At 72.2% G+C, this 57,671-nt stretch carries 43 protein-coding genes (1 of these 43 running past the window's edge); 27 read left to right on the top strand and 16 right to left on the bottom strand.

From position 1 onward, the window contains the following. The 7 genes from AB0C38_RS42785 to AB0C38_RS42755 form a co-directional block, all read left to right on the top strand. On the top strand, positions 1 to 1,477 hold the 3' portion of the coding sequence (locus AB0C38_RS42785) for an AMP-binding protein (protein WP_360684909.1). Its footprint begins 89 nt before the window's first position; 1,477 of the gene's 1,566 nt are visible here — the last part of the coding sequence; the start codon falls outside the window, past its left edge; its stop codon occupies positions 1,475 to 1,477. Continuing rightward, positions 1,474 to 3,072: a carboxyl transferase domain-containing protein gene (locus tag AB0C38_RS42780; protein WP_360684906.1), complete on the top strand. Its 1,599-nt coding sequence runs from the start codon at positions 1,474 to 1,476 to the stop codon at positions 3,070 to 3,072. The genes AB0C38_RS42785 and AB0C38_RS42780 overlap by 4 nt, the downstream gene beginning before the upstream one ends. 5 nt (positions 3,073 to 3,077) lie before the next feature. Beyond that, on the top strand, positions 3,078 to 5,030 hold the full coding sequence (locus tag AB0C38_RS42775; protein WP_360684903.1) for a biotin carboxylase N-terminal domain-containing protein: 1,953 nt from the start codon (positions 3,078 to 3,080) through the stop codon (positions 5,028 to 5,030). Further along, complete coding sequence (locus AB0C38_RS42770; RefSeq protein ID WP_360684900.1) at positions 5,027 to 5,773, top strand: enoyl-CoA hydratase-related protein; 747 nt, start codon at positions 5,027 to 5,029, stop codon at positions 5,771 to 5,773. The genes AB0C38_RS42775 and AB0C38_RS42770 overlap by 4 nt, the downstream gene beginning before the upstream one ends. A gap of 1 nt (position 5,774) precedes the next feature. Continuing rightward, the gene (locus AB0C38_RS42765) at positions 5,775 to 6,554 is read left to right on the top strand and encodes a TIGR03084 family metal-binding protein (protein WP_360684897.1); all 780 of its coding nucleotides are present in this window, start codon (positions 5,775 to 5,777) and stop codon (positions 6,552 to 6,554) included. Further along, positions 6,551 to 8,281, top strand: a complete 1,731-nt coding sequence (locus AB0C38_RS42760; RefSeq protein WP_360684894.1) for an acyclic terpene utilization AtuA family protein — start codon at positions 6,551 to 6,553, stop codon at positions 8,279 to 8,281. The genes AB0C38_RS42765 and AB0C38_RS42760 overlap by 4 nt, the downstream gene beginning before the upstream one ends. Before the next feature lie 140 nt (positions 8,282 to 8,421). After that, a complete protein-coding gene (locus tag AB0C38_RS42755) occupies positions 8,422 to 10,035 on the top strand; it encodes a long-chain fatty acid--CoA ligase (RefSeq protein WP_360684891.1) in 1,614 nt (537 codons plus the stop codon). A 6-nt stretch (positions 10,036 to 10,041) separates the two neighbouring features. On the opposite strand, the gene AB0C38_RS42750 is transcribed toward AB0C38_RS42755, so the two are convergent. Continuing rightward, the gene (locus AB0C38_RS42750) at positions 10,042 to 11,769 is read right to left on the bottom strand and encodes a GAF domain-containing protein (protein WP_360684888.1); all 1,728 of its coding nucleotides are present in this window, start codon (positions 11,767 to 11,769) and stop codon (positions 10,042 to 10,044) included. 145 nt (positions 11,770 to 11,914) lie between these two features. Here AB0C38_RS42750 and AB0C38_RS42745 point away from each other — a divergent pair, with 145 nt between their 5' ends. From AB0C38_RS42745 to AB0C38_RS42735, 3 genes are all read left to right on the top strand, one after another. Then, entirely contained in the window at positions 11,915 to 13,309 is a 1,395-nt protein-coding gene (locus AB0C38_RS42745) for an MFS transporter (RefSeq protein WP_360684885.1), read from the top strand. A gap of 7 nt (positions 13,310 to 13,316) precedes the next feature. Next, on the top strand, positions 13,317 to 14,951 hold the full coding sequence (locus tag AB0C38_RS42740) for a tannase/feruloyl esterase family alpha/beta hydrolase (protein WP_360684882.1): 1,635 nt from the start codon (positions 13,317 to 13,319) through the stop codon (positions 14,949 to 14,951). Positions 14,952 to 15,017: 66 nt separating this feature from the next. Continuing rightward, positions 15,018 to 15,356, top strand: a complete 339-nt coding sequence (locus AB0C38_RS42735; RefSeq protein ID WP_360684989.1) for a UBP-type zinc finger domain-containing protein — start codon at positions 15,018 to 15,020, stop codon at positions 15,354 to 15,356. Between the two features lie 150 nt (positions 15,357 to 15,506). On the opposite strand, the gene AB0C38_RS42730 is transcribed toward AB0C38_RS42735, so the two are convergent. Further along, positions 15,507 to 17,240, bottom strand: coding sequence for a thiamine pyrophosphate-dependent enzyme (locus AB0C38_RS42730; RefSeq protein WP_360684878.1), 1,734 nt, complete (start codon positions 17,238 to 17,240; stop codon positions 15,507 to 15,509). Positions 17,241 to 17,253: 13 nt separating this feature from the next. After that, positions 17,254 to 18,906, bottom strand: coding sequence for an FMN-binding glutamate synthase family protein (locus AB0C38_RS42725; RefSeq protein ID WP_360684875.1), 1,653 nt, complete (start codon positions 18,904 to 18,906; stop codon positions 17,254 to 17,256). Positions 18,907 to 19,003: 97 nt separating this feature from the next. Between AB0C38_RS42725 and AB0C38_RS42720 the strand changes: the two genes are divergently transcribed. Together AB0C38_RS42720 and AB0C38_RS42715 are read left to right on the top strand one after the other, a co-directional pair. Continuing rightward, a complete protein-coding gene (locus tag AB0C38_RS42720) occupies positions 19,004 to 19,969 on the top strand; it encodes a TIGR03557 family F420-dependent LLM class oxidoreductase (protein WP_360684872.1) in 966 nt (321 codons plus the stop codon). 200 nt (positions 19,970 to 20,169) lie between these two features. Beyond that, on the top strand, positions 20,170 to 21,261 hold the full coding sequence (locus tag AB0C38_RS42715) for an SGNH/GDSL hydrolase family protein (RefSeq protein WP_360684869.1): 1,092 nt from the start codon (positions 20,170 to 20,172) through the stop codon (positions 21,259 to 21,261). On the opposite strand, the gene AB0C38_RS42710 is transcribed toward AB0C38_RS42715, so the two are convergent. The 9 genes from AB0C38_RS42710 to AB0C38_RS42670 form a co-directional block, all read right to left on the bottom strand. Then, entirely contained in the window at positions 21,258 to 23,864 is a 2,607-nt protein-coding gene (locus AB0C38_RS42710; protein WP_360684866.1) for a hypothetical protein, read from the bottom strand. The genes AB0C38_RS42715 and AB0C38_RS42710 overlap by 4 nt on opposite strands. A gap of 208 nt (positions 23,865 to 24,072) precedes the next feature. Continuing rightward, complete coding sequence (locus AB0C38_RS42705) at positions 24,073 to 24,741, bottom strand: alpha/beta fold hydrolase (RefSeq protein ID WP_360684864.1); 669 nt, start codon at positions 24,739 to 24,741, stop codon at positions 24,073 to 24,075. A 154-nt stretch (positions 24,742 to 24,895) separates the two neighbouring features. Then, positions 24,896 to 29,038, bottom strand: coding sequence for a carboxypeptidase regulatory-like domain-containing protein (locus AB0C38_RS42700; protein WP_360684861.1), 4,143 nt, complete (start codon positions 29,036 to 29,038; stop codon positions 24,896 to 24,898). Positions 29,039 to 29,067: 29 nt separating this feature from the next. Then, positions 29,068 to 29,262, bottom strand: coding sequence for a hypothetical protein (locus AB0C38_RS42695; RefSeq protein ID WP_360684858.1), 195 nt, complete (start codon positions 29,260 to 29,262; stop codon positions 29,068 to 29,070). 49 nt (positions 29,263 to 29,311) lie between these two features. Continuing rightward, on the bottom strand, positions 29,312 to 32,158 hold the full coding sequence (locus AB0C38_RS42690; protein WP_360684855.1) for an AAA family ATPase: 2,847 nt from the start codon (positions 32,156 to 32,158) through the stop codon (positions 29,312 to 29,314). 136 nt (positions 32,159 to 32,294) lie between these two features. After that, positions 32,295 to 32,807 carry a roadblock/LC7 domain-containing protein gene (locus AB0C38_RS42685; RefSeq protein ID WP_360684853.1) on the bottom strand — a complete coding sequence of 171 codons (513 nt, stop codon included), beginning with the start codon at positions 32,805 to 32,807 and terminating at the stop codon, positions 32,295 to 32,297. Continuing rightward, positions 32,804 to 33,172 (bottom strand): hypothetical protein, encoded by a 369-nt coding sequence (locus tag AB0C38_RS42680; RefSeq protein ID WP_284741551.1) that lies wholly within the window; start codon positions 33,170 to 33,172, stop codon positions 32,804 to 32,806. Before AB0C38_RS42680 ends, AB0C38_RS42685 begins: the two co-directional genes overlap by 4 nt. Positions 33,173 to 33,389: 217 nt before the next feature. Next, on the bottom strand, positions 33,390 to 34,217 hold the full coding sequence (locus AB0C38_RS42675; RefSeq protein WP_360684849.1) for an alpha/beta hydrolase: 828 nt from the start codon (positions 34,215 to 34,217) through the stop codon (positions 33,390 to 33,392). 11 nt (positions 34,218 to 34,228) lie between these two features. Then, entirely contained in the window at positions 34,229 to 34,609 is a 381-nt protein-coding gene (locus AB0C38_RS42670) for a VOC family protein (RefSeq protein WP_360684846.1), read from the bottom strand. 48 nt (positions 34,610 to 34,657) lie between these two features. Between AB0C38_RS42670 and AB0C38_RS42665 the strand changes: the two genes are divergently transcribed. The 10 genes from AB0C38_RS42665 (at position 34,658) to AB0C38_RS42620 (ending at position 47,350) form a co-directional block, all read left to right on the top strand. Further along, entirely contained in the window at positions 34,658 to 35,293 is a 636-nt protein-coding gene (locus AB0C38_RS42665; protein WP_360684843.1) for a helix-turn-helix domain-containing protein, read from the top strand. 35 nt (positions 35,294 to 35,328) lie between these two features. Then, positions 35,329 to 35,493, top strand: a complete 165-nt coding sequence (locus AB0C38_RS42660; protein WP_360684840.1) for a hypothetical protein — start codon at positions 35,329 to 35,331, stop codon at positions 35,491 to 35,493. A gap of 3 nt (positions 35,494 to 35,496) precedes the next feature. Beyond that, positions 35,497 to 36,696 (top strand): cupin domain-containing protein, encoded by a 1,200-nt coding sequence (locus tag AB0C38_RS42655; protein WP_360684837.1) that lies wholly within the window; start codon positions 35,497 to 35,499, stop codon positions 36,694 to 36,696. Between the two features lie 127 nt (positions 36,697 to 36,823). After that, entirely contained in the window at positions 36,824 to 37,750 is a 927-nt protein-coding gene (locus tag AB0C38_RS42650; RefSeq protein ID WP_360684834.1) for a sucrase ferredoxin, read from the top strand. An 87-nt stretch (positions 37,751 to 37,837) separates the two neighbouring features. Continuing rightward, entirely contained in the window at positions 37,838 to 38,824 is a 987-nt protein-coding gene (locus tag AB0C38_RS42645; protein WP_360684831.1) for a hypothetical protein, read from the top strand. 40 nt (positions 38,825 to 38,864) lie between these two features. Then, on the top strand, positions 38,865 to 39,260 hold the full coding sequence (locus AB0C38_RS42640; RefSeq protein WP_360684828.1) for a DUF805 domain-containing protein: 396 nt from the start codon (positions 38,865 to 38,867) through the stop codon (positions 39,258 to 39,260). Between the two features lie 43 nt (positions 39,261 to 39,303). After that, positions 39,304 to 41,085 carry a serine/threonine-protein kinase gene (locus tag AB0C38_RS42635; RefSeq protein ID WP_360684825.1) on the top strand — a complete coding sequence of 594 codons (1,782 nt, stop codon included), beginning with the start codon at positions 39,304 to 39,306 and terminating at the stop codon, positions 41,083 to 41,085. Between the two features lie 81 nt (positions 41,086 to 41,166). Beyond that, positions 41,167 to 42,348: a right-handed parallel beta-helix repeat-containing protein gene (locus tag AB0C38_RS42630; RefSeq protein WP_360684986.1), complete on the top strand. Its 1,182-nt coding sequence runs from the start codon at positions 41,167 to 41,169 to the stop codon at positions 42,346 to 42,348. A gap of 2 nt (positions 42,349 to 42,350) precedes the next feature. Then, positions 42,351 to 43,142, top strand: a complete 792-nt coding sequence (locus AB0C38_RS42625; protein WP_360684822.1) for an FHA domain-containing protein — start codon at positions 42,351 to 42,353, stop codon at positions 43,140 to 43,142. After that, the gene (locus tag AB0C38_RS42620; RefSeq protein ID WP_360684819.1) at positions 43,139 to 47,350 is read left to right on the top strand and encodes an Hsp70 family protein; all 4,212 of its coding nucleotides are present in this window, start codon (positions 43,139 to 43,141) and stop codon (positions 47,348 to 47,350) included. The genes AB0C38_RS42625 and AB0C38_RS42620 overlap by 4 nt, the downstream gene beginning before the upstream one ends. Here the strand turns inward: AB0C38_RS42620 and AB0C38_RS42615 are convergent. Then, positions 47,340 to 47,747, bottom strand: coding sequence for a hypothetical protein (locus tag AB0C38_RS42615; RefSeq protein ID WP_360684816.1), 408 nt, complete (start codon positions 47,745 to 47,747; stop codon positions 47,340 to 47,342). The genes AB0C38_RS42620 and AB0C38_RS42615 overlap by 11 nt on opposite strands. 203 nt (positions 47,748 to 47,950) lie before the next feature. Between AB0C38_RS42615 and AB0C38_RS42610 the strand changes: the two genes are divergently transcribed. The 3 genes from AB0C38_RS42610 to AB0C38_RS42600 are packed head-to-tail and all read left to right on the top strand — an operon-like array spanning position 47,951 to position 51,779. Further along, a complete protein-coding gene (locus AB0C38_RS42610; protein WP_360684813.1) occupies positions 47,951 to 49,111 on the top strand; it encodes a 4-hydroxybenzoate 3-monooxygenase in 1,161 nt (386 codons plus the stop codon). Positions 49,112 to 49,126: 15 nt separating this feature from the next. After that, positions 49,127 to 50,791: a methyltransferase gene (locus AB0C38_RS42605; protein WP_360684810.1), complete on the top strand. Its 1,665-nt coding sequence runs from the start codon at positions 49,127 to 49,129 to the stop codon at positions 50,789 to 50,791. Positions 50,792 to 50,831: 40 nt separating this feature from the next. Beyond that, positions 50,832 to 51,779, top strand: coding sequence for an NAD(+)/NADH kinase (locus tag AB0C38_RS42600; RefSeq protein ID WP_360684807.1), 948 nt, complete (start codon positions 50,832 to 50,834; stop codon positions 51,777 to 51,779). Between the two features lie 6 nt (positions 51,780 to 51,785). Here AB0C38_RS42600 and AB0C38_RS42595 read toward each other — a convergent pair whose 3' ends face one another. The 3 genes from AB0C38_RS42595 to AB0C38_RS42585 all read right to left on the bottom strand — a co-directional run bounded on the left by AB0C38_RS42595 (position 51,786) and on the right by AB0C38_RS42585 (position 56,155). Next, positions 51,786 to 54,596, bottom strand: a complete 2,811-nt coding sequence (locus tag AB0C38_RS42595) for an AbfB domain-containing protein (protein ID WP_360684804.1) — start codon at positions 54,594 to 54,596, stop codon at positions 51,786 to 51,788. A gap of 157 nt (positions 54,597 to 54,753) precedes the next feature. Further along, entirely contained in the window at positions 54,754 to 55,383 is a 630-nt protein-coding gene (locus tag AB0C38_RS42590) for a CoA transferase subunit B (protein WP_360684801.1), read from the bottom strand. 1 nt (position 55,384) lies between these two features. Next, positions 55,385 to 56,155 carry a CoA transferase subunit A gene (locus AB0C38_RS42585; RefSeq protein WP_360684798.1) on the bottom strand — a complete coding sequence of 257 codons (771 nt, stop codon included), beginning with the start codon at positions 56,153 to 56,155 and terminating at the stop codon, positions 55,385 to 55,387. Positions 56,156 to 56,259: 104 nt separating this feature from the next. Between AB0C38_RS42585 and AB0C38_RS42580 the strand changes: the two genes are divergently transcribed. Both AB0C38_RS42580 and AB0C38_RS42575 read left to right on the top strand, forming a co-directional pair. Continuing rightward, on the top strand, positions 56,260 to 57,024 hold the full coding sequence (locus tag AB0C38_RS42580; RefSeq protein WP_360684795.1) for an IclR family transcriptional regulator: 765 nt from the start codon (positions 56,260 to 56,262) through the stop codon (positions 57,022 to 57,024). A 53-nt stretch (positions 57,025 to 57,077) separates the two neighbouring features. Further along, positions 57,078 to 57,599 carry a MarR family transcriptional regulator gene (locus AB0C38_RS42575; protein ID WP_360684792.1) on the top strand — a complete coding sequence of 174 codons (522 nt, stop codon included), beginning with the start codon at positions 57,078 to 57,080 and terminating at the stop codon, positions 57,597 to 57,599. The last annotated feature ends 72 nt before the right edge of the window (positions 57,600 to 57,671 follow it).

Genomic DNA, 57,671 nt, shown 5'->3' with positions numbered 1-57,671 from the left:
CGACGGCGACCGCCGCTGGACCTACGGCGAGTTCGACACGTGGGTCAACCGGCTCGCCCACGGACTGACTGCCCGCGGCTACACGACCGGTGACGTCCTCGCACTGGCGTCGGCCAACAGCGCCGAGTTCCTCGCGGTCTACTACGCGTGCGCGAAGCTCGGGCTTGTCTGCGTGCCGATCAACCTCGGCTGGCGGAGTGACGAAGTCGCTTACGTACTCGGGCATTCGCAGGCCCGTGGCATCGTCGTCGAGCGTCAGCTCGCCGGTGTCATCGCGCCCGCCGTGGCGCAGGTATCCGGCGTCACCGACGTGATCCTCGCGCCCGGAACCGGCGGTGAAGCCACTGGGCTGGACATCGACGACGTGCTTTTCGACGACACGACGTCACCCGAAGTGGTTGTCGAGGATCGCGCCCCACTGTCCTATTTGTACACATCCGGGACTACGGCGTCGCCGAAGGGCGTGGTCGGCACGCACCTGGCGATCCACCTTGAGTCGATGTCGGCCGCGCTGGACTCCGGCTGGCGTGCCGACGACCGGTTCATCGCCATGATGCCGATGTTCCACACCGCCCAGCTGAACGCTTTCTGCACACCCGCGATCGTCGTCGGCGCCACGATCTTCGTGCACCGAGGTTTCGACCCGGAGCGGTTCCTCGACACGATCGAACGCGAGCGGATCACCCAGGTCTTCGGCCTGCCGATGATGTACCGCGCGGCCTTGGACCACCCGTCGTTCGGCGGCCGCGACCTGTCCTCGCTGCGGCGCGCGGTCTACGCGATGGCGCCGATGCCGGAAGCGCAGATCAAGGCGTGCCTCGACGGCTTCCGTTGCGACTTCGCGCTGCTGTTCGGCCAGACCGAGATGAGCCCGATCACGACGTTGTTCCGGCCCGAGCACCAGCTCTCGCACGTCGGCGCGGTCGGCACGCCGCTCACCGGCGTCCAGGTCGGGATCATGGACCCGGACGGGAACCTGCTGCCGCGCGGCGAGCAGGGCGAGATCGTCTACCGGGCGCCGTCGACCATGCAGGAGTACCTGCGCAACCCCGAAGCGACGGCGGAGGCGTTCCGGCACGGCTGGTTCCACTCCGGCGACGTCGGCCGGTTCGGGCCGGACGGCGTGCTGTGGTTCGCCGACCGGTACAAGGACGTCATCAAGACCGGCGGGGAGAACGTCGCCTCGATCGAGGTCGAGCGGGCCGTCTACGACACCGAGCCGAACATCGCCGAGGTCGTGGTCGTCGGGCTGCCGCACGAGCGGTGGACCGAGGCCATCACGGCGGTGGTCGTGCCGAAGCCGGGGGAGCGGATCGACGCCGACGACCTGCGGCTGCGGCTGAAGGACCGCCTGGACGGCTACAAGGTCCCGAAGGCGGTGATCGTCACCGACGAGCTGCCGCGCACCTCGACCGGGAAGATCCAGAAGAACGTGGTCCGGGAGCGGCACGCCGGGCACTACGGGAGCACCGAATGACGGTCCTGAAGTCCCTGCTCGACGTCTCCGCCGAAAGCTACGCGACCAACCGGAAGGCCCAACTCGAAGCCCTGGAGCGGCTGGAGGAACAGCTGGAGCTGGCCGTCGCCGGCGGCGGTGAGCGTTACGTTCAGCGGCACCGCGACCGCGGGAAACTGCCGGTCCGCGAACGCCTGGAGCTGCTGCTCGACCCGGACAGCCCGTTCCTCGAGCTGTCCGCGCTGGCCGCGTGGGGCACGGACTTCACGGTCGGCGCCTCGGTGCTCACCGGCATCGGCGTGGTGTCCGATGTGGAATGTGTGGTCATCGGGCACGACCCGACCGTGCGCGGCGGGGCGATGAACCCGTACTCGCTGCGGAAGACGTTGCGGGCGCTGGAGATCGCCCGCGTCAACCGGCTGCCGGTGGTCAACCTCGTCGAGTCGGGCGGGGCCGATCTCCCCACGCAGGCCGACCTGTTCGTGCCCGCCGGGCGGATCTTCCACGAGCTGACCGAGCTGTCGTCGCTCGGCATCCCGACCTTGGCCATCGTGTTCGGCAACTCCACCGCGGGGGGCGCGTACGTGCCCGGCATGTGCGACTACGCGGTGCTCGTCGACCGCCAAGCCAAGGTGTTCCTCGGCGGCCCGCCGCTGGTCAAGATGGCCACGGGTGAGGAGGCCGACGACGAGTCCCTCGGCGGCGCCGACATGCACTCCCGCGTCTCGGGCTTGTCCGACTACTTCGCGGTCGATGAGCGGGACGCGATCCGCCTCGGCCGCCGCGTGCTCTCCCGGATCAACTGGCGCAAGCTCGGCCCCGCGCCCAGCCGGACGCCGGAGCCGCCGCGCTACGACCCCGACGAGATCCTCGGTATCGTCCCGCCGGACCCGAAGGTGCCGTTCGACCCACGCGAGATCCTCGCCCGCACGGTCGACGGCTCCGACTTCGACGAGTACAAACCGCTCTACGGCACTTCCCTGGTGACGGGCTGGGCGAGCATCCACGGCTATCCGGTCGGCGTGCTCGCCAACCACCGCGGCGTGCTGTTCAGCGAGGAGGCCAAGAAGGCCAGCGAGTTCATCCTGCTCGCCAACCAAACCGACGTCCCGCTGGTGTTCCTGCAGAACACGACCGGCTACATGGTCGGCACCCGCTACGAACAGGGCGGCATCATCAAGGACGGCGCCAAGATGATCAACGCCGTCACCAACAGCACGGTCCCGCACCTGACGGTCAACATGGCGTCGTCGTTCGGCGCCGGCAACTACGGCATGTCCGGCCGCGCCTACGACCCGCGGCTGATGTTCGCCTGGCCGGGCGCGAAGCTCGCCGTGATGGGCGCGGCGCAGCTCGCCGGCGTGATGTCGATCGTCGGCCGCAACTCGGCCGCGTCGCAGGGGAAGCCGTTCGACGACGACGCCGACCGCGCGCGGACCGCCGCCATCAAGGCGCAGATCGAGACCGAGTCACACGCTTTCGCCGTCACTGCGAGGCTTTACGACGACGGCATCGTCGACCCGCGCGACACCCGGGACGTGCTCGGGATGTCGCTGTCCGCCGTCCACTCCAACCGCGTCGAGGGCCGTCGCGGCTTCGGCGTCTTCCGGATGTGAGCCCGATGATCGCCAAGCTGCTGGTCGCCAACCGCGGCGAGATCGCCGCGCGGGTCATGCGCACCGCGCACGACCTCGGCATCTCGACCGTCGCGGTGTACTCCGACCCGGACGCGGGCGCCCCTTTCGTCCGCCTCGCCGACGAAGCCGTCCGGCTGCCCGGGTCCGCGCCATCGGAGACGTACTTGCGCGGAGACCTGGTGATCGCCGCCGCGAAGGCCACCGGGGCCGACGCGGTGCACCCGGGATATGGGTTCCTGTCGGAGAACGCCGGGTTCGCCCGTGCCTGCGCCGACGCAGGGCTGACGTTCGTCGGGCCGTCACCCGAGGCGATCGCCTCGATGGGGTCGAAGATCGAGGCCAAGGCCTTGATGGACGCGGCCGGGGTGCCAGTGCTGCCGGGAGCGACCGTCACGGACGAGACTGATCTCTCCGCGGTAGCCGCGTCGATCGGCTTCCCGGTGCTGGTCAAGGCCGCGTTCGGGGGTGGCGGACGCGGCATGCGCGTGGTGCACGACTCCGCGGGGCTATCCGACGCAGTCGACGGCGCCCGGCGGGAAGCCGCGTCGGCGTTCGGGGACGGAACCGTGTTCCTGGAGCGGTTCGTCGTCGACCCGCGGCACGTCGAGGTCCAGATCCTCGGCGACACCCACGGCGAGGTGGTGCACCTGTTCGAGCGGGAGTGCTCGATCCAGCGGCGGTACCAGAAGATCGTCGAGGAATGTCCGTCGCCCGCGGTGGACGACGCTCTGCGCGCCGAACTCGGTGCCGCGGCCGTCGCCGCCGGGAAGGCCATCGGCTACACCGGCGCGGGCACCGTCGAGTTCGTCCTGGACCGCGACGGCCGGTTCTTCTTCCTCGAGGTCAACACGCGACTGCAGGTCGAGCACCCGGTCACCGAGCTGGTCACCGGCCTGGACCTGGTGGAACTGCAGCTGCGCGTGGCCGAGGGCGAACCGCTGCCGCCTTCGGTGCTGGGCGCTCGGATCGACGGGCATGCCATCGAGGTCCGGCTCTACGCCGAGGACGTCCCGGCCGGGTTCCTGCCCGCCACCGGGACCCTGCACCGTTTCCGCGTCCCCGCGCTGCGCGGGGTCCGCGTCGACTCCGGCGTCACCGACGGTTCCGTGGTGGGCCCGCACTACGACCCGATGCTGGCCAAGGTGATCGCCCACGGGCGGACCCGCCGCGAAGCCGCACGGACCCTCGCGCGGGCGTTGCGGCAGGCCGAGCTGCACGGCGTCACGACCAACCGGAACCTCCTCGCCGGGATTCTGGCCGAGCCGGAGTTCCTGGCCGGGCACACCGACACCGGCTACCTGACCCGGCACGACCCGGCCGCTCTCGGCGCGGCCGAAGGCGGCGCCCGGCAGGCCGCGGCCGCCGCGTTGGCCGCGCAGGCCCGCAACCGGCGTGACGCGCGGGTGGTGCCGGAGATGCCTTCGGGGTGGCGCAACGTCGGTGGTGCGCCCCAGCGGGTCGTCTACTCGGTCGGTTCGGAAACGCTGGAGGTCGCGTACTCGCTGCGGCGGTCCGGGCTGCGCGTCACGGTCAACGGTGAGCCGCTGGGTGCTTCGGTGCGGCTGCTGTCCGCGTCACCTTCGCTGGTGGAGCTGGAGATCGACGGGATCCATCGCACCTACGCCGTGCACACGCGAGCGGATGTGTCCTATGTGGACGGTGCGGACGGGTCGGCGTCCTTGACCGAGGTACCGCGGTTCCCCGATCCGGACGCCGCCGCGACGGCCGGATCGCTGCTCGCCGCGATGCCCGGTGCGGTGGTGCGCGTCTTGGCGGGGGAGGGGGACGCCGTGACCGCGGGGCAGCCCCTGGTCGTGCTGGAGGCGATGAAGATGGAACACACGGTCACCGCCCCGGTCGACGGCGTGGTCGCGGAACTGCGGGTGCGCCAGGGTGATCAGGTCGACACCGGTCAGGTGCTGGCGGTCGTGTCGTGAGCGTCTCCTACGAGGTGCACGACGGCGTCGCCTGGCTGACCATCGACCGTCCCGAGGCCCGCAACGCACTGTCCAAAGAGGTCAGGGACGGCCTGTGGGCGGGAACGCGCCGGTTCGTGGCCGACGACTCGGCCGCGGTGCTCGTGCTGACCGGCGCGGGGGACAAGGCGTTCTGCGCCGGCGGCGACCTCAAGGAGATGGCCGAAACCGCGCTGGAGATCCCGCCGCCGGACTTCCTGCCGCAGTTCGGCCGCAACATCGACGTCCCGAAACCGACGATCGCGGCCGTCAACGGCGTCGCCTACGCCGGGGGATTCCTGCTGGCCCAGCAATGCGATCTCGTGGTGGCCGCCGATCACGCGCGCTTTGCGGTGACCGAGGTCAAGGTGGGCCGCGGGGCGCCGTGGGCGGCGCCGCTGTCGTGGCTGGTCCCGCCGCGGATCGCGATGGAGATCCTGCTGACCGGCGACCCCCTCGACGCCCGGCGCGCCCGGGAGGTCGGCCTGGTCAACGACGTCGTGCCCCTGGCCGAGCTGCGGTCCCGTACCCAGGCCCTGGCCGAGCGGATCGCGGCCAACGCGCCGCTGTCCGTGCGGGCGGCGAAGCAGACGGCCTACCTGCAACGCCGCGACGTCTACGACCGGGCCGAGGAGATCTGGGCGCCGGTCTACCGCTCGCGGGACGCGCAGGAAGGGCCCGCGGCGTTCCGTGAGAAGCGCGCTCCGGTCTGGGAAGGACGCTGACATGCCCGTCTCGCTCGATGCCTTGCTCGACGACTTGGTCGCCGAGACCGCCGACGTCGAGGCCATGCTCGCCCCGCTCGACGACGACGCCGTCGCGCGGCCGACCCCCGCGGTGGGCTGGGACATCCGTGACCAGGTGACACACCTGGCCTTCTTCGACGAGACGGCGACGCGGGCCGCGGTCGACCCCGACGGTTTCCGGGAGGCCGCCGCCGCGCTCATGGCCGAGGGCATGGACTTTCCCGACCGGGTCGCCGCCCGGTACCAGGGGCTCGGCGCGGCGGAGGTCCGCGAATGGTTCCGCCGCGCGCGGACCGCGTTCGTCACGGCGTTCCGCGGCCGCGACCCGCGTGCCCGGCTGCCCTGGTACGGGCCGGACATGAGCGTCGCGTCTTCGGTGACCGCGCGGATCATGGAGACCTGGGCGCACGGCCAGGACATCGCCGACACGCTCGGCGTGACACGGGTGCCGACCGACCGGCTCCGGCACATCGCGCACCTCGGTGTGTCGACGACGGCGTTCAGCTTCGGGCTCCACGATCGCCCGGCGCCGGTCGTCCCGATCCGGGTCGTGCTGCACGCGCCCTCGGGCGACAAGTGGAAGTGGGGCGACGGCGCCGCCGACGACCGCGTCGAAGGCACCGCGCTCGACTTCTGCCTGACGGTCACCCAGCGCCGTCACGCCGAGGACACCGGCCTGACCGTGCGCGGACCCGTCGCGCGGGAATGGATCGGCATCGCGCAGGCCTTCGCGGGTGCCCCGGGCCGGGGACGCGCGTGAAGCGCCCGGTCCGGATCGCGAACTGCTCCGGCTTCTACGGCGACCGCCTGGAGGCGGCGCGGGAGATGGTCGAAGGCGGCCCGATCGACGTCCTCACCGGCGACTACCTCGCCGAGCTGACCATGCTGATCCTCTGGAAGGCGCGCCGGAAGGACCCTTCCGCCGGGTACGCCAAGACGTTCCTCACTCAGCTGGAACACGTGCTCGGCACCTGCCTGGATCGTGGCATCCGGATCGTCTCGAACGCCGGCGGCCTGAACCCGGCCGGGCTGGCCGCCCGGATCGCGGAGCTGGGCCTGCACCCGAAGATCGCGTACGTCGACGGCGACGACCTCGTCGACCGGCTCGACGAGCTGCCGGACCTGACGCACCTCGACACCGGCCGCAAGCTCGCCGACGCCGGTGTGGAACCGTTGACCGCCAACGCCTACCTCGGCGGCTGGGGCATCGCCGCGGCCCTGGAGGCCGGCGCCGACGTCGTCGTGACCGGCCGGGTCACCGACGCGTCGCTGGTCGTCGGCCCGGCCGCCTGGTGGCACGGCTGGGCGCCGGCGGACTTCGACGCGATCGCCGGCGCGATGGCCGCGGGGCACGTGATCGAATGCGGCCCGCAGGCCACCGGCGGCAACTACGCCTTCTTCGAAGAGATCACCGACCGCCGGTACCCGGGCTTCCCGATCGCCGAGGTCGAGGCGGACGGCTCGAGCGTGATCACCAAGCACGACGACACCGGCGGCTTGGTCTCGGTGGGCACGGTCACCGCACAGCTGCTGTACGAGATCGCCGAACCCGCCTACGCCGGCCCGGACGCGATCGCGCACTTCGACACCTCGCGGCTCGAACAGGCCGGACCCGATCGCGTGCGGATCAGCGGCACCCGCGGCAGCCCACCGGGTGACCAGCTGAAGGTGGCGCTCAACCACGGCGGCGGCTACCGGAACACGATGACGCTGGTGCTCACCGGCACCCGGATCGAGGAAAAGGCCGCGTGGGCCGAGCAGCAGCTGTTCGAGCTGCTGGGCGGTCAGGAGCAGTTCGCCGAGGTCGACGTCACGCTGCTGCGGTTCGACCACCCGGACGCGCCGGTGAACGCCGAAGCCACGGCCCACTTGCGCGTCACGGTCAAGGATCCGGACGCGGCCAAGGTGGGCAGGCGCTTCTCGAACACGACAATGGAACTCGCGCTGGGCGGCTACCCGGGCTTCCACACGACGACCCCGCCGTCCGCGGAGAGCGCTTTCGGGATCTACTGGCCGACGCTCGTCCCGGCAGCCGAGGTCGAGCACCGCGTCACCCTCCCCGACGGCACCCGGCGCGTGATCCCGCACCCGCCGACTGGCTCGCAGCCCCTGACGCAACCCACTCCGGGAGAACCAAGAGTGTTCGGCGGGCCGGTTCGCCGCGTGCCCCTGGGAACGGTGGCGGGCGCCCGCTCGGGCGACAAGGGCGGCAACGCCAACATCGGGTTCTGGACCCGCACCGACGCGGAGTACGACTGGCTGCGGGGATACCTCGACGAAGACCGGTTCCGGCTGCTGCTGCCCGAAGCGGCCACGCTCGAGGTCCGCCGGTTCGCCCTGCCGAACCTGCGCGCGGTCAACTTCGTGGTGGCCGGTCTCCTCGGCGAGGGCGTCGCGGCGTCGGTCCGGGCCGACCCTCAGGCCAAGGGGCTTGGCGAATACCTGCGCAGTCGCGTGGTCGAGGTGCCGGAGACGCTGCTCCCCTGAGGACCCGGGGTGGAGGTAACCGCCGCCGAAGCGCGCGGACGAGTGGAAGGTTCCGACCTCTTTTCCGTCCAGGACCGCACTTAAGGTGACACGTGATCGCCCGTCTCCGGGGCGGACCCGCCGATCGAAAAGGACGACCCATGGACGGGCTGATGCAGCCGCGGCCGCTCACCATCGCCCACATCCTGGAGCGTGCGGAACGGCTCTTCGCGCACAAGGACGTCGTGACGGCCAGTGCCGAGCGACTCACCTACGCCGAGGTGGCCGGGCACGTCCGGTGCCTCGCCACCGCGCTGGACTCCCTCGGCGTGCCGGCCGGCGCCCGCGTCGGGACGTTCGCCGGCAACAGCCGGCGTCACCTGGAGCTCTACCTCGGGGTGCCGGCCACCAAGCGGGTGCTGCACTCGATCAACATCCGGCTGTCGGCCGAGCACCTCGAGTACATCGTCACCCACGCCGAGGACGACGTGGTGTTCGTCGATCGCGGGCTGCTGCCGCGGATCTGGCCGAGTGCCGACCGGCTGCCGTGCGTGCGGCACTGGGTGGTGCTGCCCGACGGCACCGACACCGCGATCCCGGCGGACCCCCGGATCCTGGACTACGACGAGCTGATCTCCACGGCCGCGCCGTTCGAGGGCTCGTTCGAGGGCGCGTTCTCGCTCGCGGACGAGAACCTGGCGTCCGGGCTGTGCTACACGTCCGGGACGACCGGACCGCCGAAGGGCGTGCTCTACAGCCACCGGTCGACGGTCCTGCACTGCTTGGGCACGCTCGCGGCCGGTCTCATCGGCCTCTGCGAGAGCGACGTCGTGCTGCCGATCGTGCCCATGTTCCACGCCAACGCCTGGGGCCTGCCCTACGGCGCGATGATGGCGGGAGCCTCGCTGGTCCTGCCGGGCGCGTCCGCGGATCCGGCGCACCTGCTGGGGTTGATGGAAGCCGAGCGGGTGACCGTCGCCGGTGCCGTGCCGACGGTGTGGACGGGCCTGGCTCCGCTGGTGCGGGACCACGACCTGAGCGCCACCCGGTTCCTGCTCGGCGGCGGCTCCGCCGTTCCCTCGGCGCTGTCCGAGACGTACCGCGCGGCGATCGGCGTCCCCATCACCCATTCCTGGGGGATGACGGAGATCAGCCCGGTCGGGACCATCGGCGGCACGCGCACCCAGCACCGGGACGCGTCCGCGGCGGAGCAGCTGGGCGTGCGGGCCGCGCAGGGCCAGCCCCTGCCCCTGGTGAACGTGCGCATCGTCGACGTCGAGACCGGCGAGGAGCTGCCGCGCGACGGAAACGCCGTCGGCGAGCTGCAGGTCGCGGGCCCGTGGGTGGCGGGCGGCTACTTCCGGGTGGACGCCGACGGCAGCTTCACCGCCGACGGCTGGCTGCGCACCGGCGACCTGGCCACCCTCGATGCCGAGGGCTACCTGCGGCTCGTCGACCGGATGAAGGACCTGATCAAGTCCGGCGGCGAGTGGATCTCCTCGGTCGAGCTCGAGGCCGCCATCGCCTCGCACCCCGACGTCGTCGAAGTCGCGGTGATCGCCCGCCCGGACCCGCGGTGGATGGAACGCCCCGTCGCCTACGTCGCGCTGCGCGAAGGCGGTGCCGCCACGGCCGAAGAGCTCCTGGCGCACATCACGCCGATGGTGGCCAAGTGGTGGCTGCCCGACGAGTTCGTCTTCCGGGCGACCCTGCCCAAGACGGGCACCGGCAAGCTCTCGAAGATCGCCCTGCGCGACGCGGCGCGGATCGCCTGAGGCGGCTCACGACGACGCGGGTCCACTGGCCCGCAGCTGGTGCAGCCGGAGCCCGAGCTGCAGCTCGAGGTCGTTGTCCTGGCGCCAGTCGAGGCCGAGGACGGTGCCGGCGCGGTCCAGCCGCTTGAGCAGCGTGTTGACGTGCACGTGCAACGCCCGCGCGGTCGCCGCGACGTTCGCGCGGTGGACGTAGTACGCGCCGAGGGTGTCGACGAGATCGGTGCCGCGCCGCCGGTCGTACTCCAGGAGCGGGCCGATGGAGCCGGCGAGGAACCGGTCGAGCTCGCCGGCCCGTTCCGCGTCGAACAGCATGGCGTACAACGCATAGCGGCGCGTGGTGGCACCCAGGTCGGTGTGCCCGATCGCCCGCACGACCGCGCCGCAGCGGCCGGCGAGCGAGAAGGCACGGGCCCAGTCGTGGTTGTCCGCCCGTTCCCCGATGACGACCACGGCCCCGCCCAAAGTGCGGCGCAGTCTACTGTGGACTTCTTCGGCGGTCCGGTCGTCGTCCGCGCTGGGCAGGATCATCGTGGCCTTGCCCAGGTGTTCGCCCGCCAGCCCGGCGCGGTCCCGGGCGATGCCGTGCAGGTGGCGCGCGAGATCGGTGGACGCCACCGTGGCGGACTCCGCGACGAGGACCAGCTCCAGGCGGTCGGCGTCGATGTCGCGCGCGCGGGTGCGGGCGCGCTGGGCCGGGCTGATCCCGGGGCCGCCGACCATGAGCTCGGTCAGGAGCTCGCCGCTCAACCGCTCGCTGGCCTCGGCCACGGCCCGCTCCTTGAGGATGAGCAGCCCGAGGATGTGGGTGGCCCGCTCGAGGGTGCGCAGGTCCATGTCGTCCGGGACGGCGTTGCCGGAGGCGGCTTTCCGGCTCCACGCCAGCGCGCCGAGGTAGCTGTCACCCGCCTGGATCGCGGCCACGCTGCGGGTGGTTCCGCCGCGGCCGGCCGAGACGGTGCAGCGGCCCGAGCGTCGCGCGTCCTCGACGGCGCCGGCCAGCTCGATCTCCCCCGCCCGGTCGAGGAGCGTGACGCTCCCGCCGAGCTGGTCGGCGAGCAGCTGCGCGACGTCGCCGGGGGTCCCGCCGCCCAGCACGACACCGGTCAGGGCTTCGTGGATCGCTTGCGCGCGTTCGGTTTTCCGGTAGGCGACCTGCAGCTCCTGCAGCGCGGTCCGGCTCGCTTCGTAGAGGCGGGCGTTGTCGAGGGCGACCGCGGCGTGATCGGCGAACGCGTTCAGCAGCGCGATCTCGTCGGCCTGGAAGGACCGCTCGGAGCGGTCCGCGGCGAACAGGGCGCCCACCGCTTCGCCCCGGATGACCAGCGGAACCCCGAGCAGCGCGACGAGCTCCTCGGTGACGACCAGGCGGTCGAAGTTCGGATCGTGCTCGATGAGGGTCGAAGTCGCGTAGTTGCGCACCCAGTACGGGCTCCGGGAGGCCAGCACCTTCCCGCCCAGCCCGACGCCGACCGGGATGTCCGCCGCGAGGAAGGTGGGGGAGACCGTGCCCTCCGACGCCTTGGCCGACAGCCTGCCGTTCGCACCGACCAGCGAAAGGTAGGTGAAGTCCGTGCCGATCAGGTCGTGGGCGTGGTGGACGATCGACTGCAGGACCTGGTCGAGCTCGCCCAGCGCGGTGAGCGACTTGACGGTCGCGTACAACGACGCCAGCTCCCGCTGCCGGCGCACGAGCGTGCCCGTCTCCGCCTCGCCGGCCACGGTCTTGTCGGACACGGTGTGATCCCTCCTCGGCGATGGGTGGGCGAAAGGCCCACCGATTCAACGGCAGGAGTGGATGGTCCACACCTCAAGCGCAGCGTAACGGCGCCCTAACATGACCGCCATCACCCGGCTGCGCTCATCGACGAAGGCGGCATCCATGGCAATCCCGCTCACCCAACCCGAAGGACAGTCCGGCCGGGTCGACGCCGATCCGGCCACGACCCGGCGCCGGGCCTTCCGCAAGCTGCTGGCCGCGGGGCTCATCGGGAGCTCGATCGAGTGGTACGACTTCTTCCTCTACGGCACCGCGGCCGCGCTGGTGTTCCCCAAGGTGTTCTTCCCGCACGCCTCGGCGCTCACCGGAACCCTCCTCGCCTTCAGCACGTTCTGGGCGGGCTTCGTGGCGCGGCCCATCGGCGGGGTGCTGGCCGGGCACCTCGGCGACAAGTACGGGCGCAAGCCGGTCGTCGTCGCCTGCCTGGCGGTCATGGGGGCCGCGACGTTCCTGATCGGCTGCCTGCCCACCGCGGCGGCCGTCGGCGCACTGGCCCCGACGCTCCTGGTCATTCTGCGCTTCATCCAGGGACTCGCGACCGGCGGCCAGTGGGGCGGCATCGTGCTGCTGCTGACCGAGTCCGCCGGGCCCAAACGGCGGGGTTTCGCCGGAACCTTCGGCCAGACCAGCGTTCCGGTCGCGGTGATCCTCTCGAACCTGATCTTCGTGGCGGCCAGCGGCCTGATGCCGGACGCCGCCTTCCTCAGCTGGGGCTGGCGCATCCCGTTCCTGCTCAGCGTCGTGATGTTCTCGGTGGTGCTCTACATCCAGGCCAAGGTGGAGGACACGCCCGAGTTCCGCGAGCTGCAACGCGAAACGGCGAAGCCCGGCGAGGCCGTGGTCCGGGCCCCGCTGGCCCAGGTCCTGCGCAGCAAGTGGGGGACCATCCTGCTCGGCTGCGGGCTCCTTTCCGCCACCAACAGCCTGTTCTACGTCAGCATTTCCGGGCTCCTGAGCTACGGCACCGGAACTCTCGGGCTCAAGCGCGATTCCCTGCTCGCGGTCGTGCTGCTCGCCTCCGTGGCGATGCTCGTGATCATCCCGTGGTCCGGGCGCCTCTCGGACAAGGTGGGCCGCCGGCCGCTGATCCTGGTCGGCGGCCTGGGCGTCGCCGCCTGGGGCTTCCCGTACTTCGGGCTCGTCAACACCGCGTCCCTGCCGCTGATCTTCGTCGCGGTGACCGTGGGGTTCGTGTTCCAGTGCCTCACCTACGGCCCGATCGCGAGCTTCCTCGGCGAGCTCTTCGCACCGCGCGTCCGCTACTCGGGCGCGTCGCTGGCCTACCAGCTGTCCGCGATCATCGTCAGCGGCGGCACGCCGTTCCTGATGACCGCGCTCATCGCGAACACCGGGAGCACCGCGACCGTCGCCGGCTACATCACGCTGATGGGGCTGATCACCTTCGCCAGTGCGTGGTTCCTGCCGGAGACGAACCCCGCCGATGTCCGTGCCGACGAGCACGCCATCCCCGGCGCGCACCTCTACGCCGGGAAGTGAGGCCGAAATGAAGCGGACGACCCGCCGGCTCGCAGTACCGGCGATGACGCTCCTGGTGGCGACCGCGGTGGCCGGACCGGCCTCCGCGACCACCGCGGCGGCGCCCGGGTGCGCCGCGTTGAACCAGCTGAAGATCCCGGCGTCGGTCATGAGCCTGCCGACGACCGGCGGCCGCGTCACGGCGGCGGTGGACACGACGGCCGTCGTCAGCGGCAAGCCGATCCGGTACTGCCAGGTCGACGCCGACCTCTTCCCCGTCGACCCGGCCGCGCCGGCCATCAAGATGCGCGTCGACCTGCCGTCCGGCTGGAACCACCGCGCGTTGATGTTCGGCGGTGGCGGTTACAACGGCACGATTCCCGATCCGGCGTCGAACGTGCCGTTCGGGCCCACCGACCAGCCGGTGCCGCTGGCCCGCGGGTACGCGACGTTCGCGAGCGACTCCGGCCACCAGCAGAACCCGGCGGCCCCGCCGTCCCTGGACGGGTCGTTCGGCGCGAACGACGAGGCGTTGCGGAACTTCGCCGCCGGTGACGCCCTCAAGAAGACGCTCGACGCGAGCCTGTTCCTGATCCGGCACGGCTACGGGACGAAACCCGCCGAGGTCTTCTTCGCCGGAGGATCGACGGGCGGCCGCGAAGCCCTCAACGTCGCCCAGCGGTGGCCGGCCGCGTTCGACGGCGTGATCTCGGCCTACCCGGCGTGGAACAACCTCGCCGAGATCCTGGACCTGGGGTACCTGACCCAGGTCCTGTCGCGCCCCGGCGCTTTCCCCGGCGTCGAAAAGCAGACGCTCCTCTACGACAGCGTCGTCAAGGCGTGCGACGGCCTGGACGGGCTCAAAGATCAAGTGATCTCGAACCCGGGCCGTTGTCACTTCGATCCCCGTGCGCTGCGCTGCCCGGGCGGAACCGACGCCGGTCCGACGTGTCTGTCGGACCCCCAGATCGGGGCCGTGACCGCGATGTCGTCCCCGTTCCGGTGGCCGTACCGGATCGCCAGTGGCGAAACCCAGTACCCGGGCTTCCCGTTCCTCTCGGGGGCGGACATGCGGACCCCGTTCCTCGGGTTCGGCACGACCGCGCCGGCCAATCCCATGCCGGTGACGAGCGGGTACGGGACGCAGTACTGGGACCAGTGGGTCAAGTACTTCCTGACCCGGAACCCGAACCAGAACTCCCTGGAGGTGGATCCCCGGCACCCCGGGAAGTGGCTCGGCCGGATCAGCGCGCTGTCCACGATCGAGGACCGCAACAACGCGGACCTCCGCCCGTTCGCCCGAGCGGGCGGCAAGCTGATCCTGCTCCACGGCGCGGCGGACGAACTGGTCTCCCCGTACTCGACGAGCGACTACTACGAGCGGGTCCGCGACGTGGTGGGGCCCCGGGCGACCGACGCGTTCGCGCGGTACTACGTCGTCCCCGGCGCGAACCACGCCAACTTCGGCACGCCGGCGTTCGCCGCCGGCTGGGACTCGCTCACAGCCCTCGAGCGCTGGGTCGACCGGGGACAGCCGCCGGCGAACCCGACGGTGACCGACCTGACCCACGCCCGCACCCGTCCGCTCTGCACCTACCCGGACTGGCCGCGGTATCGAGCAGGCGATCCGAACGTGGCGTCGAGCTTCGTCTGCACGCACTGACCGTGTCCGGCGGCCTGCCTTGATGCGTGCGGTGCGCGTTCGGGGCAGACTGTCGGCATGGCCGAAATCGAGGGAATCGACGTCACCGCGCCGCCGAGCGGTACGGGTTGCGCGGAGTGCCTGGCCGTGGAGGGCTGGTGGGTGCACCTGCGCCGCTGTGCCCAGTGCGGCCACATCGGGTGCTGCGACAGCTCACCGGCCCAGCACGCGACCGCGCACTACCAGGCGAGCGGGCACCCGATGATCCGCAGCTTCGAACCGGGCGAGGACTGGTTCTACAGCTTCGACACGGGCGAGGCCTACGACGGCCCGGCGCTGGCGCCCCCGGAGCACCGGCCGGTCACGCAGCCGGTGCCGGGTCCGGAGGGCCGGGTGCCGAGCGACTGGCAGTCGCACGTGCACTAGCGGAGCCGACCCGCGTGATCCGACGGTCGACACGCGTGATTGCGGGGTCGACACGGCGGGCGAGTCCGTGTCGTCCCCGCAATCACGCGAGTTGGCGTGCCGATCACGCGTGCCGGCGCTTCCGTCACGGCCACCTCGGGTGGGGGCGGGTCAGCTCTTGTCGCCGGTGCTGCGGAGGTGTTCCTTGACCTTGGCGATCGCGAAGCCCCAGCCCTGGTCGACCGTGGGCTTCGGCGGGACGGACATCTCCTCGGGGTTGGTCAGGACGTCCAGCAGGACCGGGCCTTCGGTGCTCAGCGCGCGCCGCACGGCGTCGGCGAGCTCGGCCGGGTCGGTGACCCGGATGCCGGTCAGGCCCAGCGCCGTGGCGACCGCCGCGAAGTCCGGGTTGTCCAGCTCGGTGCCGAACTCCGGGAGCCCGGCCTGTTCCTGCTCCAGCTTCACCATGCCCAGGCGCCGGTTGTCGAAGACCACCAGCTTCACCGGCAGCCGGTAGGTCTTGAGGGTCATCAGGTCGCCCAGCAGCATGCTCAGGCCGCCATCGCCGCAGAACGCGACCACCTGGCGGTCGCGGTCGCGCAACTGGGCGCCGAGCGCCTGCGGCATCGCGTTGGCCATCGACCCGAGGTTGTAGGAGCCGAGCAGCCGGCGCGAGCCGGTCATCCGGACGAAGCGCGACAGCCACACGGTGGCCATCCCGGTGTCGGAGGTGAACACGGCGTCCGGGGCGGCGTGCTCGTCGACCAGCGCGGCCAGCGCTTCCGGACGGATCTGGTGTTCGGCGTTGTCGAAGACGGATCGCATCTTGCCGACCAGGCCCTGGTCGTGCTCGGGGGAGGCCAGCCGCCGCTGCCCGGCGTGCCAGCGCTCGAAGTGCGCGCGGGCGTCGTCGAGGTGGGCCCGGGACGCCTGCGGGGACAGCCGCGGCAGCAACGCGGCCACCGTGGGGGCGACGTCGCCGACCAGGCCGATGTCGACGGGGACGCGGCGGCCGATGTGCTCGGCCACGGCGTCCACCTGGATGACCTTCTTGCCCGTCGGATACCAGGCCCGGTAAGGGAAATCGGTGCCCAGCAGGAGCAGCAGGTCCGCGTGGTCCATCGCCTCGGCGGCGGCGGGGTTGCCGATCAGGCCGGTCTGGCCGACCTCGAACGGGTTGTCGGCTTCGAAGCCTTCCTTGGCCTTGAGGGTGAGCACCATCGGCGCGCCCAGCCGGTCCGCCAGGGCCAGCACGTCCTCGCGCGCCTGCCGGGCGCCGCGCCCGACCAGCAGGGTGACCTTGCCGGCGGCGTTGAGCAGCTGAGCGGCGGCGTCCAGGGCGGGGTCGTCCGGGCGGGTACTGCGTTCGGCGAGGGAGAACCGCGGCTCACGGTCGGCTTCGACCTTCTTGTCCCCGATGTCACCCGGCACGGTCAGGACCGCGGGGCCACCGCGGCTGATTGCTGTGCGGACCGCGATCTCCAGCAGACCGGGGATCTGCTCGGGGGAGGTCACGGTGGCGCGGAAGACCGCGACGTCCTTGAACAGCAGGTCGTTGTCGACCTCCTGGAACATGTCCGTGCCGACGTCGGCCAGCGGGACCTGCCCGGCGATGGCGAGCACGGGGGCGTGGCTCTTCGCGGCGTCGTAGAGGCCGTTGAGCAGGTGCACCGACCCGGGGCCGACGGTACCCATGCAGACGCCGATGGTGTCGCCGAGCTGTGCCTGCGCGCCCGCGGCGAACGCGGCGGCCTCTTCGTGGCGGCAGCCGATCCACTCGATGCTCTCGGCGCGGCGGATCGCATCGGTGAGCGGGTTCAGGGCGTCACCGACCACGCCGAACACGTGCGTGACGTCGAGCTGGGTGAGGCTGTCGACGATGACTTGGGCGACGGTGCGGGCCACGGGTTCTCCTGGGTCAGACGGTGAAGTGGTCGGGATCGGCGGCGGCCCAGTCCTGCGCCCAGTCGCGCGGGGGCTCGGCCAGCAGCTGCTCGGGGGCGAGCCAGTCGTAGAGCTCGGCGTAGGAGCGCACCCGGTGCGGGTCGACGCGGCGGCGGAGCATGTGCGGCCGCAGCTCGGCGGGGAACCGGACGCCCATCGACGCCATGATCTGCTGGGCCCCGGTCACCGTGGAGCGCTGGAACCGTTCCACGCGAAGGGACTTGTCCGCGACGTCGAGGGCGCGGGCGCGGCGGGCGTCCTGGGTGGTGACGCCGACCGGGCAGGTGTTGGTGTGGCAGCGCTGGGCCTGGATGCACCCGACCGCGAACATCATCGCCCGCGCCGCGTTGGTGTAGTCCGCGCCTTGCAGGAGACGCTTGACGATGTCGGCGCCGGTGGCGACCTTGCCGCTGGCGCCGAGCTTGATCCGGTCGCGCAGGCCGGTGCCGACCAGTGCGTTGTGGACGGTGATGAGCCCTTCGGTCAGCGGGGACCCGATGTGGTCGGCGAACTCCAGCGGCGCGGCGCCGGTGCCGCCCTCGGCGCCGTCGACGATGATGAAGTCCGGCGTGACGCCCTCGGCGAGCATCGCCTTGCAGACGGCGAGGAACTGGCGGCGCGACCCGACGCAGAGCTTGAACCCGGTCGGCTTGCCGCCCGCGAGTTCGCGCATCGAGGCGATGAACAGCACCAGCTCGCGGGGCGTGGAGAACACCCGGTGGTACGGCGGGGAGATGACGGTCTGCCCCTGCGGAACATCGCGGACCCGGGCGATCTCCGCGTTGACCTTCCCGCCGGGCAGCACGCCGCCGATACCGGGTTTGGCGCCTTGGGACAACTTCAGCGACACGCATTTCACCGCATCGTGTGCCGCTTTGCCGGCGAACTCCGCTTTGTCGAAGTCGCCGTCGCCGGTGCGGCAGCCGAAGTAGCCGGTGCCGATCTCCCAGACGAGGTCACCGCCGTGCCGCAGGTGGTACTCCGACAGCCCGCCTTCGCCGGTGTCGTGGGCGAAACCGCCCAGCGCCGCACCTTTGTTGAGGGCCAGGATCGCGTTCGCGGACAGCGAGCCGAAGCTCATCGCCGACACGTTGAGCAGGGCCATGTCGTAGGGCCGGCTGCAGTCGGGTCCGCCGATCCGGATCCGCGGTGGGTCGTCCGGGGCCGCCACCGGCGCCATCGAGTGGACGAGGGATTCGTACCCGTCCGCGTAGACGTCACGCTCGGTGCCGAACGGCTCTTCGGCGTCCGTCCCTTTCGCGCGCTGGTAGACGATGCTGCGGATGTCCCGGTCGTAGGGACGGCCGTCGAAGTTGCGCTCGATGAAGTACTGCTGCAGCTCGGGTCGCAGCGCCTCGAGCAGGAACCGCAGGTGGCCGAGCACCGGGTAGTTGCGCAGGACCGAGTGCTTGCGCTGGAGGAGATCCCAGCACCCGACGCCGGCGAGGACGAGCAGCGGCACGGCCGGGAGCCACCACCACGGGCCGGCGAACACGGCGAGCGCGGTGGCGCCGAGTGCGAGGAGCGAGAGCGCACCTGTCGCGCCGAATCTGAGCACGAAGGTGAAGCTATCCGCGGTGGTGGCGCGGCGCAGGTCGAGCGCGTCGATCTCGGTGGTTACCGGCACCGATGGGGTATTCGTCCCGGCGCGGTCCGGCCGGCCGCGCTCACCGGGATGGGGGAGAGCGAGTGTTTCGACGGCGCGGTGGTGGTATCCGGCAGCCATGACGTCGATCGGGTATTTCCTCTCGTGTGAGCAGTACGGTCCGAGCGAGCTCGTCGCCCAGGCCCGCGCGGCCGAGCAGGCGGGTTTCGAGCGGTTGTGGATCTCGGACCACTTCCATCCCTGGAACGACGCGCAGGGCCAGAGCCCGTTCGTCTGGTCGGTGCTCGGTGCCCTGTCGGAGGCCGTTTCGCTGCCGGTCACGACGGCGGTGACCTGCCCGACCGTGCGGATTCACCCGGCCGTGATCGCCCAGGCCGCGGCGACCGCCGCCGTCCAGCTGGACGGCCGGTTCGTGCTGGGCGTCGGCTCGGGGGAGGCCTTGAACGAGCACATCCTCGGGGACCCGTGGCCTTCGGCGGGGCAGCGGCTGGCGATGCTGGAGGAGGCCGTCGAGGTCATCCGCAAGCTGCATGCGGCGGGGGCGCGTGGTGAGTCGGTGAGCCACCACGGGGAGCACTACGAGGTGCGGGACGCGCGGATCTACACGGTGCCGGCCGAGCCGGTGCCGATCTACGTGTCCGGCTTCGGTCCGCAGGCGACGGAGTTGGCCGGGCGGATCGGCGACGGGTACTGCACGGTCGTGCCCGACGCCGACCTGGTCCGCGCGTTCCGCGAGTCCGGGGGTGGCGACAAGCCGGTGCAGGCCGGGATGAAGGTCTGCTGGGACGCCGACGCCGAGGCGGCGCTCGACCAGGCGCACCGGCTGTGGGCCAACGACGCGCTGCCCGGCCAGCTGGCCCAGATCCTGCCGCGGCCGGAGGACTTCGAGGCGGCCACGACGTTCGTCCCGCGCGAGGCCGCCGGTGAGGCGATCGTGTGCGGCGACGACCCGAAGGCGCACGCGGAGCGGGCGCGTCAGTACGTCGACGCCGGGGTGGACGAGATCTACGTCCAGCAGGTCGGCTCCGACCACGAGGGTTTCTTCCGGGGCTGGGCGGAGCACGTGCTGCCGGAGTTCACCTGACGTTTCCGCGGCACTGGATTTTCGGCCGATCTCCGGTGAGAATGAAGGCCCCCTTATCGAAGAGGTGCCCTCCGGTGATGACGAAGAAGACAGTGCTGACCATTTTGGCCACGATTTCCCTATTTCTGGGCATGACGGAATCAGCCGATGCCCGCAATGATTCCTTGGCGAATCAGCGGGTTTCGGTCTGGTCGCCGAGCATGACGATCGGCGGCCCGAACTTCACCGACCAGACGCTGCGGATGGTCGTCCACCCCAGCGTCGGCGGCAGCGGCCTACGCCTGCACCTGTCCAACCTGCGCGGCACCACCCCCCTCGCCGTCGGGGCCGTCAGCGTCGCGCTGCAGTCCGAGAAGGCGACCGCCGTCGAAGGATCCCGGCGCACAGTCACCTTCTCGCGCGCGAGAACGCTCACGATCCCGGCCGGGCAGGAGGTCGTCAGCGACCCCGTGCCGATGTCCGTGCGCGCGGAACAGAACGTGCTCGTGAGCCTGTACCTGCCCCAGGCGACCAGTTCGGCGACCTGGCACTCCGACGCGTTCGACGTCTCCTACCTGTCGAAGCCGGGCGATCACACGGCCGACACCGAGGACGGGAACTACGTCGCCGCCACGACTTCCTGGTACTACCTGTCCGGTGTGGACGTCGTCTCGCCCGCCGCGCGCGGCACCGTGGTGGCCTTCGGCGACTCCATCACCGACGGCTACAACACCCCGGCGAGCGTCTACCACCGCTGGCCGGACGACCTCGCGCGCCGGCTGGCCGGACCGCGTCCGACCGCCGTGGTCGACGCCGGGATCGGCGGCAACCGGGTGCTGACCGACGTGCCGAACATCTGGCAGGGCGTCAGCGCCCTCAAGCGGTTCGCCCACGACGCCCTGGCGCAGCCGGGCGTGCGGATCGTGATCCTCATGGAAGGCATCAACGACATCGGGAACAACGCCGGCCCGGACGGCGGCCCGCTCACCGCGCGGCAGCTGATCGACGGCTACCGCGCGCTGATCCGGCAGGCGCACGCGGCCGGCGTGCGGATCCTCGGCGGGACGATGCTGCCGGACAAGGGCGCCGGCTACTACAGCGAACCCGCCGAGGCGATCCGCCAGGCGGCGAACGCCTGGATCCGCACGAGCGGGCAGTTCGACGGCGTCGTCGACTTCGACCGGGCGCTGCAAGACCCCTCCGATCCGGCGGCCCTGCGAGCCGGCTTCGACTCGGGTGATCACCTCCACCCGAACGAAGCCGGCATGCAGGCCATGGCCGACGCCGTCGACCTGCGGCTGCTGAACCGCTAGGAAACGCGGAACCCGTCCACCAGGAAATAGGTTCCGCTCAGTTTCGAAACGGTCAGCGTGTGCCGCCCGGCGGCGAGCCCGGTCACCGAATAAACGGGGAACCGGACTTGCCGCTGGGCGGTGTTCGCGCTGACTGTTCCTTTCGAAACCCCATCGAGCGTGACGCCGATATCACCTTCGTCGGAATTTGTTTCGGTGAGGAAACTGATCCCGGTCCCGGTGAAAGTGATCGACGCCGAATCGCCGTTCTGCTGGGTGTAGTGCACCCCGTTTTCGAGGTCGCCGTAGGTGCGCGAGCCGCTCGAGGACCAGGTCCCGGTGTAGGAGATCCGCAGATCGTCGTCGTCGAGCACCGTGGCCGGCGGGAGGTGCGGCCCGGCGGCGTCGATGATCGCCTGGGCCGCGGGCGGCCAGCGGCCGTCGGTGACCACAGTGGACGGTTCGAGGTCGATGTCCGTGCCGCTGTTGTTGTACCGGTCGGTGTCGGTGAAGTTGCCGTGGATCGAGTCGTCGTGGATGGTCGGCGTCCACAGGTTCAGCCACAGCGAGCCGTTGCTGAACTCCACCACGTTGTCGTGGGTGTTCCAGAGCGAGCTGCCCTCGTCGTGGTAGATCATGTTGCAGCCGTTGATGCACTCGCCGAGGACGTTCCCGACGAACTCCGACCCCGAAGCCTGGCCGCCGAGGGTGTAGATCGGCCCGCCGTCGAACAGCACACCCATCACGCTGTGCACGTGGTTGCCGACGACGTGGTTGCCGCCGGTGTAGGTCGTGCCGTGCAGGCACGGGTCTTGCAGGCCCTGCTTGGCCTGCAGCGCGCAGCTCGAAGCCCAGCCCCAGCCCCAGCCGATCGACACCCCCGAGTACGGCGTGTAGCCGATGTCGTTGTGGGCCAACGTGGTCCCGCGGCTGTGGCCGATCCAGACGCCGACCGCGTCCTGGTACTCCTGACCCGGCCGCTGCACGACGTTGCCGGAGACGCTGTTGCCGCTGGTCATCAGCGCGGGCTGGGTCTGGTAGTAGTCGTCGACCTCGCCCACCGTGACCCCGCTGCCGCCGAGGTCGGTGATCGAGCTGCCGGACACCGTGGAGTCCTGGGTCTGGTCGGCGAGGTCGATGCCGCTGGTCCCGGTGTGCTGCACGGTCACGCCGGTGAAGGTGATCCGGGCGCCGCGGTGCACCTGCACGGCCGCCGGGATGCGGGTCGGGGTCCGGGTCGCCGGGTCCCAGAGGATCCCGGCCTGATTGTCGATGTAGCCCGCGGTGCTCGGGGCGGTCCAGGTCGTGTAGGCGAACGTGATGCCCTCGAAGGCGATGTCGTGCACCGGCGCGACGACGTCGGGGATGACGGTGAAGGCGTCGATCAGCAGGTAGTCGCCGCCGGCCTTGACCACGCGGACCGTGTGCTTGCCCTTGGCGAGCCCGGTGACCGAGACGACGGCCTGCTGCGCGAGCCGTTCGGCGCTCTCGGCCGACACCGTCTGCGTCTTGACGCCGTCGACGTAGACGTCCATGTCGCCTTCGTCGGAGTTGGTCTCGGTCAGGACCTGGAGACCGGTGCCGGTGAAGGTGTAGCTGAACGCGTCGCCGTCGTTCGCGGTGTAGTGGACGTCGGCGCCGAGGTCGCCCAGGTGCCGGCCGTTCGAGTAGTTCCAGCTGCCGGTGTAGGTCGCGCGCCAGTCGGTGTCGTTGAGCGGCGCGAGGTGCCCGGGGGTGCCGGAGAGGTCGAGCAGCTCCGGCGCGACGGGCAGTTCGACGTCGGCCTTGGCCAGGTCCTCGCCGGGCCGCGGCACGTAGTAGAGGTAGCCGGCGTCGCCGTCGAGGTAGAACTGGCCGGGCGTGCCGAGCAGCTGGTAGGCGTTTTCGAGCCAGGTCACGCGGTCGAGGCTCGGCAGACCGGCGCCGTTGAAGGGAAAGCTCGGGTTGGGGACCGAGGTGTGGTTGTTGTTCCAGCACCCGGGGTCGACGGTCAGCGCGGACCCGCCCGCGGCGCCGGGCGTGATCGAGGCCAGCGGGCAACGCAGCTGCTTCCAGCCGTTGTTGGCGACGACTTCCACCCGGGCGGCGTTCGTCCACGACGTGTAGGCCGCGTCGGCGGTGGTGAACCCCGTGGCGGACACGGAGAACCCGCCCGGGTCCTGGGCCGTGCGGGCCCGCTGGGCGCGGACGCCGTCGACGAACAGCTCCCGGCTCGCGGTCCCCTTCGGCACCGGGGCGCGGTAGATGTTCTTGACGGCGTCCGTCTTATGGAAGCCGGTGATCTTCCGGGCGCCGCTGAACACCGGGGTCTGCCCAGGAGCCGCGCGGTAGACGACGCGGTGGCCCGGTCTCCCGGAGTCCTGCACGCCCAGGCGCAACGGCGTGGTCAGCGAGTAGGTGCCGCCGCGCAGCTCGACCACGACGTCCCCGGTGGCCCGGGGGAGCAGCGCGCGAACCCGGTCACGGGCGGTGGACAGGTCGCACGGCGCGGCGGAGCTGCAGGCCGAGCCGTGCCCGGAGGGGGCGGCGTGGAGGACGTCCGGGGGATGGCCGGGTGACGCGCCGACAGCCGCGACAACGGCTGCGGCGGTGACCAGGTGCGCGACGACGGTGACGATTCGCATCGGGTTCTCCGGCGGGTTCAGCGGATAGACATCCGATGAATATAGACCGATCTGACGTCGTGCGGGACAGTAAATCTTCCAGGCTGACGCGGGTAAGGCTTATATATCCGCCGAATCGCGGGTAAATCAGACATCGCGAGACAGAAGCCGTCGACGTCCTTGACAGGGAGAGTTCCTATGTTTGACGCTGCTGGCGACGGCAGACGGTTCAGTCGGCGAGCAGGAGCGCGGCGACCGCCTCCGGGGCCTCGAGCATCGCGTTGTGCCCGGTGGGGAGGTCGTGGACCTGCCACCCGGGGTCGGCGCGGAGCCGGGTGCGGAGCTCGGCGAACGGCGTCCGGTCTTCCCAGCCCGCGCAGTAGACGAACTCCCGCCGGGGGACCCGGGCGAACGTGCCGGTGAGCCGGATCGTCTGCAGGAACGCGGCGAGGGGATGGGGGCGGCGACGGGGGTCGCCGCCGTCCGGTGGCCGGACGGCGTAACCGGTGGCCGCGGCGCCGGTCGCGAACACTTTCCGGAAGTGCTCGTTCGTCGACGACCAGCACGACTCGCCATCGCGCGGCACGTAGGCGTCGAGGTGCACCAGCCGGGAGATCCGGCCGCCGGCGCGGTCGGCGGCGGCGGCGATCACCATCCCGGCGTAGCTGTGGCCGACCAGCGTCGCGCCGGTGAGGTGGTGGCGATCGAGGTGCCGCACCACGTCATCGGCGTGCGTGTCGAGGTTGGCGGACGCGACCGTCGCGGTGTCGTCGTCCGGCCGCAGACCGGTCAGGGTCAGGGCGTGCACGGTGTGCCCGGCCCGCTCCAGCAGCGGAACCACCGCCTCGAACGCCCAGGAACCCTTCCAGGCGCCGGGAACGAGGACGAACGTCGTCATGCGATTCTCCTTCTCACTCCGTATGGAGCAAGTGTCACCGGGTGAGGGCGTGGCGTGCCACCGGTGGAAAGCCTGTCGATACCTGTTGGCCGCCAACCTCGCGAAGCGGGCCCGCCGGGGGATGTCCCGGCGGGCCCGCGTCGACTCGTCCTGCCTAGATCTTCGGCAGCGCCACGTCCGTCACCGTGGCTGCGCCGGCCTTGACCTTCGTCTGCCGGAACTGCGGCTGGAACCCGTTGGCGGCGACGGTGACCACCAGCGGGTTGTACCCCTTGTCCAGCCACAGCCGGTAATGGCCGTGCGCGTCGGTCTTCAGGGTGTACGACACCTCACCGCACACTCCGTTGTGGACCATCGTGCAGACCTGCACGGTGGCGTTCGCGATCGGCGCGCCCGACGCGGCGTCGGTCACGTCACCCGAGAGCTCGCCCCACGCCTTGGGCGGCGCGGCCTGCAGCGAGACGGGCAGGGCCGCCACGGCGTACGGCGAATCGGTGTCGATCGCGATCGTCGCCGTGTACTTGCCCGGCTGGGTGACCTTGCCCGAGTCGACCGTCACCGCGACCTTGGCCGTGGCGCCGGGGGCGAGGTCCAGCTGCGTGCCCGCCTCCGACAGCCAAGCGGCGTCGTCGTCACCGCACTGGTCGTAGCCCGGCAGCGCCGCCGTCGTGCGCAGGGCCGGCACGAACGAACCGACCTGGTACAGCGCACACGCACCGCGGCCGCCGCCGTAGTACTCCTGCGGCAGGTCCGGCAGCGACGACCACCTGTCGCTCACCGGGTCGTACTCGATGGTGTGCGCGGTCTCCCCCAGCGGCGAGGTGACCCCGCCGTCGCCGGTGAACCCGCCGGCGAGCTGCAGCCGGCCGTTCGCCCCGCTGTAGGCCATCTGCGAGACCTGGTACGGCGCGTCGGCCACCTTCGTCCACGTCGTGGCTCCCGGCTTGACCACGTAGGCCGACTTGATGCTCGTGCCGCCCGCGACGTAGCCGCCCGCACACACGAGTTCACTGTGGACACCCGCGCAGGCCGCGTCGCTTTCGGCTTCGGGGTAGTCGGGCAGGGCTGACCAGGCGTTGTGCGCCGGGTCGTAGACGTACGCCGACTTCACCGGGTCCTTGCCGCACACGCTCGCACAGCCGCCGACCACGTACAGCTTCCCGCCGAGGGTGGCCGCCGTGGCGCCGTAGAGCTTCGCCGGCAGGTCCGCCGCCCGCGACCACGTGTCCGTCTGCGGGTGGTAGGCGTACGTCGTGGCCAGGACCCCGGTCATCCCGGCTCCGCCGACGACGTACAGCGAGCCGTTCAGGACCGCCGCCGCGCCGCGCATCACCGGTTCCGGCAGGTCCGCGATGGACGACCAGGCCGCGGTGACCGGGTCGTACACGTAGCTGCGGGCCGACGGCGAGAGCATGTGCATGGGCATGCCGCCCGCGCTGTAGACCTTGCCCTGGTACGCCCCGAGCGCGCTTTCGTAGGTGAACTCGGGGACGTTCGCCATCGGCTGCCAGCCGGCGGCCGCCGACGGGTCGACCGCGGTGAACCCGGTGGCGTGCTCGCCGAGCGACACGTGCACCGGCGCCGTGCCGGAGTTGGTGAGCTTCACCGTCTGGGTCGCGACCTGCCCCATCGTCTTGCTGACGGCGAGGCCCGCCGAACCGACGGCCAGCTGCCCGGCCTTCATCTTGACGTCCAGGCGCGCCACGGAGTTCAGCGCGGTGGTCGTCTTCAACGCCGGCGACGCGTAGCGCGGATAGCTCGCGGTGTACTGGTGCGCGCCGGTGGTGTCGAACAGCTCGTAGAAGCCGTCGGACAGTGCCGCGTCGTCCGGCGTGGGCGCGCTGACCGCCGAGCGGGCCGAGTCCGCCACCGTGACGTCGTTCAGCGGCTGACCGGTGTTGGCGTCGGTGACCACACCCGCGACCAGGCCACCGTCGCTCGCCGAGCACGAGCCGACGACGACATCGTCGAGTTCGGCGAGCGAGTCGCCGTCACCGCGGAAGTGGAACCGCACGCGTGCCGAGTCCTGGCCCGCGGCCTGCGGCAGCGGAATCGACACCGTGGTCTGCACGACGTCGGTGCTCTGGTGCCACAGCGAGGTCCACGTGGTGCCGCCGTCGAGCGAAAGGTCGGCGCCCAGCTCGCTGTCCCCGGCGGGCAGGTACAGGCCGCCGAACGACAGCACCGGTGCCTTGTCACCGGTCAGGTCGAGGACCGGTGAGGTGAACGTGGTGTCCTCCGCCTTGCCACCGCGGGTGATCGGGCTGGCGATCGCGTAGTTGCCGGTGCCGATGAAGTTGAACAGCTCGTTGCCGTCGTCGAACGTCCACCCGGCCGACGCCGGATCGGCGTTGGTGACGGTCCACCCGTCCTTCGGGGTGGCGCCGGTCCAGCCGTCGAAACGCGTCAGTGCGGCGTGGCCGTAGCCGAGGGCGGTGCACGCGTCCGGGTCCATCGCGGCGGTGAAGTCCTGCCGGACGGCGGAATCGCCGACGCTCACCTTCGGGTCGAGCTGCCGGTAACCGGGCAGGACCGGGCTGACGTGCAGCTGGTAGTCCGCGCCCTGCGGCAGGTCGACTTGGTAGCGGCCCGAGAACGGGTCGGTGTAGACGGCGCCGCCGGGGTAGCCGTCGATGGTGATCTTCGCGTACAACGGCCAGCCGTGGCCGGAGCCGTCGGTGACGGTGCCCGAGACGGCCTGCGTGGCGATCTTCACGATCGCGTAGTCGGCCGTGACTTTCTGGTCGTCCACAATGGACAGTGCGCCGCTGCCGGGCTCGTAGCCGAACCGGGTCACCTGGACCTGGTAGGAGTCGGCGGCGACGGCGAGGTGGTAGCCGCCCTGCGCGTCGGTCGTCGCGTGGTAGACGTTGCCGGTCACCTGGCCCGTCGCGGTCACCGTGGCGCCCGTGATCGCCGCGCCGGTGGAGTCGCGGACGTGTCCGTCGACTGTCCCTTGTGGAGTGTAGGCGAGCGTGCCGACGCCGTGCGGCGAGCCGAGGCCGGTCGGGCCGTCCCAGCCGGGACCGGCGGTGCACAGCACGGTGCCGCACGCGCCGTTGGTGCCGCCGGTGACGTCGTAGAGGTCGTTGCCGTGGTTGAAGTACGGGTAGGTCGCCGGGTTCGTGCCCGGCCGCGGGTCGCCGGCCAGCGCGTACATCGCGGCGATCAGCGGCGAGGACAGGCTGGTGCCGCCCACCTGGCCCCAGCCGCCGGTCTTACCGGTGTCGTAGACGGCGAAACCGCTCGCCGGGTCGGCGACGGCGGAGACGTCGGCGAGGGCGCGGTTCGCGCACCCGGTCGCCACGTCCTGCTGGTAGGCGGGCTTCGCCTCGTACCGGGAACAGCCCGAGCCGGCGTCGGACCAGGCCTGCTCGCTCCAGCCGCGCGGGTTGGCGGGGTCGTGGTAGAGGTTCGTGCCGCCGGCCGCGACGACGTCCGGGTTCGCGGCGGGCCAGTCCTGGTTGCCGTAGGCGTGGTCACCGGTGGAGGCGACCATCGCGACACCCGGCACGCTGTAGTGGGAGTCGAGGGTGCCCTGTTCCGGGTCCTCGCCGTCGATGCCGTAGGAGTTCGAGACGAACTTCGCGCCGAGCTTCACCGCGGTGTCCACGGCCAGGACGATGTCGTACGGGCTCGTCGAATCCGCTTCCACGAGCAGGATGTGGCACGCCGGGCAGGCGGCCGACACGGCGTCGAGGTCGAGGGAGGTCTCCTGCGCCCAGCCGTCGTCGTCGGCGGGGAAGGCGGTGCCGCCGCGCTGGTCGGCCTTGCGGAAGCAGCCGTTGTCCGTGGTGCAGGCGGGCAGCCCGAACTGCGCGCGGTACACGGCCAGGTCGGCCTCGGCGTGCGAGTCGCCGAGGGCGTCGACGATGGCGACGGTTTTGCCCGCGCCACCGTCGGGCAAGTTGTAGGCGGCCCGGATGTCGGCCGGGCCGAGCGAGTCCGGCAGGGGAGCGCCGGTGCTGGCGAGCGGGCGCAGGTCCTGGCCCGCCTTGAGCAGCGAGTTGCAGGTCACGGTGAACGGCTTCGGCTTGGCCGGGTTGCAGCCGGTCGGCGCGTAGAGCGCCTTCGGCGGCTGCGCGGCGGGCTTGCCGGTGCTCGCCTGAGTGGCGTTGGCGGTGGCCGCGGGCTTCGCGTCCCCGGAGGTGGCGGCCGCGCCGGGCGCCGTGACCCCGGCGGCGATGCTCGCCTGGTGACTGTCGAGTGGGGTGGTGCCGGTGACCAGTGCCAAGCCGAGACAGCCGGCGAGCACCGGGATTGCGAGCGCCAGCAGGCGCCCCCGGGGGACTCTCAAGGGGGAATCCTTTCCGTTCGGGCCGGAGCTCAGAGGGGTTCGTACCCCGCGGGCAGATCGCGCCCGGCCGCGCGGCCGGACCGGTCACCGGGCCGCGGGGCGGCGTCGGCGGGGTCCGGGGTGGAGGGATGGGGAGCCGTTTCCGCGGCGGGCTCGGCCGGCACGGTGCCGGTCTCGGTGGGGCAGTCCACCGGGCGGTCACCGCCGGGTCGCGTCGCGTTCACCGGCGAAGTATCGGGCCGCGAGCGCCGAGTTCGCGATTGGGCGGATGACCTAATCTGCGTTCGCGGGCCGGGTGGCGGGCTTGATCCCCGCCTGCGTGGCGCTGACCGCGAGCGCCGTGCGTGAGCTGACGTGGTGCTTGCGCATCGCCGAGTTCAGCTGCGCCGCGACGGTCTTCGGAGACCGGGAGAGCTCCCGCGCGATCTCCGGGTTGGTCAGGCCCGTCAGCAGCAGCCGCACGACCTCCAGCTCCCGCGGCGAAAGCTGGTCGCCGTAGCCGCGGCGGCCGCCGCGCCACACGGCCGCGGCGGCGCCGTGCTCGCGCTGGGTGGCGCGGACGCGGTCGGCCGCCGCGCCCGCACCGAGGGCCTCGAACCCTTGCAGCACTTCGCCGAGCAGCGCCAGCCCCGCCTCCCGGGAGTCCTCGAGCAGGCACGCGGCTTCGCGTTCGCGCGCCAGCAACGCGTCGTACGGCCGTGGCAGCGCTTCCCACGCGGCGGCGGCGGCCGCCCACGCAGTGGGGTCATCCCGCGCCAGCAACGCCCGGCAGACCAGCGCCGCGGCGGCGACCGTGGCCCCGCTGCGGCTCGCGGCGAACTCGGTGGCCAGCCGCTCGGCATCAAGACTGCGCCCGGCGGCCAGCAGCGCTTCCACGCGGACCGGCGCCAGCTCCCGCGCCCACAGCCAGATCTGCTTGCGCGCCACCACGGCCATCGGCTCCTCGGTGACCTCCAGGGCCTCGGCGACCCGGCCGGCCGCGAGGTGCAGCCGGGCGAGCGCGGCGGCGGGCTCCAGGGGCATGTCGGCGATCCCGCGCTCGCGGGCTTCGCCGAGCACGAGCGTCAGCTTCCGCTCGACGCCGGGGTCCGGCGCGGTCGCCGCCTGCAGCAGCGCGCCCACCAGCGTCGTGTCGAGCTGGATCAGGGGTTCTTCCACGAGGTCGGCGAACTCGGCGACGCGTTCGGCGAGCCCGTGCCACGCACCGGTGAGCCAGTCGAGGCGGATGAGCGTCGTGAGGGTCATGTCGCGCAGGCGTTGCAGCCCGTGCCGCTCGGCCAGCTCGACGGCGCGGGTCAGCTTCGCGCGGGCCTCGCCGTAGCGGCCCCAGTGCAGGGCCGCGTCCCCGAAGTTCAACAGCCCGCGGGTGATCTGCAGCGCGTCGGCCGCGTCGTCTTCGGGGACGGTCGCGGCGACGGCCCAGCCCGCCTCGTCGCCCATCTCCAGCAACGCCGTGGCGCGGTCGACGGTGAACGACAGCCGTTCGGCCTCCGGGACGGCCGAGGTGACGACGGTTTCGGCGCGGTCGAGCCATTCGCGGTGCGCCTGGGCGGACCACGTCGTGCCGGCGGGCCGGCCGAGCACCGACATCGCGTGCGCGGCCGCGACCGGGTTGTCGGCCAGGTCGGGAATCGCGCGGGCCAGCTCGGCGGCGCCCGCCGTGTAGTCACCGGCGTGCATCAGCAACCGGCCGAGCTGGCTGCGGATCTCGGCGCGCTCGCGGCGTTCGAGCACCGCGCTCTCCAGCACGCGGCGCACGGTGCGCACGAGGTCGACGCGGCCGAGGTACCCGGTGAACGCGAACAGCGGCGTCTTGCGCGCCAGCCGCGCCACCGCCGCCGGGGGCAGCCCGGGTTCGGCGAGCAGGCCGTGCAGGAACAACGCGGCGGTGTGGTGGTCGCCGGACGCGAGCGCGAGGTCCGCCGCGCGTTCGGCGTACTCGCACCACTTCGCCGTCTCGCCCGCTTCGCGGAAGTGGTGCGCCAGCACGTCGATCGGCGCGGGGTCGCGGGCGGACAGGGCCTTGCCCGCCCGCCGGTGCAGTGCGCGTCGTTCACGTCCGCCGATGCCGTCGTACACGGCCCTGGCCGCGAGCAGGTGCCGGAACGCCAGCAGTCCCCGGTCGTCCTCGACGAGCAGGCCGCTGCGCGCGGCTTCGTCGATCGCGTGCCCGGCCCGGTCGGCCGGCAGCCCGCTGACTTCGGTGACGTCTTCCTCCGTCGCGGGCGTCGACAGCACGGCGCACGCTTTGAGCGCCGCCTGCGCGTCGGGCGTGAGACGGACGAGCCGCTCGGCCACGGCGTCGCGGATCGTCGGCGGCACGGCGATCTCGTCGAGCGAGCGGCGGATCCACTCACCGCCCTGGCGGATCAGGTCGGCGCGGTCGCGCAGCAGCCGGACCAGCTCCTCGAGCGCGAAGGGGATCCCCTCGGTGTGCCGGTGCAGGAGCCGCGCGAACGGCTCGGACACGCGCTCGTCACCCAGCATCGACGACACCAGGTCCGCGGTCTGCGTCACGTCGAGCGCGCCGAGGGTGATGCGCGGGTAGCGCGACGACAGCCGCAGCAGCAGGCTGTCGTCGCCCACCTCGCCGGGCCGGTAGGTCAGCACGAGGGCGGGCCGCCGTTCCTGGCGCGCGGCGAGGAAGAGCAGGAACTCCAGGGTCGTCTCGTCGGCCCAGTGCACGTCCTCGACCACGAGCACGCCGACGTCCAGCCGGTCGAGGACCTCGGCGAGCGCGCGCAGGAGCCGGTGGCGGGCCGCGCCGGCGTCGGCGAGGCCCTCCGGCGCCGGCGGCAGGTCCCACTCGGGGAAGAGCGGGCGCAGGGTGCCGGCGAGCGGGCTCAGGCCGAGGCCGGCGACGCCCGGCCGGGCTTGGCGGAGGGCGTCGACGACCGGGCCGAGGGTGAGGGCTTCCCGCAGCGGCGGGCAGCGGGCGACGAGCACGCCGTCCCCCGGGAGGAGCTCCCGGACGAGCCGGCTCTTGCCGATGCCGGCTTCGCCCGAGACGAGCACGACTCCCGGGTCGCCGAGGGCGGCGGTCAGGCGGCCGAGCTCGTGGTCACGGCCGATGAGGCGGGGCGTGCCGACGGCGGTGAGGTCAGGCGCGTCAGCCGTCACCCGTCCCCTCCCGTTCACCAGAAGCCCGGTGTCCCTGCCGAGGATTCTTGGTGGCTGACGCCCCGGCAGGCAAGCTTTCTGGGTCGCGGTTCACGTGCTCGTCGCCCGGTCCGGACAAAACCGACAGCTGACGGAGTTACTCCGGTTCCGGCCGTGCCCGGTGCGAACCCCCTGGCGACAGAGCGGCGACGCGCAGCAGCGTCAGCGCCTGTTTGGCGGCCAGGGTGAACAGCCCCATGGTGATCTCCGGCTGGCCGAACACGACGAGCAGGAGTGACCCTTCGACGGGGAAGACGCAGACGTAGCCGGAGCTGCCTTCGAACATCGCGCAGCGCGATTCGCCGATGCCGGCCTGCGCGGTGAACTGCGCCGCGAGCCCGGTCGCCGCCGCGGACATCGCGGCGACGCTGTCGGGTTCGATGGTCTCCGTGTCATTGGCCAGGACGAGGCCGTCGTGGGTGGCCACGAGCAGCCCGGCCACCTGGTCGACCTGCTCGCGGATCTTGCGCAGCGCCTCGATGGTCTGGTCGGAGTCGAGCGTCGGGCGCTTCATCGTCCGGTCCGGTGTCGAGCCGGGGTTCGCCGGCGACGGGGTGCGTACCGGCAGTGGGGTGCGGAAGGGCTGGCTGTGGGTGTCGGCACTCGTCATACGGACAGGCTGGTCTCGATGCGCTTGAGGCTGTGCCGGGCGAGCGCGAGGTTGGCTCGTTCGCGGTCGAGGACGAGGTAGAGGAACAGGGTGGAGTTGCCGCGGGCCGACAGCGGCCGGATCACGTGGTACTGGCGGTGGAGGGTGATGAGGATGTCCTCGATACTGTCGTCGAGCCCGAGGGACGACATCACGCGCAGTTTCGCCCGGACGACTTCGGTGTTGCCGGCCGCCGCGATGTCCAGGTCGAGCCAGTCGCCACCGCCCAGGGAACCGAGGGACATCCCGCTGTCGTAGTCGACGAGCGTCGCGCCGACGGCGCCGGGAATGTTCATCGCTTCTTTCAACGCCAAGTCGATCGTCATGAAAAGCCGTCCTCCAGTGAGCGAACACGTGCTATGTCCGCAATCGACCGGTCGGGGACTCGGCTTGGTCCATCCGGCGGGGTCGATCGCGCAGGCATGTGACGTTATGTGTCCGCGGCAGTTTCACGTACGGCCGTTCGGAGCAACTTTCATTTCAGCTCGTGACTTGTTCGCAGGTGTTCCAATATGTTTCGGAATTCATTTTCGCGATTCGCGCTCAGATGAGCGTCGAATGCGAATCTGCAATTTGCAGTTCGCAAATAGCGTGCGCCAGTTCGGTGGGATGAGTGAGCGGCAGCAGGTGGTTCGCCCTCGCGATCGTCGTGACGCGGGCGGCCGGCAACGCGGCCGCCAGACGGGCGATCAGCCGGTGCGTCGGGCCGGGGCTGGCCGCGCCCTGGACGAGCAGCGCCGGCACGGTGATGCGGGCCGGGTCGGGCGGGGTCCACCGGCCGATGGCGGGGACTTCGTTGGTGAAGAAGAACTCCGCGTCGCGTTCGGCGCGAGCGAGTCCCTCCTCGCCGAGGACGTCGGTGAGGACCCCGCGGTAGCCGGGGCCGCAGACGACGGCGTTGAACGTGTCGAACGCCGCCGCGATGTCGCCGCGGGCGGCGGCGGCCATGGCCCCGCCCAGTGCCGGGCCGATCGTGCTCCGCACTTCGGGCAGGTCGGCCGGGTCCAGGAGCTCGTCGATCAGCGGTGGCTCGGACAGCACCAGGCGGGCCACGAGATCCGGCCGGTCGAGCGCGAGCTGGAGTGCGATCGCGCAGCCGGAGGAGTGGCTGACCACGGTGGCCGGCCCGGTGTCCAGCCGGTCGAGCAGGGCGGCGGCGTGCGCCGCGTGCCCGGTCAGCTCGATCGGTTCGCGCGGGACCTCGCCGCCGGTGTACCCCGCGCGCAGCATCCGGATGACCCGGCCGGGCAGGTGCCCGGCCAGCGGCTCGAACCACGCCCCGAACACACCCGCGTGCACGAGCAGGGTCGCGTCGCCGGTTCCGGTGTCCGTGTAGCCGATGGTGACGCCGTCGATCGTCGTCTCTCTCATCGCTCGTCCTTTCAGTCCGCGTAGAGCCGGATCTCGATGCCGTCGGGGTCGTGCAGCCCGACCAGCACTTTTCCGCCGCCGTGGCCGGTCACGACGCCGCCGTGGGGTTCGCCCGCCTCGTCGAGAGCGGCCTTCCAGGTCTCGACGTCCGCCCGGGACGGCACCAGCAGGGCCAGGGCGTCGAAGCCGGACAGCGCTTTGGCGCGGGCGGGGTCGTGGCGCAGCGCGAGCTGCGGCGAGCACCCATCGCGGCGCAGGGCGACACCCCGGACTTCGCCGTCTTCGGTGAACTCGATGGCGACCTCGAAGCCCAGGACGCGCTCGTACCAGGCACAGCTGCGGGCGACGTCGCTCACGGGGAGTTTCAGGTGGTGGATGCCGGCGATCTCCATGGCGACCCCGATTCGTTGTAGTCCAACTCTAGAGTTAGAGTGCAACGTGTGACCGAGAACGTCAAGCCCCGCGCGGCCCGCACCCGGGCGACCCGCCGGCGCATCGTCGAGGCGGCCGGCGCACTGTTCGTCGCCGACGGCTACACGGCCACCACGCTCGACCAGATCGCGTCCCGGGCCGAAGTGGCCGTGCAGACGGTGTACTTCCACTTCGGCAACAAGCGGACACTGCTCAAAGAGGCTGTCGACCTCGCCGTCGTCGGGGACGACGCGCCGGTCGGCATCCTCGGCCGGCCCTGGCTGGAGGAGGCCGCCGCCGAGCGGGAGCCGCGGCGGGTGATCGAGCTCTGGACGGCGTACGGGCGCGGCATCGTGGCGCGGATCGGCCCGATCATGCGGGTGGTCCGCGACGCGGCCGTCGTCGACGCCGACATGGCCGCCCAGTGGACGGCGAACATGGCCGAGACCGCGACGGCGTTCCGCGTGCTGGCCGAGCAGCTCGAGAACCTGTCCGCGCTGCGCGTACCGGTGGACGAAGCCGTGGACGTCCTGTGCGCGCTGTCGGGGCTCGAGATGTACCTGGTGCTGGCCGACCGAGGCTGGACACCCGAGCGGTGGGAACGCTTCGTCGTCGACTCGCTCGCCCACGCACTGCTCGATCACCCGGACACTGAGACAACCTAAATGACCTATGCCCGATCCCGGGATTCTCACGTAGCGTGGGAATCCCTGTCGTCGACGTTTGCGAGGTCCGGATGGAAAACGCCGCTACCCCCAACGAGATGCCCGCCAGCGGCCTGCTGCTCGGCGTGGAGACGCTGACGGCCGCGGTGGACCGGGGCAAGGCCAATGGCGCGGTGGCCGACAACGACGGCAACGATTAGCCGTTGTCCCGTTCCGTGACGGAGATTCCCGGACTGGCCGGCCTCGTGGCTCCGCTCGAGGCCGGCCAGTTCTTCGAAGACGTACTGGGGAAGGCGCCGCGGCGGTTCCCGGGGGAGAAGGGCCGGTTCGCCGAGCTCCTCCCGTGGCCGGAGCTGGACCGGGTGCTGCGGCAGCACCGCCTGGAGTTCCCCCGGCTGCGCCTCGCGCTCGACGGCGACGTCGTGCCCGCGCACACCTACACCGAGATGGTGTCGACCCGGCGCAACGGTCTCGTGCCGCGCGTGCTGTCGGCGCCCTTCGCCGAACACCTGCGCGCCGGGGCGACGCTCGTCGTCGACTCGGTCAACGAGCTGGTCGACGGGGTCGGGGAGCTGGCGAGCCGGCTGGAGCACGACCTGCGCGAGCGGATCCAGGTCAACCTGTACGCGGGCTGGGGCACCACGCACGGCTTCGACGTGCACTGGGACGACCACGACGCGTTCATCATCCAGCTCTCCGGGCGCAAGCGCTGGCGCCTGCACGGCGTCACCCGGCGCTCGCCGCTGCAGCGCGACGTCGAGCTACCGGAACGCCCGGAGGGCGAGCCGCACGAGGACTTCCTGCTGGAAGACGGCGATGTCCTCTACCTGCCGCGCGGGCACTGGCACGACGTGTCCGCCGTCGGTGAGGAGTCCTTGCACCTGACGATCGGGTTCAACGCCGCGACCGGCGTGGACCTGGTGGCGTGGCTGGCCGACCAGCTGCGTTCCGACGAGCTGTTCCGGGCGGACCTGCCCCGGTTCGCCGGGCCCGAGGTTCGGGCCGAGCGGGCCGAGGAGTTGCGCCGCCGGCTCGCCGAGCTGGCCGCCGGGGACGTCGTCGACCGCTTCCTGGCCGACCGCGACGCGCAGGCTCCCGCGCAGACCCGCGTCGGCCTGCCGTGGGCGGCGACGGCGGAGCTGCTGCCGCCGGACGACGACTTCGAGGTCCGGCTGCTCGCCCCGCGCGCCGCGCTGGTGGACGGCGAGGGCACCGCGGCCCTGGTCGGCGCGGGGAAGCGCCTGGTCTTCGCGGCTCCCGCGCGGCCCGTGCTGGCCGCGTTGCTGGGGGGTGCTCCACAGCCGTTCAAGGTGCTGGCCGACGCCGCGCCGGGCGTGGACCGGGCCACCGTCCGGGCGCTGCTGGGCGAGCTGGTCACCCAGGGGCTCGTGGCGAGAGCGTGACGTGACGCCGTGCCGGCTCGGTGACCGCTCACCGCACGATCGGGTGTGGTGGTCGCCGAGCCGGTCACATCAGGGGGGTTGACGCTCGGGTATTCGGGTACGCTTAGGCATGCCTAAGTCAGGGTTCATGGCTGAGGCGGGAATCTGCTCTCCCGGCCGGACCGCGGTGCCCGCGTGCGCCGCGTTGACCCGCGAGCTCGGTGGCGAGCCCGCCGGGACCGCCGCGCGCATGACGTCCTGGCTGCTCATCGAGCAGCCGGGTTCCTGGGCGCCCGACGCGCTCGAAGACGTGCTGGCCGAAGCGCTGCCCGCCGGGCAGCTCGACGCCGCCCGGGACGCCGGTCTCCGGCCCCTCCTCATCCGCAAGCCCGGCCGGCACGCGCGGGTCCCGGGCGCCCCGCGGGCGGTCTACGTCGCCAGCGGCCGGCCGGGGCACCGCTGGCTCGAACGGCTCGACGTCGCCGACCTCGGCGAGCTCGCCCACCTCGATCTCGAAGCCGTCGCCGCGGGCCGCCGCGGGCACGGTGAGCCGGTGTCCGGCCCGCTCTTCCTCGTCTGCACGCACGGCAGCAAGGACATGTGCTGCGCGGTCTTCGGGCGCCCGGTGGTGACCGGGCTGGCGCAGAACCACCCCGGCCAGGTCTGGGAGGTCAGCCACGTCGGCGGCGACCGCTGGGCCGGCAACCTGCTGACGGTGCCCGACGGCTACCTCCACGGCAGCCTCGCGGTGACCGAGGCCGAGCTCGTCGCCAAGGAAGCGCTGAGCGGGAACGTCCGCCTGGAACACCTCCGCGGCCGGACGTCGGCGGAGAGCCCGTGGGCGCAGTTCGCCGAGATCGAGATCCGCGGCCGCACCGGCCTGCGCGGGCTCGACGCCGTGCTGGCGACCGACGAGGAACCCGGCGGCGACGTCCGGAAGGTACTGGTGACCGGGGGAGCCCGGCGGTACGAGGTCGTCGTCCGCCGGCTGCCGTCGATCGCGTCCGGGCACAGCCGCTGCTCCGCGCGGGTCGTGCTGGCCGGGTTCGAGGTCGAGTCGGTCCGCGAGGTCTGAGGTCCGCGGCTTCCGGGACCCGTCCCCGGACCTTCGCGGTACAACGGCCCCGCGGTGTCGTCGCACGGCCCCGCGGGAGGAGCGCTCATGGGGCCGGGACGCCGACGGCGTGCCATCCGCGACGCGGCCGGCGCCGCCGGGCTCGGAACGGTCGTCCGCATCCACCGGAAGCACAGCGCCGTGGCGAACGCACTGTGGTTCCTGGTCGTGCCGGGCGCCATCGCCGCCGCGATCGCGACGATCATCCTCCGCTCCGAAGACTCCACGATCTGGCAATGGCCCCTGCTCGGCTGGAGCGCGCTCGTGGGACTGGCCGTTCTCGTCGCGCACTTCGGCCCGGTGCCCGGCGGGCGGCACTGGGTCGCCGTGGCCGAGCGGGGCGTGGTGGTCTGGCAACGCGACGCGGGGTGGACCGCGACCTGGGCGGAGACGCCGCAGCTGGACGAAGGCTCCATGTGCGGTGCACGCGACCTCGAGGCCGCGCGGTTCCGGCGCGCTCCGGTGGGCGCCTGGACGCCGCGGCGGATCACGAGCTTGACCGTGCTCACCTTGTTCACCGTCGCCGCCGTCGGGTTCACCGCCGTGCCGATCGCGCGGAACTACCTGGTCGGCGACGTGCCGGCGAAGGCCGGCCAGCTGAACCGGCTGTGCGACGGCGGCCGCGCGTTCGGCCAGGCTGCCGCCTACGCCGGTCCCGCGCCGCACCCGGTCGTGGTGTTCGCCGAAGGATCTTCGCGGTACGCATCGGATCCGAAGGGCGAGGCGGCCTCGGTGCAGCTGGTCGGGTGCGTCGTCGTCACCGGCGGCGACCTGGTCAAGCAGTGCGACTACGAGGACGGCTACCGGACGGAGCGCTACCGCGGCCGGTACCGGGTGGACGTCGTCGAGGCGCGGACCGGTCGGTCGGTCGGTTCGTTCCCCGTCGAGGGCGGGAAGCTCGGCTCCGGCTGCGGGGAGCGGCTCTTCGTGCCGTCGTCCGAAACCGGCCACAAGGTGCGAAAGGACTACGACCTCCCGGACGAGGAGAACCTCGGCGCGCACCTGGCCGGGTTCGTCGGCGGTGCCCCGCGCTGAGCGGGGACCGGTCCCCGCCGGCACGCCCCATCCTCGGCGCATGCAGTCAGAGGGTGCGCCGGCCACCGCGGCGCGAAGCAGGATCGGCTTCGGAGCCGCGCTGGCCCGGGCGGTGCGCCTGAGCTTCCGGTGCCGGGGCCGGGCCTCGCGGCCGGAGTTCTGGTACTTCTTCCTGGCCTACGTGCCGCTGGTCCTGACGCTCGGGGGTATCGAGAACGCCGTGGACGAAGAGTGGTTCTCCATCCTCGGCACCGTGGTCTACCTGCCGTGGCTGGTGCCGTTCGTCAGCGTCGGAGTCCGGCGGTTGCACGACACCGGCCGCTCCGGCTGGTGGTGCGTCGGCGTCATCTCCTGCATCGGCTGGCTCCTCCTGACCATCTTCTGGAGTGAACGGGGCAAACCGGGGGAGAACCGGTTCGGCCCGCCGCCGACGTGACACGGGGTCAGCGGGGCGTCACGGCGTTTCGTAGACTGCCCACGTGGGCAACGGGCGAGTCGTGGCCGGCCGCTACCGGCTGGAGGAGGAGCTCGGCCGGGGTGGCATGGGCGTCGTCTGGCGGGCGGTCGATCTCGAGCTCGGCCGGCAGGTGACGCTGAAGCGGTCGCTGGGCGAGGACGCCGGGCAGATCCGGCGGGAGGCGCGGATCGGGGCCGGGCTGCTGCACTCGAACGTCGTCACCGTGTTCGACACGGTCGTCGACGGGGACGCGCACTGGCTGGTCACGGAGTACCTGGCCGCCCGGAGCCTCGAAGAGCTCGTCGACGACGACGGGCCGCTGCCCGAGGACCGGGTCCGGCGGATCGGCGCGCAGCTCGCGGCCGCGCTCGCGGACATGCACTCCCGCGGTATCGTCCACCGCGACGTCAAGCCGGGCAACGTCCTGGTGACCGCGGACGACGTCGCCAAGCTGACCGACCTGGGCATCGCCCGCTGGACCGAGGTCACCCGCACCGGCGGCGCCCAGCTCACCGGCACGCTCGGGTACGTCGCGCCGGAGGTGGCCGACGGCGGCGAAGCCGGTCCCGCCTCGGACGTCTTCTCCTTGGGCGCCACGCTCTACGCCGCGATCGAAGGCCGGTCGCCGTGGGGCTCGGGCGAGGACGGCCCGTTCGCGCAGATGCGCCGCGCCGCCGGCGGACGGCCCGCGCCGGCCGAGCGCGCGGGGCGGTTCGCGCCGGTGCTCACCGCGCTGATGGCCCGGCACCCCGCCGACCGGCCGAGCGCCGCGGAGGCGGTCACCCTGCTCACCGCGGACGCGCCGGTGCCGCGACGGCCGCGACGCCGCCTGCGCCGCCGGCTGCTCGCCGGGGCCGCCGTGGCGGTGGTGGCCGCGCTGGTCGCCGGGTTCTTCCTGACGCGGCCGCTGTCGGCGACCACGAACACCGCCGCGAACGCACCGAACACCTTGGGCGCGGATCCGGCCGCGACGGATCCGTGCGCGGCGATCTCGACCGACTCGCTCGTCCCGTTCGGGGAGCCGTTCGTGGATCCCGAGGTGCTGGACTTCGGCACCTGCGTGGTCACGACCACCCTCGCCGACGACACCGGCCAGGTGCAGACCGTCCTCTCCCTGACCGGCCCGCTGCGATACCCGCCCCGGCCGCCGGTGCCCGGGCGGGTGGGCGACATCGAACGTCCCGAAGCCCGCGACGGCGCCTGCGAGCGGGCCATCTCGCTGGCCGACGCCAACCGGATCGTCGTCACCTCGCACCCGACCGACCGCGCGCAGGACGCGCCGCTGTGCGCCTTCTCGGAGGCGGTGCTGTCCGGCGTGCTGGCCAAGCTCGCCAACGGGCCCTTGCCGGTGCGCGAGCGGCCGTTCCCGGAGTGGTCCTTGGCCCACGTCGACGCCTGCGGCCTGCTCGACGTCACCGAGACGTCGGGCGTGCTGGGCCAGGCCAAGGCACCGGACCGCGAATTCGGTGGCTGGGGCTGCACCTGGGAGCACGACGCGCGCACGATCACCGTCGAATACAGCCGGGAATGGCCGATCGAGGCGGACTCGGACGTGCCCGGCGACCGGATCCGCGTGGGCAACCGCAACGCCGTCGTGGCGCCGGTGCCGGGCGGGCGGCCGGAGTGCGGCGTCGAGGTCGTGCACCGCTTCTACACCCCGGTGCTGGCGGTCCTGCCCGGCACCGACCCGCACCGCGAGGAGGTCGCGACGGTATCCCTCCAGGACGCCAAGGCGGCCGACGGGAACGCGCTCTGCGCGACCACGCGTTCGCTGGCCGACGACCTCGTCAAGCGGCTGCCGTGAGCCGGGGACCGGTCCCGGGCGACCTCGGCTAGAAAGAGCGGAGCCGGAACCGGCCGGGGAGAGACGGGACGCGAAGTGGCGATGCGGGTGGTGGCCGGCGTGGTGCTCCTGGTGGTGGCCGCGGCCGCTCCGACGGCCGAGGGGGCCGCCGGATCGGTACCGCGGACGCTGCACGTCGGGTCGCACGGGGAGTACCCGACCGTCCAGGCCGCGGCCGACGCGGCCCGCGCGGGCGACACGGTCGCGATCGAGGCCGGCACCTACCCCGGCGGGCTGACCATCCGCCACGACGGCGCCCCGGGCCGGCCGATCCGGTTCACCGGCACCGGCGGTACGGCCGTGCTGACCGGCGCCGGCGGCCTGGCCGTGGGCGGGCACGGCTGGCTGGAGTTCACCGGCGTGACCGTGGCCGGCTCGACGCGCTTCGGCGTGTACGCCGAGAACGCGCACGACCTCGTGTTCGACCGCTTCGGCGTCGACGGTTCGCGCGATGGCGGGCTCGTGCTGGTGGGCACGCGGCGGGTGCGCGTCGCGCACTGCGACATCCGCGGCACCAACTCCCGCGGCACGTCGGCCGACCACGAAGCGCTGAGCATCGCTTCGGGCTCGTCGGACGTCGAGGTGTCCGGCTGCCGCGTGCACGACAACGGCGAGGAGGGCATCGACGTCAAGTACGACGACGCGGCCCGGGTGAAGATCCACCACAACGTCGTGACCGGCAACCGGGGCCCGGACATCTACGTCGACTCTTCGTCCACTGTGGACGTCTACGCCAACGTCGTGAGCGGGACCCGCGAGGCCACCAAGGCCGGGATCGGGCTCGCCGTCGAGGACTACTCGGAAAGCCGGCTGCTCTCCGGCATCCGAGTCTTCGACAACCTGTCCACCGGCAACGCGCAGGCCGGGCTGAGCCTCTGGGTCGAGTCGACCGGGACCATGCGGAACCTGGAGATCGTCAACAACACCTTCGCCGGCAACGGCCGCGGCTCGGTGGTCCTCGACGCCGACCGGTTCGCCGGGACGAACACCTTGCGCAACAACGTTTTCGGCGACGGTCCGGTCGAGCCGGGGCCGTTCGCCGCCGACCACAACTTCACCGGCGACCCGGGGTTCGCCGATCCGGCCCGCGGCGACTTCCACCTCGTCGCGGGCTCGGCGGCGATCGACGCCGGCAGCCCCGAGCACGCCCCGTCGTCCGACCTCGACGGTGTCGCCCGGCCCGCCGGCGCGGGCTTCGACATCGGCGCCTACGAGCGGAGGTAGCGATGCCCACCGGACGTCTCGACCCGCACCGCCAGCGCAGCTTGCGCCACGGCGTCGCCGACACCGTGCCGGGCACGCTGAGCGCGCTCACCGTCACCGGCGGCGTCGCGGTGCCGCCGTCGCCCGGGAGCCGGGTGACGTTCGGGCGCAACCGGCTGGAGGTCGACGTCTGCGTCGGCGAGGAAGACGTGCGGATCAGCCGGGTCCACGGCCAGCTCGTGCGCGAGCGGGACCGCTGGTGGCTCAGCAACACCGGCCGCTCGCCGATCCGGCTGTCCGACAGCGTCCTGCTGCACCGCGACAGCGAACCGCTGCCGCTGGCCGAGGGCTACACCGCGCTGTTCCTGCGCGGCACGCGTGAGCACGTGCTGGAGCTGCTCGTCTCCGACGGCGAGGCCGAAGTCGCCACGCGCCGCCCGACGCACCCGACGGCGCCGCCGAAACGCTGGCGGCTCTCGCCGGAGGAGCACCTCGTGCTGGCGGTGCTCGGGCAGCGCTACCTCGGCTACGACCCCCAGCCGCTGCCGCTGTCCCGGCAGCAGGCGGCCGCGGAGCTCGCCGAGCGGCGGCCGGGCGAGAGCTGGACGGCCAAGCGCGTCGAACACCTCGTTTCCCGGGTCCGGCAACGGCTTTCCGACGCCGGGGTGCACGGGCTGCGGCGCGAGGAGGTGGGGGAGCCGGTGGGGCTGACCCTGACCGTGAACCTGCTCCGCGAGCTGGTGCTGTCGACGACGCTGGTGCCGATGGACCTGGAGTGGCTCGAACTCCCCGACCCGCCGCTCTTCCCCGGATGACGGCCGAAGCCTCGACGTTTCGCGACCTGCTCGGTGGTGGCCCGGCCAAACGGCTGGCGCGCGCCGCGGCAAGGCTCGCGGCGGCCTTTCCCGAACCACCCGCCGATCCGCCGGCCGACCGGGCGATCCGCGCCTACCGCACGGCTTTGCGGCTGGCGTTGCGCGTGGACACCGCGCGGGCCGAGGAGCTCTTCCGGCGGTACGACCACCGGATCCCGGCGGAGCGCTACCCGCTGACCGCGGCCGACGAGCCTTGGCTGACGGGCTCGGACCGCCCCGCGTCGACGGTCGTGTTCGAGGTGGCGACCCGGCTGGGGCTGCCGGAATCGCGGCTGCGCGCCCGGGACCGGCTGGCCGGACTGCTCACGGATGCCGCGTCGACCGTGCGCGCCTTCGACCGGTGGCGCGCGGCGGGCGTACTCGACCTCGACGTCGTGACGCGGGTCCTGCGCCGCTCCTCGGCCCCGGAGTTCGGCCGCGACGAGCAGATGTGGCGCCTCTTCTTCGAGCACCTGCCGCCCGAGCTGGTGCCGGACCTGTTCGAGGTGCGGCGGTTCCTCGGGCACGGCGTGGCCGCCGTCCGGCTGGCCGGTACGCCGGACCAGGAGCGCCACGCGCTCGATGTTTGCCTGGCCAGTGCGGAGATCGACGACGTGACGGCCGGGCTGGCTTTGGCGCGTGACCGAGGGGACGCGGTCACAGCGCTGTCCGGACGGCTGGCGGACCTGCTGGCCGAGGCCGGCCGGTACACCGAAGCGCTCGTGACGTGCCCGCCCGGCCGGGACGAGCGGGCCGACCGCCTGGTGGACCTCTTCGTGACCGACGTCCACCGGCTGCTCGAAGCGGAAGACATCACCGAGGCCGCGCGGCAGCTGCGGCAGGTCCTCGACCACCATGACCACCCTCGGCTGGCCGAGCTGCGGGCGACGCTCGCGGGCGTGGCGCGCCGGCACTTCGGGGAGCTCCTGCGCCGCGGTGACGACCGGCGCGACGTCCTCCGGGCGTGGAGCCGCGTCGAGGAGGCCGCGGGGGAGCCGGCCCAGGCGGCCGCCCGGGCCGAGGACGGCGGCGAGTTCTTCCGTGCCCACCAGCTGTTCCTGCGGGCCGGCCGGTTCGGCGAGGCGGTCCGGGTGCTACGGGACGACGACACGCCCGACGCGCTGGCCGCCCGGGCGGAGGCGTGCGAAGCAGGCGGTGACGCGGCCGGCGCGGCGGGCCTGTTCGACCGCATCGGGCAGCTGGAGCGGGCGGTTCCGCTGTATGTGGCGGCGGGCTGGTTCGCCGCCGCGGCGGACTGCCTCGTGCGGTGGCTCGGCGACGCCGCGGCCGACGACGTCCGGCTGGCCGAATGCCTGCGCCGGACCGGTGACCACGAGGAGCTCGTGCGGCGCTGCCTGACGGCGATCGAGGCGCGCGGAGCGGCGTCCCCGGCCGCGGACGTCCTGCACGAGCTCGTCGACGACGGCCTGGTACCGCCGGAGCTGACCACGCGCGTCACCGAGGCGCTCGACGCGCTGGGCGCGCGGGAACGCGTCCGGTTCGAAGAGCACGCGCAGGCGTGGGTCGCCCGGGCCCGCGCGGACGTCGACGCGCGCTACAGCGGCATCTGGGGGTTCGACCTCGGCACCACGACCTGCGCCGCCGCTGTCTACGACACCGAGACGCGGCAACCGGTGTTCTGCCCGTGGAAGGGCGAAGTGCACTTCGCCTCGACGGTGAGCCTGGACCGCGACGGCAACGAGCTGGTCGGCCTGCACGGCGAGGAAACGCTCGCGCCGTGGCTGACCGGCCACATCGGCGCCGCCAAGCGGAAGATGGGCCGCGGCACCATCTTCAAGGTCCGCGACCGCACCTTCCGCCCGGAAGAGGTCGCCGCCCGGCTCGTCCGGCACGCCCGGGGCCTGGTCGCGACCTTCCTGACGGACCGGGTGCGCGAGCGCGTCGCGGACCTGGCCGCCGACGAGCTGGGCGCGGTGCGCGAGGACTGGCTGGCGTGGGCCGAGCGGAACCACGACCTGCGGCTGGAGCGGCCGCGGGTGGTCGTGACCATCCCCGCCTACTTCACCAACAACCAGAAGGCCGCCACGCGCGCGGCGTGCCGGATCGCCGGGGTCGACCTCGTCCGGCTGATCCACGAGCCGACGGCGGCGTGCATCACCGCCGCGCGCGAACGGCGGCTCGGCGGGGCTATCGCCGTCGTCGACCTCGGCGCGGGCACGCTGGACCTGAGCCTGCTCGACGTCGGCGAGAACGTCTACGACGTGCGGCAAGTGGGCGGGGACAGCGGCTTCGGCGGCCAGGACTTCGACACCGCCGTCACCACCGCCTTGGCGAACGGCTTGGACCGGCGCGGCATCACCGTGCCGGCGAGCGGTTCGGTGCGGCGGCGCCTGGCGATCGCCGCGGAGAGCCTGAAGGTCGAGCTGTCCGCACAGGAACACGCCGAGTACGAACTGCGCGGCCTCGGCGACGGCGACGTCCGCCTGGAGCTGACCCGCGCCGAGCTGGCGGAGATCCTGGCCACGCAGCTGGCGCACCTGCACGAGATCTGCGCCGGGTTCAGCTCGTCGGTCACCACCCGCCCGGAGCACCTGGTGCTGGTCGGCCGGCCGATGTTCTCCCCGCTGGTGCGGGAGACGGTCGAGCGGGCGTTCGGGCTGCGCCGGACCGTGGTGTCCGATCCGCGGACGGCGGTGGCCGGCGGCGCCGCGCTCCTCGGCGCGATGCGCGACGGCTCGCTCGACGACATCGTGCTGCTCGACGTGACGCCGCTGTCGCTGGGGATCCGGGTGCACGACGAACACGGCCGCGAAAGCCTGTCGGAACTCGTGCCGCGCAACACCACCATCCCGGCGACGCGTTCGGACGTCTTCACCACGCACGCCGACAACCAGTCCGTGGTGCGCGTCGAGATCTTCAACGGCGGGCTGGACCAGGAGTCGAAGATCGGCCAGTTCCTGCTGTCCGGGATCCCGCCCGCGGAGAAGGGCGTGCCCAAGATCGACGTCACGTTCGAGATCGACGCGAGCTGCGTGCTTTCGGTGACCGCGCGGGACCGGGCCACGGGCCAGGCCGGGTCGATCCGGATCGCCGACACCACCCTGCTTTCGCCGCGGGAGGTGGCCGAGCTGACCCGCAGCTACGAACGGCAGCGGGAGATCGAGCAGCGGCAGCAGGATCTCGCCGGCCTCCGCGAGCGCTTGCGCGAGCTGGCGGCGTCCACAATGGACGACGACACGGCCGCGGCGTGGCAGGAGTTCCGGCACCGGCTGGACAGTCACGTTCCCGGCGCCGGTGCCGGCGACGCCGGAGCGCTGGTCGAGATGTTCGGCGAGGCCGGCCGGACGGAGGCGGACCTGCGCCGCGCGCGGGAGTCGGTGCGCGAGGCCGCCGTCGCGGCGCTGAACCACCTCGACCGGCCCGGCGGTGAGCTGGCCGCCGACTTCGCCGAAACCACGCGGCTGACCGGCGACCTGACCGCCCGGCTGACCGTGCTGCGCGACCTGGCGGCCAGGATCGCCCGCTGGAACGCGGTCCTGGTGCGGCTGGCGCTGGCCGAGCCGGATCCGGTGCGCCGCTTCCGCACGCACTACGCGGCCGGCGACTTCCGGCAGGCGCTGGCCGCGCTCGACGGGCCGCCGACGGCCGCCGAGGACCGCCGCCGGTACGCCCGCTGCCTCGCCGAGACCGGCGACGTCGACGGCTACCGGGAGTTCCGCCGGGCCGGACCCGCGACTGTGCCGCCGGCGCTGGTCCGGGTGGGCGCGGAGGCCCGCGCCGGGTTCCTGGTCTCCGACCGCCTGGTCGTCACCGGCCGGGCGGGGCTCACCGCGGACGCCGTCGTCACCACCGGCCACGGCACCCGGAGCGTGGCCCGGATCCACCTGCCGGAGCACGACGTCGCCGTGCTGAGGCTGGCCGAGCCGGTCGAAACCGCGGTGCCGCCCCTGGGATATCCCGCGCTCGTGCGGATCGGCGACCCGCTGCGGACGGCCGGCGGCGAAACCGGCCTGGCCGACCGGTTCGACACGGCCGCCGAGGCTCGGCTGTTCCACGTCGGGCTGCGTCACGCCGACGTGGGCGAGCCGGTGCTGGACGAACTCGGTGAGGTGGTCGGCGTCGTGGTGTCCGCCGAGCCCGGCGGAGCGCTCGTGCTCGGGATCGACGGCCTCGACGCCGTGCTGGCGGAGGCGGGGTTCAGTCGCTGAAGTCGCCGTTGAGCGACTGGGTCGACTCGCCGTCCCCGCTGCCGCTGCTCGCGCCCCAGGGCTGTCCGTCCACTGTGGCCGTCGCGGTCAGCTCGCCGCCGGCGGACCGCATGACGACGTCGTAGACGTGCTTGCCGCTGTGCGGCGCGAAGCTGAAGGTGTGGCTCCACGGCAGCTTGACGTTCTTCTCCTCCGTCGTCTTGCCGTCGATGGTGTAGGTCAGCGTGGTGAGGACCGCCGTCCCGTCGATCTTGATCTCGAGCCGGTGCTGCTGCGCCGGGGGAGCGCTGGACTCCGGGGAGGACGGCGCCGCCGGGGCGGGCGACGGCGTGCCGCCGGTCCCGGCCGAGCACCCGGCGAGCAGGACGGTGGCGACGAGCGCGGGCAGAAGCCTCATACCCCGACTTTAATGCCCGGGGAACGGGTTGGTGCGGGGAACGGGAAACTCCGGCACCTCCGGCAGATGATCTCGTATGGGTGATTCCCCGCGCCACGAGGCCCGACACGCGGCGCGGGCGGCCGTGGACCTGATTAGGTCTCGCCCGGGCCGCCCGGCGTGGGCGGCCCGTCGTCGTCGGGGAAGGAACGTGCCGGGAAGACATGGCCGATCGGACATCGGTGCTCATCGTCGGCGCGGGACCCGCCGGACTGGTACTGGGAAACCTGCTGCGCGCGGCCGGGATCGACACGCTGATCCTGGAACGCGGCGGCCGCGAGCACGTGGAAGCCCGGGCCCGGGCGGGGTTCCTCGGCGCGAACAGCGCCCGGGTGCTGACCGAGCACGGCCTCGACGCCGGGATGCGGCGGCACGGCAGCACCCACGGCACGTGCGCGTTCCGGGACGAGGCCGGGGAGTTCGAGCTGCGGTACGACCGGCTCGGCCGCGGCGAACCGCACACCGTCTACCCGCAGCACCTGCTCGTCACCGACCTCATCGCCGAATACGTGGCCCGCGGCGGCGAACTGCGCTTCGGCGTCACCGTCACGGATGTCGACGCCGAGACCGCGACCGTCCGCTTCCGCGACGACCGGGGGAGCACCGGCGAAGTGGCCGCCCGGTTCCTCGCGGGCTGCGACGGCGGCCACGGGGTCACCCGCCGGGCCGTCCCGGCGCCGACCCGCTGCGCCCGTGACCACGGCATCTCGTGGCTGGCCGTGCTCGCCGAGGCGCCCCAGAGCATGCCGGCGGTCACCTATGCCCTGCACCGCAACGGGTTCGCCGGGCACATGGCGCGCGGCCCGGCGGTGACGCGCTACTACTTGCAGGTCCCACCCGGCGACGACGCCGCGGCCTGGACCGAGGAGCGGATCTGGGCCGAGCTGGCCGTCCGCATGCGTACCGGCGAGTTCGGCGCGCTGCGGCAGGGGCCGGTGACCGAACGCCGGATCGTGCGCCTGCGCTCGGACGTCGTCGATCCCGTGCAGCACGGCAGGTTGTTCCTCGTCGGGGACGCCGCCAGCCTGATCAGCCCGTCGGCCGCCAAGGGCGCCAACCTGGCGATCATGGAGGCCGAGGTGCTGGCCGCCGCGCTCGCCGACGCCCTCCTGCGCGAAGACGAGCACGCCCTCGCCGCGTACTCGCGCACCTGCCTGCCCCGCATCTGGCGGGCGCAGGAGTTCTCCCACTGGATGATCGGCCTGCTCCACGACCCGGCCGACGCCGGGACCTTCGGGTCCGCACTCCGCCGCACCCGGCTGCACAACCTGCGCGAATCCCGCGCACACCAGGATTTCTTCGCCGAGAACTACGTCGGCATCTGAACAACAGGAGTGCCCATGACCGCGACGATCGTCCCCACGCTCGCGCCGCAAGACCTCGACCGCCTGATCGCGGCGAAGGACCTCGTCCGTGCCAGTGACACCGATTCGGTGCTCGCGGCGGCGTTGCCGTCGGTGCCCGCCGCCGAACGCGCGGCGCTCGGGGCGCACGCGCCCTTCTCCCACGTCGCGCTGCTGATCTTCCCGGCAACCCTGGACGGGCTCGGTGAGGAACTGGCCCGCCACGGCCTCGAAACCGGGCCGATGCGGCCCAGCGTCGTCGTCCGGGAGCGGCTGAGCCGCCGCTACGGCGTGCCCGCGGAAGACCTGACGGTCGGCATCCTGCGGGCCACGGTGGCCGACCGCGGCGGCCGGCCGTGCTGGCTGGAGATCTTCGTCCTGCTGACCCCGCCGGAGCTGGCCCCCATCGCCGACGCCGAACGCCGGCACGGCCACGAAGGCCACTTCGCGCTCGCGGTACCCCGGGCCGATCCGATCGTCCTGACCGGGCTGCGCGCGGCGATCGCCGGGCAGCTGCGTCCGGACGGAGGCGGCTACAACGGCCACGAAGACGCCACGGTGCTGTACTTCCGCGACGCGCACCACCCCGCGCCGGACTACCGGCGGCTGGAACTGCTCTGCACCGGCGAGTTCCCGGGGGTGCTCGCCGCGCACCGGCGCGAGTCCGAGCCCGGCACGGAACTGCTCGGACTGCTGACCGGTGCCTGGGCCACGCAGGCCGTGGCCACAGCCGTCGAACTGCGCCTGCCGGACCACCTGGCCACGACCGCGGACCTCGCCGCCCTCGCCGCGGCGACCGGCGCCGACCGCGACAGCCTGGGCCGGTTCCTGCGCTACCTGGGCACGCTCGGCGTCGTCCGCGCGACGGCCGCGGGGTACGTGCTCACCGAAGCGGGGGCCCTGCTGCGCTCCGGCGTCGAAGGGTCCATGGCGGCGCTCGCCCTGATGTACGGCGGCCCGTTCTACGAGTCGTTCGCGGCACTCACCGAAGCGGTCCGCACGGGTGAGGAGTCGTACGCGAAGGTTTTCGGCGCGCACCACTTCGCCCACCTGGCCGCGAATCCCGCGCTGGCGGACCTGTTCCACCGGTCGATGGCGGCCGGCGACGCGATGTTCGCCGAACTCGCCCACGCCGTGGACCTCTCGGCGGCCCGGGTCGTGGTCGACGTGGCCGGCGGCAACGGCGCCCTGCTGTCCCGCGTGCTCGACGCCTGCCCGGAGGCAAGCGGCGTCCTCATGGATCGCCCGGAAGCACTGGCGGTGGCCGGACCGGCGCTGGCCCGCCACGCGACGCGCTGCACCTTGGTTCCGGGCGACTTCACCGAGGCCATCCCCGGCGCCGGTGACGTGTATGTGCTGTCGCGGGTGCTGCACGACTGGGACGACGCGCGGTGCCGGGCGATCCTCACCGTCTGCGCCAAGGGAATGCCGGACGAGGCGGAACTGCTGATCGTCGAACGACTGCTGCCCGAGAGCGAGGGGACGGCATCCCTGGCGGTGCCGTGGGACATCCACATGCTCTGCAACGTCGGCGGCCGCGAACGAACCGAGTCGCACTACCGCGCGTTGCTGGCCGGGGCGGGGTTCGAGCTGACCGGCGTCCGGCCGCTGGCGCTGGATGCCCATGTCTTGCGGGCCCGCAAGGCGGTGCCGCACCCCTGACGCCGAGCGTCCGGACCGCCGGACGGACACAATGGACCTCATGGCAGGTTCCGAGATCACGCGGGTCGGGGTGGTGGCGCACCCGCGGAAGCCGGTGCACGATTCGGTCGGGGTGCTCGTCTCGTACGCCTCGCGCCACGGCGTCGAGCTGGTCGTGCGGGCCACCGACGCGGCGCAGGTCGGGGCCGGCGTGCCGGTCGTGCCCGACGCCGAGTTCGCGGCCGGGGTGGACGCCGTCGTCAGCCTCGGCGGTGACGGGACGATGCTGGGCGCGATGCGGCTGGCCGTCGAGCGGCCGGTGCCGGTGCTCGGGGTGAACTACGGCAACGTCGGGTTCCTGGTCGAGATCACGCCGGCCGAGCTCGCCGGGGCGCTCGAACGGGTGCACACCGGCGACTTCGAGATCGAGCCGCACAACTGCGTCGCGCTGGCGGAAGGCGACGCGACCGCGGTCGCGTTCAACGACGTCGTCGTCGGCGGGGCCGAGCCCGGCGCGACGGTGGAGGTCGACCTGCTGGTCGACGGGGCGCAGTTCGGCTACTACCGGTGCGACGCGCTGATCCTGAGCACCCCGACCGGCTCCACCGCCTACAACTACGCCGCCGGCGGCCCGGTGATCTCCCCGGCGGCGGAGGTGCTCGCGGTGACGCCGGTGGCGTCGATGTCGGGCGTCAGCCGCTCGATCGTGTTGCCCGCCCGCGACGTCATCACGTTGCGTGGCGGGGCCCGCAGCGCTCCGCCGATGGTGCGCGTCGACGGCAACGCGTGGCGGCTGCTGGATCCCGCCACGCCGTTGACGGCGACCCTGCGCCCGGACGCGGCGCAGGTCGTCCGCCTCGATCCCGGGCGGCACGCGCGGCGCAGCCGGGTCAAGCTCAGCCTGCTCGACCTGCCGCTGCGTCCCGAGCAGATGGCCGAACTGCTGCCGACCGAGATGCGAGAGGACCTGGCCCGGCTCCGCGAACGCCGGCAGCTGCCGGAGCACTAGGCCGGCTCACGGAGCCCAGGGCGCCGCGACGGTCCAGCTGCTGTCGGCCGTCACCGTCTGGGGGCGGTCGGAGCCCGTGCCGCCGCCCGAGGCGATGTAGACCTGCGAGTCGAAGTGCCGCAGGAACGCGCCCGGGATGTTCAGCGACTCGAACGTCACCCCCGTGCCGCCGAGGCCCGGCCGGGTGCAGAACGTCGCGTCGGCGCGCATCAGGGCCGAGCCGTCGTCCGGTGCGTTGCGGACGCGGCCGTCCTGGTGGCGCAGGAACTGCCCGGGGTAGTTCACCGACTCGAAGGAGTAGCACGAGGACTCCCCGAGCCCGCGCCGCACGGTGTACGTGGCGTCCTGCTTGAGCAACGCGCTGCTGCCACCGGTCACCACCTCGGTGTAGGCGAGGCCGCCGGCGTGCCGCAGGTACCGGTCGGTGTAGCCCCACGTCGTCACCCGCAGCGACTGCCGCGCGTTGACGGCGAGGGGCACCGAGCTGCGCCACAGCGCCGGCGCCGAGACGTTCCACGTCGCGTCGGCGGCGAAGCTCGTCGCGGTGTCCCACGGGTTCGAGCCACCGCTCTGGGCCAGGTAGACGTTGTCGTTGTAGTGCCGCAGGTAGCGGCCGGGGAGGTTGAGCGACTCGAACGACGTCCCGCCGGCGGCGAGCCCCGGCCGGTCGCACCAGGTGGCGTCCGCGGCGAACGTGCCGCCGGTGTCGCCGTCGAGGCGGATCCGGCCGTCGGCGTGGCGCAGGTACTTGCCGGGGAAGCCGACCGACTCGAAGGAGTAGCAGCGCGCGTCCGCGAGCCCGGCGACCGTCCGGAACGAGGCGTCCTGGCGCGCCGCGTCGGCGCTGCCCGTGGTGAGGATGTCGGTGCGGGCCAAGGAATCCGCGTGCCGCAGGTACCGGTCGGTGAACCCGGGGGTGGTCACCCGGAACGACCGGACGTGCCCGAGCGTCAGCGGCACGGCGGCGTTCAGGTTCTTCGACGCGGCGATCAGGTCGGCGTGCGCCGCGCGGACGCGGGCGGTGTCGACCTTCTGCACCCGCCGGTCGTAGGTGTACAGGCCGTTGTATTCCCCTTCGACGTCGGTGATCTCGGTGTAGACGGACGCCGAGACGCCCTTCGCGGTCATCAGCTGCCGGACGTCCCGGACCATGCCGGTGTAGCGGTCGTTGAGCTGGTCCGCGCTCGTCATCTGCTCGTAGGCGAAGAACTGGCCGTTGGGACTGTATTCGTGGCCCGGGTTGCGCAGTCCGAGCCCGCCGAACTCGCCGAGCACGGACGCCCGGGTCGCGGACGGCCGGGCTGCGTCGGGTCCGGTGTAGACGTGCCAGTCGATGAGGTCGCCGGTGCCCGGGTCACCCTTGGCGGCACAGCAGTTGATGCCGCTGTGCGGGTTCATCAGCCGGGTCGGGTCGTAGCTCTCCAGGCTGGTGGTGACGCGCTTGGTGTCGTCGAAGTTCCATTCGCCCCAGCCTTCGTTGAAGGGCACGTACGTGATGACGGCGGGGGAGAAGCGGTGTTCGTCGACGATCTCGCGGGCTTCGGTCTCGAACTCGGCGATCTGCGCCGGTGTCCGGCTGGACTCGTTGGCCGGTGTCGACGGGATGTCCTGCCACACCAGCAGTCCGAGGCGGTCGGCCCAGTAGTACCAGCGGGCGGGCTCGACCTTGATGTGCTTGCGGACCATGGTGAAGCCTAGGTCCTTGTGCTTGCGCAGGTCGGACGCCAGGGCGTCGTCGGTCGGCGCGGTGTACAGGCCGTCGGGCCAGAAACCCTGGTCCAGCGTGCCGACCTGGAACACGAACTCGCCGTTGAGCGTCGGGCGCACCACGCCGTTGACGGTCTTGGTGCCGACCTCGCGCATGCCGAAGTAGCTGACGACCTGGTCGACCGTGGCGCCCGCGGCGTTGCGCAGCGACACGCGCAGGTCGTAGAGGAACGGGTCGTCGGGTGACCACCGCCGCGCGTTCGGCACCGGCACGGAGAACTCGGTGAAGCCGCCGGTCGCGCTGCCCACGACGGCGCCGCCGGTCATCGACTCGGCGAGCACGGAGTACCCGCCGACGTCGCCCCGGCCGAACACCCGCACGCGCGCGGTGTTGGTCGCCAGGTTCGGGTAGATGTCGACGGAGAAGATCGACGACGGCGCGGTCGGCTCGAGCCAGACGGTCTGCCAGATCCCCGACGTCGGGGTGTAGAAGATGCCGGCGGGGTTGTTGACCTGCTTGCCCAGCGGCTGCTTCTCGCCGCGGCCGTCGGTGGGGTCGTAAACGCGGACGACGATCTCGTTGGCACCGCCGGAAAGGCGCGCGGTGATGTCGGCTTCGAACCGGTCGTAGCCGCCCTTGTGCGAAGCGACCTGGACGCCGTTGACCCACACGGTGGCTTCGTAGTCGACCGCGCCGAAGTGCAGCTGGACGTGCCGGCCCGCCCAGGCCTGCGGCACGGTGAAGGTGCGGCGGTAGAACATCAGGTCGCGGTTGTCGTTGCGCATGATGCCCGACAGCGCCGACTCGACGGGGTAGGGCACGAGGATGCGCTCGGGCAGCGTCTGCCCGAGCGGCGGCGCGGCGTAGCGGTCGACGCTGCCCCCGGAGCCGGTGGCGGGGTTGAGGAACTCCCACTCACCGTTGAGGGACTGCCAGTCGGGCCGCGTCATCTGCGGTCGCGGGTACTCGGGCAGCGGATCGGTGGTGCTCACCTGGGAGGTCCACGGCGTGGACAGCGGCGGCGGCTTGGGCGCGACGGCGGCGTTCGCCGTCGGCGCCAAGGGGACCGTGCACAGCAGCGCGAGAACCAGGACGGCGAGACGGCGCATCGGACTCCTCGGGCGGGGGGACGCACTACCGCGGGCTCGAAAATCGAACATAACACGGAACACGGGCAAACGTAACAACTCAGAAACCACCAGACAATCAACACATGCCTGGCTGCTGCCGTCGTTCACCCGCGCGAGCCCCGCCGAGGGTTGAGCCTCAGCCGCGAATCCGCGGTTCGGTCTGCTTCTGCACCTGCTCGAACTCGACCTCCGGCGCGAGTTCGACGAGCGAAAGCCCGTCCGGCGTGACGTCGAGGACGCACAGGTCGGTGATGATCCGCTGGACGACGCCGCGGCCTGTGTAAGGCAGCGTGCACTCTTCGACGATCTTCGGAGACCCGTCGCGGGCGACGTGCTCCATCAGCACGATCACCTTCTTCGCGCCGTGGACCAGGTCCATCGCGCCGCCCATGCCCTTGACCATCTTGCCGGGGATCATCCAGTTCGCGAGGTCGCCCGCCGCCGAGACCTGCATCGCGCCGAGGATGGCGGCGTCGATCTTGCCGCCGCGGATCATGCCGAAGGACAGCGCCGAGTCGAAGAACGACGCGCCCTTGCGCACCGTGACGGTCTCCTTGCCCGCGTTGATCAGGTCCGGGTCGACGGCGTCTTCCGCCGGGTACGGGCCCACGCCGAGGATGCCGTTCTCCGACTGCAGGACCAGCTCGACGTCGTCGGGGACGTGGTTGGGCACCAGCGTCGGCAGGCCGATCCCGAGGTTGACGTAGTCGCCGTCGCGCAGCTCGCCGGCGGCGCGGGCGGCCATTTCATCGCGGTTCCACGCCATGTCAGCGGGCCTCCGTTCCGGTGCGCACAGTGCGCTTTTCGATCGGCTTGTCCGCCGCCTGCTCCGGCGTCAGCGCCACCACGCGGTGCACGTACGCGCCCGGCAGGTGGACGTCGTTCGGGTCGAGCTCGCCCGGCTCGACCAGCTGCTCGACCTCGGCGACGGTGACGCGGCCGGACATGGCGGCCAGCGGGTTGAAGTTGCGGGCCGCGTCCTTGAAGACGAGGTTCCCGTGCCGGTCGCCGCGCCAGGCGCGGACCAGCCCGTAGTCGGCGACGATCGCGCGCTCGAGGACGTACTCCCGGCCGTCGAAGCTCTGCTTCTGCTTCGGCGGGCTCGCCTTCTCCACGGCGCCGGCGGCGTCGTACTTCCACGGCAGGCCGCCGTCGGCGACCTGGGTGCCGGCGCCGGTGGCGGTGAAGAACGCGGGGATGCCGGAGCCGCCGGCGCGCAGCCGCTCGGCGAGCGTGCCCTGCGGGGTCAGTTCGACCTCCAGCTCGCCGCCGAGGTACTGGCGCGCGAACTCCTTGTTCTCCCCGACGTAGGAGGCGACGACCCGCCGCAGGCGCCCGGCGCCGAGCAGGACGCCCAGGCCCCAGCCGTCGACCCCGGCGTTGTTCGACACCACTTCGAGGTCCGCGGTCCCGGCCTCGAACAGCGCGTGGATGAGGACGGCGGGCACGCCGCACATCCCGAACCCGCCCACCGCGAGCGTGGCGCCGCCGGGGATGTCGGCGATGGCCTTCGCGGCCGACTCGATCACCTTGTCCATGGCCGCCATCAGACTGGACGGCGTATGCGCGGTCAACCAATGAACGCGCTCGACCAGCGGATTGTTCGTCACGCGGTCGAATCCGGTGGGGTAGGGTTCACTGAGTGGACGCACCTGGAGACCTCGTCGGGCGGACCCACCGGGCGCTGCGCGCGGTCGCGGTCCACGAGCCGGGCGGTGCGACGACGACGGCCGTGGCCCGGGAAGCGGGGCTGCCCCGGCCGACGGTGCACCGGTTGCTGATGTCGTTGCAGGGCGTGGGCTTGGTGGAGCGGGAGAGCGACCACTGGGTGCTGGGTCCGGAGCTGTACTTCCTCGGCGTGGCCGCGGCCCGGCGCTACGACGTCACGGAAGCGGCCTTGCCCGTCGTCCGGCGGTTGGCGCTGGCGACGGGGGAGAGCGCGTTCTTCTCGGCGCGGCGCGGGGAGGAGACGATCTGCCTGATCCGCGAGGACGGCGCGTTCCCGATCCGCAGCCACGTCCTGTTCGAGGGGGCGCGTTTCCCGCTGGGCGTCGTCTCGGCGGGAATGGTGGTGCTGGCGCATCTGCCGGACCGCGAGGTCGACGACTACCTCGGCCGCGCGGACCTCGCGAGCTACGGGCCGCAGCACGACGCCGCCGAGATCCGGCGGCACATCGCGGCGACCCGCACGCACGGCTACTCGGTGAACCCCGGTCTGGTGGTGGAGGGCAGCTGGGGGCTCGCGGCGGCGGTGTTCGACGAGGCCGGATCGCCGCGGTGGGCGCTCACCCTGACCGGCGTGGCCCACCGGTTCGGCGCGGACCGGATCCCCCAGCTGGGCGCGTTGCTGCTGCGGGAGGCGCACGCGCTCTCGGAGACGTTGGCGCGCAAGCAAACGCGCGGGTAGGACGCGGCGGAGCGAAACCGGTTTCGATGTTGACTATTTGTTAAGGTGCCCCGATGGAAGAGGAGCTGGACTTCTGGTCGTTCGTCGAGCTGGCCAACCGCCGGCTCGCGACGGAGTACGGCTTCCGCCACCAGCTGGCCACCGAGGTGCTGCTGACCCTCAACCGGGCTTCGGACCTGGTCACCTACGACCTGGAGGCCGCGGTGCATCGGCCGCGCGGGCGGTCGTGGTCGGCGTTCCGGCTGCTGTTCGTGGTCTGGCTGGCCGGCCCCCTCGAACCGAAGAGCGCCGCGCGGCTCACCGGGATGAGCCGGGCGGCGGTGTCGAACCTGATGAAGCCGCTCGTCGCGGACGGCCTGCTCGACCGCGTGCCGGACGAGCGCGACGGCCGCTCGGTCCAGCTGTCGCTGACCGCGGCGGGGCACGACGAGATGGTTTCGGTGTTCCGCGAGCACAACGAACGCGAGTTCGGCTGGACGGCGGCCCTCACCGAGGAAGAGCAGCGGATCCTGGTGATGCTGCTGGGCAAGCTGATCACCGGCCGGACGGGCGCCGACACTCGCAGCCGCCGCTAGCCGGGTTCTGCGGGCCGAGGTCGCGAATGACTCATTCGGGACCTCCGACGCCGCGAATGAGTCATTCGCGAC

The sequence above is a fragment of the Amycolatopsis sp. NPDC048633 genome (assembly GCF_040650695.1).
In the GTDB taxonomy this organism is placed as follows: Bacteria; Actinomycetota; Actinomycetes; order Mycobacteriales; family Pseudonocardiaceae; genus Amycolatopsis.
The sequence above is the reverse complement of the archived record's forward strand: the minus strand, read 5'-3'. Positions and strand labels throughout refer to the sequence as shown.

Bases quoted from the DNA above. Each gene is read 5' to 3' on its own strand.
- AB0C38_RS42575 (WP_360684792.1), top strand. From the start codon at position 57,078: ATGGAAGAGGAGCTGGACTTCTGGTCGTTCGTCGAGCTGGCCAACCGC.
- AB0C38_RS42705 (WP_360684864.1), bottom strand. From the start codon at position 24,741: ATGACGACGTTCGTCCTCGTTCCCGGCGCCTGGAAGGGTTCCTGGGCG.
- AB0C38_RS42610 (WP_360684813.1), top strand. From the start codon at position 47,951: ATGGCCGATCGGACATCGGTGCTCATCGTCGGCGCGGGACCCGCCGGA.
- AB0C38_RS42740 (WP_360684882.1), top strand. From the start codon at position 13,317: ATGAAGCGGACGACCCGCCGGCTCGCAGTACCGGCGATGACGCTCCTG.
- AB0C38_RS42780 (WP_360684906.1), top strand. From the start codon at position 1,474: ATGACGGTCCTGAAGTCCCTGCTCGACGTCTCCGCCGAAAGCTACGCG.
- AB0C38_RS42585 (WP_360684798.1), bottom strand. From the start codon at position 56,155: ATGGACAAGGTGATCGAGTCGGCCGCGAAGGCCATCGCCGACATCCCC.
- AB0C38_RS42600 (WP_360684807.1), top strand. From the start codon at position 50,832: ATGGCAGGTTCCGAGATCACGCGGGTCGGGGTGGTGGCGCACCCGCGG.
- AB0C38_RS42645 (WP_360684831.1), top strand. From the start codon at position 37,838: ATGGGGCCGGGACGCCGACGGCGTGCCATCCGCGACGCGGCCGGCGCC.
- AB0C38_RS42675 (WP_360684849.1), bottom strand. From the start codon at position 34,217: ATGAGAGAGACGACGATCGACGGCGTCACCATCGGCTACACGGACACC.
- AB0C38_RS42630 (WP_360684986.1), top strand. From the start codon at position 41,167: ATGCGGGTGGTGGCCGGCGTGGTGCTCCTGGTGGTGGCCGCGGCCGCT.
- AB0C38_RS42745 (WP_360684885.1), top strand. From the start codon at position 11,915: ATGGCAATCCCGCTCACCCAACCCGAAGGACAGTCCGGCCGGGTCGAC.
- AB0C38_RS42625 (WP_360684822.1), top strand. From the start codon at position 42,351: ATGCCCACCGGACGTCTCGACCCGCACCGCCAGCGCAGCTTGCGCCAC.
- AB0C38_RS42650 (WP_360684834.1), top strand. From the start codon at position 36,824: ATGGCTGAGGCGGGAATCTGCTCTCCCGGCCGGACCGCGGTGCCCGCG.
- AB0C38_RS42620 (WP_360684819.1), top strand. From the start codon at position 43,139: ATGACGGCCGAAGCCTCGACGTTTCGCGACCTGCTCGGTGGTGGCCCG.
- AB0C38_RS42710 (WP_360684866.1), bottom strand. From the start codon at position 23,864: ATGCGAATCGTCACCGTCGTCGCGCACCTGGTCACCGCCGCAGCCGTT.
- AB0C38_RS42670 (WP_360684846.1), bottom strand. From the start codon at position 34,609: ATGGAGATCGCCGGCATCCACCACCTGAAACTCCCCGTGAGCGACGTC.
- AB0C38_RS42775 (WP_360684903.1), top strand. From the start codon at position 3,078: ATGATCGCCAAGCTGCTGGTCGCCAACCGCGGCGAGATCGCCGCGCGG.
- AB0C38_RS42590 (WP_360684801.1), bottom strand. From the start codon at position 55,383: ATGGCGTGGAACCGCGATGAAATGGCCGCCCGCGCCGCCGGCGAGCTG.
- AB0C38_RS42755 (WP_360684891.1), top strand. From the start codon at position 8,422: ATGGACGGGCTGATGCAGCCGCGGCCGCTCACCATCGCCCACATCCTG.
- AB0C38_RS42765 (WP_360684897.1), top strand. From the start codon at position 5,775: ATGCCCGTCTCGCTCGATGCCTTGCTCGACGACTTGGTCGCCGAGACC.
- AB0C38_RS42720 (WP_360684872.1), top strand. From the start codon at position 19,004: ATGACGTCGATCGGGTATTTCCTCTCGTGTGAGCAGTACGGTCCGAGC.
- AB0C38_RS42595 (WP_360684804.1), bottom strand. From the start codon at position 54,596: ATGCGCCGTCTCGCCGTCCTGGTTCTCGCGCTGCTGTGCACGGTCCCC.
- AB0C38_RS42605 (WP_360684810.1), top strand. From the start codon at position 49,127: ATGACCGCGACGATCGTCCCCACGCTCGCGCCGCAAGACCTCGACCGC.
- AB0C38_RS42680 (WP_284741551.1), bottom strand. From the start codon at position 33,172: ATGACGATCGACTTGGCGTTGAAAGAAGCGATGAACATTCCCGGCGCC.
- AB0C38_RS42640 (WP_360684828.1), top strand. From the start codon at position 38,865: ATGCAGTCAGAGGGTGCGCCGGCCACCGCGGCGCGAAGCAGGATCGGC.
- AB0C38_RS42615 (WP_360684816.1), bottom strand. From the start codon at position 47,747: ATGAGGCTTCTGCCCGCGCTCGTCGCCACCGTCCTGCTCGCCGGGTGC.
- AB0C38_RS42685 (WP_360684853.1), bottom strand. From the start codon at position 32,807: ATGACGAGTGCCGACACCCACAGCCAGCCCTTCCGCACCCCACTGCCG.
- AB0C38_RS42715 (WP_360684869.1), top strand. From the start codon at position 20,170: ATGACGATCGGCGGCCCGAACTTCACCGACCAGACGCTGCGGATGGTC.